Here is a 57,671-nt window from a genome sequence, read left to right as displayed (position 1 = left end):
TTGAGGTGTGAGCGTTATGATGGCGGGACTCGGCATCATCGCCGCCCCCGTCCCCTCGGTGGCAACAACTTGGCTGCGGGCGGGGCTCGGCTTGAGCGCATCGTCATGCGGCTGCGCCAAAAGCCCCGTCGGATCGAGTTGGGCCGCACGCGCCTCCGACGAGGCGGCGGGCCTTTTGGCCGTCTCATCCTCTGCGCGCGTTTTCGCACGATCAATCGCCGGCAGATGGTCATTCGCCTCCTGCGGCGCGGCGCCTGCCTGAACCTTTTTGGCGACCTCCTGCTCGGCCGCCGCCGGTTTGAAAATGCCGACAAGAAACTCGTCGCGGGCAATCAGCGGGGCAATGAAGAACGGCCAGGTCAAGAAATTGAAGGAGCCGGATCGCTTGTCAGCACGCTGTACCCCGGCTTCGAAGATTTTCCGCTCTTGTTCGAACAGTTCGCGTTTTTCTACTTCGTTCATGACTGCCGCCTTTTCTCGTTCGAATCAGAAACTACTCTCGCGCATTCCTTGGCGGGCGGATCTTTCGGCGCATCAGGCGTCCGTGTCGTGCGATATGTCCGCAGGCATGTGAAAGTGCCCTCCCTCGAAGTGATCCGCGGGACCCATCTGGGCGATGGCGTATTCGAGCGCGTCGTCGGACGACATCGAAGCGAGCGCCACCTGCATGTCACTCGAATGATCCGGACCATGGGAGCCGAAATCACCATGTGAGAAGTCGAACTTGGCCAACGCGTCACCCGGGTTACGATAAGTGTCGCCCTTGCCGTAGTCGTTGGATGGCTCGGGGTCGCAATAGTCCTTTTGCGGCGGGCCGTCGTCGTTCTTGGCGTCCTTCCAGCCACTATCGTGCTGGAAGTAGTCCTCGCGAGGCTTGTGATCGTCGTTCCACTTGAAGTGCTCGCCGTTGCCGCGGTCGTCGAGCGTGGTTGACTTGTATTCCTCGCGTGGGACGCCGATTTCCGGAGTCTTTGCCAGCCCGAGAATGCTCGTAACCCAACTCAGGATAGACATGGTTTCGCTCCTGACTGCGCGGTTGCGACGGGCCCATGCCTGCTCCGGATCCCGGCGCCCTCACCTACTGTCGTCGACGCGCCCCGATGGATGCAGCGCGCAAAACAAATTCACGCCTCATTCGAGCTGCCGCCGCATGGCCACGAGTTCTCTCCGGATCCACGCCTTGACCGTTCCCACCGGAACGCGGAGGTATTCGGCGATCTCCTCATGCGTACGCCCGTCGATGATCGCCAGAAGCAGGCTCGCGCGGCGCTTTGGCTCGAGTTGATCGAGCATGGTCCGTAGCGTCATACTGTCTGGGATGCGAGACGCGGGGTTCGAGACCGTCTGTTCCCGCTCGCAGACGGCGTTCAGCGTGTGGTCTTCGAGTACGAGTTCCCGCCTGGCGTTCTGCTGCATCCTGAGTGCTGTGTGGCGGACGATAGCGTAGATCCAGCCCCGCGCGGATCCGCGTGCGGGATCGAAGCTTTTGGCACATCGGAGAATTTGCGCGAATGCATCGTGGATGACGTCCTCCGCACGCGACCTGTCGTGGACGATCCGGTGCGCCACCGCGCGCAACTGATCCTTCTCCCGGGCGTAAATCTCGCCGACGGCAGACTGCGATCCAGCGGCGCACTCGATTAGCGCCGTTTCGTAATTGAGAGCCGTCTCGGAATGGCGATATGTGTGATCCTGCGCCGCGCTTGGGGAAGACGCTTCATTTGTGAAGCACGCGCGTTGGTGGGGCACGGTACGCAACCCCTTTTCCGTGCAAGGCAATACTGATGACTTGCACTTCCCGAGTGCACAATGAGCTGTTTGTGAAAACCTAATCAGCGGCGACTACTTCATTCATTAAAAATTGTTTCGATCTGCGCCTTCACAAACTCGTGACGTCATCATCGAGGCACAAACCGGCGTCTAACAGTTCATGCTCGCTTGCTGGGCGAGCCGCGGTGAGCGGCGATGTGAAGTTCGCTTGTTGCATCTTTTGGAGGTAACGGAGGGCGGTTCGGCGTCGTGCTCTCCTGTTCAGCCATAGAAAAGCAGTAGCAGATCACGTTTGCCTCTCCACGTCTGGCGTTTGCGAACTGACGTCGATGATCTGAAGCGAAACGTCTTCAACCTTCTCATTGAGCTGGGCCATCGTCAGCGCTTCTGCTGCAAACTCTTCTCCCGCCCCTGAAAAATGGTAGACACAAGTTCGTTCCGCTAAGTGGGCTTATAGCTCCAGAGCACGCTTTGCATCCCGTGCGAGCTTTCCAGTCTCATTCGCAATCCCTTTCAGAAAGATCGATGTCCCTCTCCTTCACATTTCAGGAACGTGGTCAGGCCTGCGACGAAACCCAAGCCCTTGCAATCGGCACGCCTGGTTGCGCGGCTATCTCACGATGAATGCAATCATCGACATAAGCTACGACGCCAAGACGAGGCTCGCGCGCTTCTTGGTGGCGAGCCCCGCCAAGTGTCGCAACGCGTTCTCCTCCGGAAACGCGAAGTTGCAGCCCTGCCGCCGTCGAAGATCGCCATCAAAACCCGATCGTCGACCAGCGCGCCGGCGAAGCTGCGCTAATCGCAAGTTTAAGGCGCGATTCCATACAGCGCTGTAAATCCAAAATGAAACGAGCACCCAGCACGTGCCGCACAGAAATCTGCGCGCCAGTGCATCCAGATTGGCGGCTTCCGACTAGAGAGTACGTGGTAGCCGTTAGTACGGCGCCATCAACACCCAAGAGAGTACAAAGGAGAGTAACATGCACGAACTTACCCATCCTGTTGAACTGCGCGACGAGGAACTCGACCTCGTGGCCGCCGGCGGAGACAAGCGCGGCCACGACAAGTGTTGCGACGGCGACAACACACAATTCGGCTTGGTCAACGTCAACGACACAAACATTGGAGTCAACGTCCTCGGGATCCAGGTGCAATCTACGTAAAGATGATGTGCGCGGGCGAACCGCTTCTCCATGGCGGGGGAGCGGTTCTCCACCGCATTAGGCGGTACCCGTCCGCAGCCGTGGCGCGGCGGAGAGACTACTACCCGCAGCCCTCAAATTGACGAATGAGCGCGTAGCAACGTAGCAATAAGGTGCGTCCATGGCGGCACGGCCAGCTCTATTTCGCCAGGAAGCAATCGACTTTCTGCATCAACGCCACAGCTGGGGCGAGGTCGTATCGCTGCAGCCGATATCGAGCACGATCCTCAGCTGGACTCTTGCGGGCCTTGTTGCATTCATTTTGGTTTTTATCTCGATCGCTCAATACGCGCGCAAGGAAACCGTCACCGGTTATCTAACTCCGACCTTCGGAGCGGTCAAAATTTTGGTGCCGCAACAGGGTTTCATCAAAGAACTCCACGTCAAGGAGGGTCAGGAGGTTGCCGAGGGCGACCCGCTCCTGACCATCGTCACTTCCCAGATCAGCGCCAACGGCGATGACGTCAATGCCGCCGTTCTCGCAGCACTGGCGCGACAGCGCGAGGTTGTCGAGCGACAGATCGCCGCGGAAGAGCGCCGGACCGCCTCGGAACACGAGCGCCTCGCTTCTACGATCAAGGGGATCGAGGGAGAGATTTCCCAACTTGAGGACCAGCGCAACATCCAGAACGAACGGCTGAAGCTTTCCGAGAGTTTTGTATCGACGGGCGCTACGCTAATCGCGAAGGGGGCGTTGCCAGCCGTCGAGCTGAAGCGCCGCGAGCAGGCGGCGCTTGAGCAAGCGCAGAGCTTGGCGTCGCTCGATCAGCAGATCACTGTACGACGCACCCAGTTGAGTGACGCTCAGCATACGCTCGAGCAACTTCCGACCGTTGCCGCAGAAAGGCTTCGCGTCCTGCGCAGCGATCTCTCCTGGATCGAACAGCGCACCGCCGAGGTGGACGGACGGCGGGCCTACGTTATCACGGCGCCGACGAGTGGGCGCGTGTCCACGGTGCAGGCGACCGTCGGCAAGGTCGCTGATCCAAAGCATATGCAGCTCGAAATCATCCCACTTGATTCGAGCTTGCAGGCGGAGCTGTTCTTTCCGACCCGCGCGTCCGGATTCGTGCGCCCCGGCCAGCAGGTCAGGATACTTTACGATGCATTTCCCTATCAGAAATTCGGCACCTACCGCGGCACGGTGGCAAAAGTCTCTCACACGATCCTCACCGGCAATGATGCTACCGGGCCGATCACCCTCCAAGAGCCGGCGTACCGCGTGACTGTGCTTCCCGAGCGGCCCGACATCGATGCCTATGGGCGCAAGATGCCGCTTCAGCCAGGCATGCTGCTCAAGGCCGACGTGATCCTTGAGCAGCGCACGCTGATGCAGTGGCTGCTTGACCCGCTGTTGAGCGCAAGGATGTAGCCGCATGCAGGGACTGTTGAATTTCAGCGGACGCGGGTTCCTCCCGGTCATCAGGCAGACAGAGGCAGCAGAATGCGGGCTGGCATGCCTTGCCATGGTAGCGTTCTATCACGGTCATCGAACTGACATGAATAGCCTGCGGCGGCGGTACGCAGTCTCGCTGAAGGGCGTCACTCTCCGCGACCTCATGGAGATAGCGGCTCACCTGGGCCTGGCATGCCGGCCGCTGCGAATCGAGGTTGACCATCTGGGCCAACTGCGTCTGCCGGCGATCTTGCACTGGGACATGGATCATTTCGTTGTCCTGAAGGCGTGCAAGAAACACGGAATCGTGGTTCACGATCCGGCCGCCGGCGAGAAATGGTTTCCCATCACCGAAGCATCGAGACATCTCACCGGAGTCGTACTTGAACTCTCACCCACAGAAGAGTTCTGCCGCACAGACCAGAGAGTGCGATTACCGTTTTCAGCATTCTGGAGCGGAATGAGGGGGAACTCTCATGTCTTAACGCAAATATTGGTTCTCTCGGTGGTCATCGAGATCCTTATCCTCGCCGCTCCTTTCTACATGCAGCTCACGGTTGACGAGGTTATCGCCAGAGGCGACGTCGATCTTCTGCTCGTACTCGGGCTTGGATTCGGGCTACTCGTCCTGATCAAAGTCGCGTCGACTGCGACCCGCTCGTTCATTGTTCTTCTTCTGCAGAACACGCTGAGCTTTCAGATCGGCGCCCGGCTGTTTCATCATCTGGTGCGTTTGCCTCTCTCATTCTTCGAAAAACGGCACATCGGCGACATCCTGTCGCGCTTCGGCTCGATCGAGCCCATCCGCAACATGCTCGCGGAGGGACTGATCACGGGCTTGATCGACGGCCTGATGTCGGTGCTCATGCTGGGGTTGATGTTCGCATACAGCGTCCAGCTCGGATTCATCGTCCTGTTCGCGTTCGCGCTGTACGCCGCCTTGCGACTAGCTCTCTTCAGGATGTTCCGACAACGGAGCGAAGCGGCCATTCACAGCAAGGCACAGGAGAACTCCAACTTCATCGAAACCGTGCGGGCGGTGCAGAGCCTGAAGCTGCTCAACCGAGAAAACGAGCGGGAGAGCCAATGGCTGAACCGCTATGCTGAGTATGTAAATGCCAACGTGCGGCTAGGCCGGGCGAGGATCAGCTTCAAAGCCATCAATGACACCATATACGGCCTGGAGAACGTAATCACAATCTACCTCGCCGCTCGCCTCGCACTAGACAACCTTATCTCGGTTGGCATGATATTCGCGTTCGTCAGCTACAAGCTGCAGTTCGCCGAACGGACAGCGCTGCTAATCGAGAAGCTGGTGGAACTGCGCATTCTCGGACTGCACTTGGAGCGTCTCGCCGATATTGCGCTCACCCCCCTAGAGCGAGGGCACGACCAGGATCTGTCATATGTGCGACCGATCCTCGGCTCGATTGAACTGCGCAACGTGTGCTTCCGCTATGCAGAAGCAGAGCCCCTGATTCTCAACAACGTCAATCTGAGCGTTGCTCCGGGACAATTCGTGACGATCATGGGACCTTCCGGCTGCGGCAAGACAACTCTGGTCAAGATTATGCTTGGGCTGCTCGAGCCAACGAGCGGCGAGGTCCTGATCGACGGCCTTCCGCTAGGCCAGATCGGACCACGCGTTTATCGCGAGCACATTGGCGCGGTGATGCAGGAGGATCAGTTGCTGTCAGGATCTATTGCCGACAACATCTGCTTTTTTGAGACAACATTCGATCGGCAATGGATGATCGAGTGTGCGCAGATTGCCGGTATCCACGACGTTATCATGGCAATGCCGATGAGCTACAATAGCCTCATCGGTGACATGGGAAGCTCATTATCCAGCGGGCAGAAACAGCGAATACTGCTTGCGCGCGCGCTCTATCGCCGACCAAAGATCCTGTTTCTGGACGAGGGCACGGCACATCTGGACACCGAAAAGGAAAAAGAAATCAACGCCAATCTCCAGCATTTAAATATGACTCGTGTGAGTATAGCACACCGACCCGAAATCGCCCACGGAGCGGATATGATCATCCGTCTTCCCGCGGCAGCCCAGCCGTCTCAGGTCGGAGTTATAGGCCGCAGACCAGCAGCGGCGCCTGCGCGCGATGCTGGTCACACCGGGTTTGCCGCCGAAGGTGCGAAATCGACCAAGCTCGCGCAGGGCCACGACGGCTGCTCCGATGACGGCCGCAAAGGCGACAATTCGAAGCATGCCGGGAAATCCGACTACTCGAAAGGCGGCAAGGGCGAGTGCTCCAAGCAGGATGGTGACTGGAAGGACGCCATGAACTGCCAGCCGCAGAAGGACTACTGCAACCCGAAGCTGTCCAACGACTGCGGCAAGGGCGACATGTGTCGTAACCCGGGTGAAGCGCTGGCCAAGCTCGACCTCTCACATGGTGATTTCGGCTCGCGTTGTCCGGATCATTCGGGTGATATGCAGGGCTCGGCGCGTCCAAGTGGGGATGGTTCGGAGGGTTTCCTGCGTGTCGCCCCGGCAGATCCAGCCAGAAGCGCGGGCCGCATCCGCGAGACTTCGGTTCTTTAGCTTGGGCGAGACGCCCTTTGATCCGCCGGCTGCGCTATCCACCCACCCAGCTACTGGTCTCAAGACTGCCTTAGATGAAGGAAGCGACTTCAGGTGTCTCCCCTGGGAAACCCTGCCTGACAATCCACCTCCATCCGATAACGGTTCAATGAGCTTTGCTAGACAAGATGATCGCGCCATTGCGAAACGTTCCTGCGGAACTCCGGATCGCTCCGCATGCGCCGTTCAGCCTCTACCCCAGGCGTGGATCATGGGCTTCGGCGACACCTTTGCGGTGGTGGGCATCGTGTTGGTGCTGGCCGGCATTGCTCTTCTCATGACGGGCGAGCCGAAGGGCGCCACCAGCGGTGGCGGTCATGAAGGTCCCGACTGTCGCACAGCAGAGGCTACAGCCATGCCGTTCGAAGCGCATCCGAACTCTAGCTGCGCTGCCTATGTCCGTCTTCGGCGCGCCTACTTCAGGTGGTCCGGCGAATGGCGAAGAGGACCCCAAACCATGTTGCCCTGTGGACAGCCACCTTAGAAAGGAACGATCCGAGCTGTGTGTCTTTTTGCGGCTGAAGCGTTTCAACCAACTGGTTCAAGACTATGTGCTGTCGCCAGCTGCAGACAATGCGAACCCTTATCTAACGTTGTCAGATGGCCTTTTGACCCGCTACAACGCTGTTCGCGGCGACACCGTGGATGAACCGATCGCAGAGATCAAGATGGGGTTCATAACTTCCAGCCATGCCGCGCTAATCAAGCCAACGCTAAAGAACAAACGAAGGAAGCGAGGCGAGCCCAAAACCAAGACCGGCCGCCGGCGGCACTGACGGATCGCAGATATGGAAAGGCGCCGATCTATTTGCTTGGCACTAAGAGCCCCAGCTCCGGGATGTGGAGCTGAGGGCTCCTGAAGGCCAAGCTCTTCACCCAAAGGGCCACGCCGAAATCACAGCACCGGGTCAAGGAGGCCCTTTTCGCTGACCCGGAACGATATTCACGGCGCCAATGTTAACGTGTGCATTCAAGCCAACGAGGAGCCGCCATGATCATTCGCCTTGCCTGCCTTGGAGCCTGCCTCATGGTGTGTGTTCTAGCCGAACCAGCTTTGGCCACGGGCGGATGCGGCATCGGGTGTAGCAGCACGTCTGAAGGAGCTTGTGTCCGCGACGGATGGCAGCAAGGGCTACCAGTTCGGAACGTGTGCCCGGCCACATCCCAGCCATCTCCCCCTTGCGGGCCATATCACCGATGGAGTCGGCAATCCATGATGTGCGTACCGCGCTGAACCGACCGGGTGTGACAGGCACGAAAAAGCCCGCCGCGGGGATTGAGTCAGCGGCGGCTCTACCCATTACTCTCGCGATATGATGCCCCGCAAATTGCGTTCATCCGGTATTCAGAGCATCTTGATATGCGCAGCCAGTCTGGTCGGGCACGCCGGCGAGCATCTGGTCAGATCGGAGACGTCCATGATCATGCGGCCTTCGCGATAGTATCGGGGATATTGTCTTGCGGCCTGCGCCTGTGGCGGCAGGTATCCGTTTGGATAGCAGACGCCGTCTTCCGCGAGATCCCATCCGTGTCCGCAGGGTGGCCGACTACAATTACTAAACGGGCGTATGCGGCGGGCGCCGATGTTAGGTCTAACTTCGGTCACTCGAAGATGGGTGCCTAAAGCCCCGCTCAGAACTTTAATTACGCCTTGTGCCGACGTTCGGCTCGTCCCGCTAAAATCTCGAAACCGAGAGCAAGAACGCCGCAAGCGACAAGGGCAGATAACGCCATTGCGAGAACCATCGTGAGCATGAGACCGTCTCCCACTCGGTGACTCGAATTTTCTTTAAAAGAGCTTCATCGACCCAAATAATTAAGAAAGCGTTAATACCACAAACGCCTGCCGGTAGTTCTACGGATCGAGATGTTGGGGAGTACGATGGAAGTAAATGTCGAAGGAGGCTCTGATGCGCATTCTGGTTTTGGCGATCGGGATGGTCTCAATAGGGCCGGCGGCCTCCCAGACGTACGATCCGGCCAATTCGGTTTGTCTGCGCTTGTACGACCGGACCAACTACTAATGATGCGATTATCGAAAAAAATCGCGAAGATCGCGGACGTACCGTTGTGATGGACCGGTAGACTACTCAACTACGAGCGAGCTGCCGCTCACGCGAGAAGGGGCTTCCGGCCGAGATCGCTGACGCGGCTGCGCGATTGGCGCACCAGCCCGCTATCGATCATCACATGAGAAAAGTTTCGCCCCAGGTCAGAGCGACTCACTTTTACGGAGCCGGCTTCAGAGTCATTGTCCGCCGCGTGATGCCGCATTCGTGGCGTCGGAGATCTCCCGGTTAGCGGCGGAGCGCTCACTGACGGCCTATCCGCGGAGAGCGGGAGACGGCTCCACCCGCCCGGGGCCTTCTCCATTCGCGGGGCAGCTGTCCCTGCCGTCTACCCTACTGCTCAAGGTGAGATCGCGCAGGAGCGCCGGCGACCGCAAAAACTGTCTTTCCAAGATCTCCTCGCACAATCACGACCCCCGGGACTTCGAGAGGCCCAGTTACCTTCGACGCGGTTCCAGTCCATGATGAAGCCTCTGGTTTGGTATTAGCGGTTAACGGCTTGGCGGGCCTCGCGTTCCTGGATCGTGCGTGCAGGGTCAGAAGAGGCTCAATGCTCTGTCGGATTCTTCTGCATCTTGACGACCAGCAGTTTCTGTTTGCCGCAGATGCGCCCCCGCTCGCCGTTTCGACGCCGTTGGTAAGCAAGATCGAGGAACGTGAACGCGATCAGATCGTTGAACGTTTTGCCCGTCGTTAAAACGGCGGCAACGCGGGGCAACCGTGCGTGAGTTAAGGGATGTAAGAGACCTCGACATGTGCTCGCGTCGGCCGCTCGCTGCTGTTCTTCTCAGCATTATGCCCTTAGCGGAGGCTACTGCGGCCAGCCTGGAATGGCGAAGGTACGCAATTCCCGTCACCGGATTGAGCGTAGATGTTCCAGTATCGATTTTCGAGGAGGACGCGGGCGCAACAGAAGGGACACTTGGCCGCCATCTTTTCACGAAGGATTATCGGGCCAACCTCACGATCAAGTCGTTTCCTAATCCCGATAACGATTCCCCTGCCGTTTTTCTGGAAAAGATGCGGCCGCCAGCTGATATACAATACAAAAGAGTGACTCCTAAGTTTTTCGCCGTTTCCGGGGTTCGAGACGGCTATACCTGGTACAATCGTTGCAACCGCGTGAACGCCTTCATGAATTGCATCTTGATGAATTATCCAGCGGTGGAGGAACGCCAATGGGATGGTATTGTCACGCGGATTAGCTTGTCCTTAGCCAAATAGAAGCGTTGCGGGGGCCTCGACAACTCAGAAGGCTCCAGTATCTGACGTACGCTGAATTACTTGCCTAACTTCATGGGTCGGTTGTGCGATCTCCTCACGGCCTCGGCACCACCCTGTCTGATCGCTTTCGGCACTCTCCTACTGGTTTCCTGGGTCCAGATGGTCGGGAAGCCGCGGATCGCACCCGATCCGGCAGCCGCACCCGCAACTGTGGCTACCCCCTTCAACACCGCGCGCCGGCTCAATTTTCTCTGCTGCACGGCATTCAGCCCAGGCCGGTCGGCGCCGGACTTCCCCTCGTCCCTGTCAAGCATGGCATTGCCCCGGTGAAAGGTTGAACCAGCGGCGGCAGGCCCGGAAAATCTGCTCTGGTCGGAGAAGCCGAGCAGATAGGCGGCTTGCCCAAGCGACAAATGCAGCCGGCCGAGATACTGATCCGCAAGCTCCCGGCGCGTATCGTCGAGCAGCTGCAGGAATGATGTCTCCTCCTCCAGCCTCCGCTGCAGCGTGCGCTCGCTCATGCAGAGTTCACCCGCGACCTCGTCGCGCTTCGGTTCGCCATCGGGAAGTCTCTTGATGATAGCTTCCCGCACGCCGTAGCTGACCTGTTTCTGATCGAAATGCCGCAGATATTCGCCGGCGAAACGCTCATGCATTTCGGCGAGCTGCGGATTGAAGGTGAGCAACGCCGCCCGCATGTCATCGCGTGAAAAAAGCAGGCTGTTGCGCGTGGTGTCGAACGACACCTTACGCGCGGTCGCCATCGGTTGTTGTTGGTCCTGGTGGAGCGCCGCGCGGTCGATGAGATGAGCACTATTGGTTCGCGGCCGCGCTCATGCGACGCCACGAGCGGCCGAGCCGAACCGTCAAGACCGAACCGGCTGCCCGATTCCCAGCAGGTTTCCTTCGCTGTCGCGGAACCACGCGCCCCGCTCACCGGTACCCTTGCTGGGGTAATTCCCCTTAATCTCCGCAATTCCATTGACCGTCTTTAAGCCGGGCAGGTCATACTCCTCAAATTCGACACCCAGCATGCGAAGCTCGCGTACGGTCGCGTTGATATCCTCGACTTCCCAGCCCATTTGTGTGTGCGTGCCGGATTGCTCTCCGGCCGAGACGAAGATCGCAAACTCGCCGGCCGCGCAGACGTAGCGGAGCCCGCCCTCGCGCTGTTCGACCGGCTCGAGCCCGAGTTTCTCCGAGTAGAACGCCCTCGCGCGATTTAGGTCTTTGGCTGGAAGTCGGGTTGCCACCTTCGCATTCTTTAGCATGCCCTCTCTTCTTCGTGGTCTTCAGCTCAGTTGTTTCCGGTTTCAGCCCTCAAACGCGCAAACGCATTCAACTTTGATAGCAGACTGAAGCCAAACCTCATTCGATCACCTCGTCCGCACATAGCGGGGTATCGATGCCAGCTGAACCTTTGATTACATCGACACTCGGTCAACTTATCCCGATTGCTGGTCCGAGCCTACCTAAGCATGATCACTTCATACCCGCGCGCAATGGCGCTACCAAGTGCCCGGCGCTACCTATGAATGCAAAGCGAAAAGCAACGGAACCGGCTCCGCGAGCCGGCAGTTGCAGGACAAGCTCGGCGGCGTAGCGCCCACCGGCCTCTGTCCTGGTCGAGCGGCGCGTTGCCGCTCCAGTAATTGGTATTTACTGCCACAGTTGGCTGCAGAGAGTACGCCATGAAAAACATAGCCGATCTCGTAATCTGGTTTTGGCAAGGGAGCCAGCCCGCGTCCAATACTCCGGTTGCGGCTATGACCGAAAACCGAGATCGATCCAGCATGGCCGATTTTGTCCGCATCCTGCAGGCCTACGATCAAGACCAGTACGGCAGGAGTTAGGGGCGACCGCGTCCGTTTGTAATATGGTCGTCCGAGCAGACCAACGCTCAGGACATGAGACGCACCGCGTCCAGTTTTTTACATCAGCCACGTCCGTTCAGGGTCAGACACGGAGGAAGCTCAATCGAGCAAGCTTGGCGAGAGGAAGACCATCCGCGAGATCGACGGAGTCACCAGCGGTCAGGTCGTCCAGTACGACCATTCGTCACGAAATGCCGGCAGCATGCCGCGAAAGCCCAACTGAAGGCCGCGCTGCACCCTGCTCCAGAATTCGAAGTCGAGACAGACGTTCCTCAGGCGTGTTTCCAGCAATCAGACTGGCGTAGGTGGCTCCAATTGACGTGCGGACGATCCAGTCCGGCTCGATGCCCGCCTTAGCAGAGCCAACCGGCGGCGCACGCCTAAGCGCAACTAAGGTCCCGGATCTGTCACCTCAGGTTATCGAGGTCTGCCCTTCGGGGGCACTCTCCCTCCTGCTTTCGGCCATTTGGGCGTGCAGCCCACTCGACCTTAGCGGCCTCATCCCATTTCTGAAGGACTGCTCGCATCGGTCGTTGAGCTGTACTTTCTCGACGGGCAGCGGAATCCGCCATTTCCAAATGAAGCAACAAAGAACCGGTTTAGTTGAATAATATCAATTGGCTGGCGACGCAGTGCCGATCGCACCGGTCTCTGGCCAAATTCCCCGTAAACAGGGAATTTTTCAGGGAAACTGGCGATGTTGCTGGCTCGAAGCAACGCCCCAGAGACAAAACACGCTGCAGTACAGCGCTTTCTGGGTCAATTCCCTACTCTAGTTTACAGGGAAATTTCGCGCGCTCACAGGGTATAGGCAGCGTAGATCAGGGAATTTCGCTTGCTGCCACCTAGCGCGATCTCGGAAGATGGAGATGGCTGCCAGGACGACGAGGCCGGCGACAAAAAGAAGGACCGAGCTCACGGCTCTCCTCCTCCTTTCAAGCAGGCGAAGTTGGCGCAGATGCCGAGCAGAATTCCGACTGGAGGCGTGATAAGGCCCAGGCAGGTTGAAAACCATCAACAGACCGGAGTGGACGAGGTCGATGCCGACTGCCTGCACCACCGGTACCAGCACCGCGATGAGGATGAATATCGCAGGCAGATGCTCAATAAAAATGTCGATGATGAAGAGAAAATAAGCGGCATCGCCGGTCCCGGTGGCACCGCAAGTAGCTATTCTTGTTATGGAAACGAAAGCCTCAGGTTTTTTGCCTGATGGCCCCACGTCCATATTGTCTAAGTCGCTGAGTTAATTGGTTGCTGGAGGTGGATTTGAACTACAAGCTTCAGGTTATGAGCCTGACGAACCTTGCCTATACCCATGCTGCCGAACTCTGGCAGGAGCGCCGTGCGGATGGGAGCGGAAGCGCGCGGCCATGTCGGAAACCCAGCAGGCCGGCACGTACGAGCAGTCCCAATTGCCCCACCCGGCGCGGTGCCTCGTCGAATGCCGCCAGCGCCTCCTAGGCGACCGGAAGCGTCACGTTGTGCCTAGCCCGCCCCCTCTGGTCGCTAGTCGAAGGCTGACTACGCCGGTCACACGCGAGAAGCGGCAAGGTCCTGGGCCACACGAACGAGCTGGGCCGAGTAGCCCCACTCGTTGTCGTACCAACTAAAGAGCTTGACAAGATCACCGTCGACGACCTGGGTGAGCGTCAAGTCGACGATCGCTGCCCGAGGATCGCCAATCACGTCGCTCGATACCAACTCGTCATCCGAGACGCCGACCACGCCGTGGTAGCGTTCACTCACCGCTTCTTCGCGGAAAACGGCGTTGATCGCGTCGACTGTCGTGGGTGCCGCCACGAGACAAGTGATGTCCGCGATCGAACCGACGGGCACCGGAGCGCGGATGGCGACGCCATCGAACCGACCCGCAAGCTCCGGCAGCGCCTTCGTTGTTGCGCGCGCTGCGCCCGTGGTCGAAGGCACGAGGTTAGCGGCTGCCGCACGTCCGCGGCGGCGGTCGGCGAGCGGACCGTCGACGAGCGCCTGGCCGGCGGTGTAGGCGTGAACCGTCGTCATCGTAGCCTTGCGCACCCCAACGCGCCGGTTCAGGATTTCCATCACTGGCGTGATCGCGTTCGTCGTGCAGCTCGCGCAGCTGACGATCTGTTTGCCGGCGGCGGTGTTGACGCCGTGCGCGAGCGTCGGCACGTCGCCGTCGCGCACTGGAGCCGAGAGGATGACGAAGCCTGCCCCCGCCGCGAGGTGCCGCTCAAGATCAGCAGCATCCGTGAACCGGCCGGTGCACTCGAAAACCAACTCGACACCGAGCTCGCCCCACGGCAGCTGCTGGGGATCCCGCTTTCCAAATATCCGCGACGTGCGGCCGTCGACCACCAAGCGGTCACCCGCGACCTCCACGTCTCGGCTGTAACGGCCACGGACCGTGTCGAATTTGAGCGAGTACGCGAGATCGTCAGCGGATGCGATGTCGTTGACAGCGACGACATCAAAGCCTCTGGCCTCGAGGAGCTGCTTGAACAGCGTCCTTCCGATACGGCCGAAGCCGTTGATAGCGACCTTCATGACATTCTCCTCTTCATCCTGCTGCAAGCGCCAAACGCGCACTTGAGATCGGTGGAGGCTGTTGGAGTCGGGGCGGGCTGCCGTTGCCAGGGTCCGCATTCTACCCAATGATCTGATGCACCGCACATGCAAGTCAGTTACGTTGCTGGCGGACGATGTCGGTCTAACAAAGCGTGCGATCGGCGTCACCGATCGTGACGCACGCGAAGCGGCATCTTTTGATCGCCCCTGCTAACAGGCACGGCTGCCTGCCCCACGCGATCCTTGCGTTCGCGATCAACAAACGTGTGATGGCCGCAATAAGCATCAAGTTCGTCATCGTAGTTCCTCTCCGTGAATGCGTTGATTCGCTTCTCGCTATCACGCAAATAGCAGACGGGCCTTCGTGGCGAGTATTCTCATTATGCCCAGACGCTGGCGTCACCATTCGGCAAACCGTCGATGCCAGCGCCTGCGCGGGATGCGATCGGTACGGACTTGGCCTTCTTCGCGAGATAACAGTCGTGATCGCAGTAGAACTGTTTAGAAAACACTTCGCGCAGATAACCGAAGCCGATCGATGCGGAGCAAGTCGCACATGTCGATGCCCGAGCCGCCCTATCATTCACCAATACGAATTTCATCGCTGTCCTCCGCTGTTCTCATGCAAGTCACAAAAAGTCTCAGCAACCGCACCCTGCACCAAAGCCGAGGCATCGGCTCGTTATGCGTTGTTAGACTTTGCGAGCAAGTAGCCGCGTTACGCCAGTTCGCAGCTCGGTAAAGTGATAGTCTGATGCACATCGCTGTAGGCGGAGCGTCGCGATTAGTTCAAAAACGGATCAGTTTCCACTAAGGAGATTTGAGTGACGAAACACGCCGAAGATTCAAACAGGTACCGCCTTATGAACTCGTGCACGGCGACGATGCCGACTTCATCGTCTATCAACGGCATCCACGTGATGGCGCCTGGCAGACGATTTCAACATGGATGATCCCACGCGTGGTCTCTGACTAGTCGGATCCTGCGCCAACAAGCTGCTAGCGCCGGCGACGTCTGATCGATTGAAGCAATGTAGCCCAACCTGCACTCATCGGCGGAGTTGAAGTCACACCGGGGCGCAGAGATCAGCCCTTACTCTTGCATCGACCGCAGCAGTTCGCATGGCGAACGGCCAGGCAGACAGTTCGTCTTCGTCAGCGCTGATCGTGAGCGCGTAGGAGCGCGTTATGTCGAGCAATCGATAGCGCATTATGGTGCCGATCGGACGGGTCACGACCATCGACTTGGCGACCAGGCTGTCGATTGCCCCAAGAACTACCGATTCATCCAGCGTGGCTGCTGGTCGCAGCCGCGAGAGCGGCGTCGAGCGTAAAGTGTCCAACGAGTACGGCGAGCCGACGTAGCACCGTGCGCTCCGACTCGGAAAGCAACGCGTAGCTCCAATCCAGCGTGGCCTGCAGCGTCTTTTGGCGGGGCGTTGCGCTGCGCCGGCCTGGCCACAGTAGCGGCGGGCGCAGGTCGAGCAGGGCGGCAGTCTGCGCCAGGCCATAGGATTCGACGTGCCTGGCTGCCAGCTCGATCGCCAGCGCCATCCCGTCGAGTTTCCGGCAGATGCCCACCACAATAGTCGCTTCCGCGTCGCTAAAATCCGGGTGCGCGCCGCTCGCCACGGCCTGCTCTACGAACAATCGGGTCGCAGGAAATGTAAGAAGTGCAGCGGCCGTAAGCCCCTGATCCTCCGGTGGACAGGCAAGAGAGTCCAATCGGTAGACATGTTCATCCTTCACCTGAAGAACCTCTCGGATTGTCGCGAGGAGGTGTACTTGCGGCGCTGCTGTGAAGATTAGTGACGCCAGTTCCGCTACCGTCTCGATGAGATGTTCGCAGGTGTCGAGAATCAGCAAAAGTCGCTTGTCCCGCAGGTAAGCGAGCAGGCTCGGCGTTGCGTCCTCGGATTGAACGGACAGGCTCAACATCGACGCTATGGCCGGGGCGACGAGCTTGGGATCGTTTAGCATGCCAAGATCGACGAAGATCACGTCGCCCGTGAATTCATCGAGCAGCTGATGCCCAACCGCGACCGCGACCGTCGTCTTGCCCACGCCACCAGCGCCCACGATGGTGACAAAGCGCGTTGCGTTCAGCCGGTCTGATATGTTTAGAACGTCATTATCGCGTCCGATCATCCGGATAAATCGGCTCGCCAGATTGGCGTGCGGAAAGCCGACCTCTGCAACTGCCTGGCTTCGTTTGCTCGATCGCGAGACCGGAGCCACGAAGCAGTAGCCTCGCCCAGATGATGTCGAAATGTATCTGGCACCGTCCCTTCCATCACCGAGTGCCTTGCGGATGCTCGCGACGTGAAACCGCAGGCTGCCTTCTTCTACCGTGATGCCTGGCCAGACCTCAGCCATCAGATCGCTCTTACTGATGACTTCGTTAGGGCGCGACAGCAGTGTCACTAGGAGGTCATAAGCCCGCCCGCTGAGTTCAACGGGCGCGCCATCCTTTGTCAGCAGTCTCTCGCTCGCGACCACGCTAAAAGGACCGAACGATATGACCTCTTTGGTCTGCGCTGTCCGCGTCGTCATCGGCGTGCTCCAATTCATTAACCGTCACTGTCGGTCATAGGTCTCTGACAAGTCTGCTGCGCGGCTAAATCTTTCATTCAAGAATGGAGCGGAGAAGTGCGTTCGTCTGCGCAATAGCGCCTCGGGCCGCAGGAGTATCGGCCAATGCGTTGAGCATGACGAAGTCGTGAATGGTGCCGTTGTATCTCGTGGAGGTGACACGTACCCCCGCGCAGACCAATTTGCGCGCGTAGCACTCGCCTTCATCACGGAGCACATCATTCTCGGCGACTATGATGAGTGCATCCGGAAGGCCCATCAGCTGATCAATCGAGGCATTGAGTGGTGCAGCGGTGATCTGCTTACGCGCGGCGGCGTCCGGAAGATAGGCTTTCCAGGACGATTCCATTGCTTGCTTGGTCAGCCACGGACCATTTGCGAACAAGGCGTAGGACGCGGTGTCGAACATTGAGCTGACAGCGGGATAGAACAGCACCTGCACATCTATCTTGGGACCACGCCGCTCTTTCGCCATGAGAGTGACAGCGGCGGCCATGTTGCCGCCAACGCCGTCGCCAACGATGGCGAGGCGCGTTGGATCGATCCCAAAAAGCCTGGCATGTTCTACCAGGTATTTGGTGACGGCGTAGACTTGCTCAATTGCTACGGGATATTTCGCCTCCGGCGAGCGATCGTAATCTACGAAAAACAACGCAACGTGCGCACCGACCGCGATTTCGCGAATCAAACGGTCGTGTGTTTCCTTGTCGCCGACAATCCAGCCGCCACCATGAACGTATATCAATGCGGGTAACGTTTCACTTCCTCTCTCCGGTCGAACGATGCGAACTGGAACCGGTCCGGTGGGGCCGGTAGGCACAACCATATCCTCCAAATGTGCGGCTGGCTTGCCGATGATGCCTGACTGCGTATCCCTCAGAATGCGTCGTGCGTCTTTTGGAGACAGTTCGCACATAACCGGGCAGTCGGCGATTGCCTCGACAAACTGCTGTGTCAGAGGCTCAAGCAACGCTTCCTCGGGGATATTTGTTGGTGCGGCTTTCTGTGGCATCGATATTCATCCGAGAAGTAGCGCTCGCCAGTCATCATGAGCGCTCCCACGACAAAATCCCAACCAAACGTTGTGAATTCTCGCTAAGATCCCGGCGGGGCGTGAAATCGCCCCGCGAAGCATTGTGAATTTTCGTGAAATTTCCACGGGAACGTGAAATGGACCCAGTCCTAGCTAACGTTGTCCCGAGAGTTCATCCAGCAGAACCTTCGCCACTGTAAGATCGTTGGTTTCGTACCCTTCGGTAAAGCGACTATAGATCGGCGCGAGCAGCTCGTACGCTTCGCCAATCCTCCCCTGATCCCGCCGCAGTCGTGCTAGACTTGTTGTGGTGCGCAGCTCCCACGCGAGAGCCTCCTGCGTCCGGGCTAGCTCAATCGACTCCAAGAAGTCTTCCTCGGCCTTGCCCGCGGCATGACTAACGTCCCGCTGCAAAACGACTACACCCCTGATCCGCAAAAGCTCTGGGCTGCACCAGCGCTCCGCGCTTTGCTCGCTTCGTACGATCGCTTCATCGATCGTGTCCTTGGCCAACAGGGCGTCTCCGGCGACCGCCAGCCCCTCGGCCAGCGCGCCCAGGAACGTCGTGAGATACTGGACGAATCTGGCTCGACGCAGCTCGTCGATACCAGCTTTAAGCTGCTGTAATCCGGCAGCGGCGCCGCGCTTGACGTCCAGTTCTCCTTCGAAACAGCGACCGTAAGCGCGCCAGATATCAAGCTCATCGCTGGCAGTTTGATCGAGCAGCATCTTTATGTAACGCTCCGCCGCCATCAGATCGCCAGCCATGAGCGCAACCGGGCGCGCTGCTTGAACAAGCGCGTTGCAGAGCGAAAGCCTGTGATTGATCGAAAGAGCCTCGTCGACGTTAATCTGGATGCAGCGTAACGCCTGATTCGCAAACCCTTGTAGCCATGGTACTCGCGCGAGCGTGATGCGTGCCGTCACCCGTTGGTCGAATTGAAAGCGTACCGCATGTGAGCGACGGACCGGGGTAACGTAGCTCGCAAGCATCCGCTCAATGTGCTGTCGCGCACTCGATTGTCTGCCTAGGAAATGCAGCGTCGCACCTGTCAATCGGTCACCGAGCAATCGATCATTGACATCACCGGTCTTGTCGGCAACCGAAGAAAAGCGCTTCGCAATAGTAAGAGCTTCGCCGAACTCTCCCCTATTAACTCGCGAAGCCCACATTCCCCAGAGCGCTCGTAAACGGTAGTCAGTATCATCCAATGCCTCCGCGATTTCGAAAGCAGTCGTCCACGCCACTTCCGTGTCTCGGACCGATGCCGTTGTGTACATCTGCGACCAGGCAACCGCAGCACAGAGTTGCATCCGGCGTCGATCATTTTTCGTCGTACTTTCCCCGAGTGTGACTAGAGCACGTTCGGCGCGCGCGCGGCATTCCTCCATCAACGACATTTCGAACCAAAGGGGCGACGCGGCGACCGTGAGCTCTATACCGACGCCAACATCGCCGTTTGGCGAAAAGGCCCAGTCCAGCGCGTTGCGAAGATCGTCGATCTGCTGAGCATAGGCCGACAACCATTCGAGCGTGGGCCACGTATCCCACTCTGCATGGGCACGCTCGAACCGATCGAGTTGGTAAAGCGCGTGTCGTCTTCTTACGGCTTGCGTTTCTTCCTCAGTTAACCTATTCAGCGCGTAGGCTCGTGCTGTTTCTGTTAGCCGATAGAATACTTTCGCACCTCCCACATCCGCGATGACCAGTGACTTCTCGACAAGATCGGCTATGACATCGTCTATTTCGTGTGCGGTGGTTGTGCCGTCTCCAGCGATTGCCGTTGCAGCGTCCATCGTAAAGCGTCCAGCAAACACGCCCAGCCGGCGCATGACGAAGCGTTCGGTTTCGGAGAGCAGTTCATAGCTCCAATCGAACGCCGCACGCAACGTCTGATGCCGTGGCAGGGCGGTCCGCCGGCCGCGTGACAACAGATGAAATCGATCATCTAGGCGACTGGATACTCCGCGAACTCCAAAGGCGTCAACGCGACTCGCAGCGAGTTCGATTGCTAGCGCGATTCCATCGAGCCGACGGCAGATCTGCGCGACAATTGGGATATCTTCATCCTTGAGTTCGTATCCGCCGGCGGTTGCTGCCGCCCGCTCGACAAAGAGCTGTACTGCCGGGTAGCTAAGCGCTTCTGTGACTGTTAGTCCCGGCTCGGTAGGGGCGGTCTCCAGTGGCGGAAGGCGCTGCACGCGCTCATCTTCGGCGCGCAAGGGTTCTCGACTGGTAGCAAGGACGTGAATACCCGGTGCCCCTTTCAAGAGTTCTTCGGCCAACGCTGCGGCTGCCAGCAGGACATGCTCGCAATTGTCGAACAGGAGCAGCATCTGCCTGTCTTTCAAAAAGGAGGTCAGTGCGGGATATGGATTCTCTGAGCGGACGGCGACACCAAGCACTGCGGCGAGTGCGCTCGGCACAAGCTGGGGATCGCTGAGGGGAGCAAGGTCAACAAGACGTCCACCGTCTTTGTAAGCGGTAATCAGTCTGTCGGCGACCGCGAGAGCAACTGTGGTCTTGCCAATTCCGCCTGGTCCGACAATTGTGACGAAGCGTCCTCTCGGCAATCGACTGCTTACCATTGCAACGATATCGTCGCGGCCGATCGGTCGTGTGAGGCGGTCAGGAAAGTTGTGTCCCTTAGGGCCGGCGGCGGTGAATGGTTGGGCCGCATCGCTCGTGGACCGTGCTACCGCCGCAACAAAGCGATACCCCCGACCAGGCACCGTGACGATGTAGTTTTCGCCCGTGCCGCCCTCCGCGAGTGCGCGCCGCACAGCATTGATTTGAGCTCGAAGATTCGATTCCTCGACGGTGAGACCAGACCACACGCGAGCAATGAGTTCATCTTTGTCGACTACTTCGCCGGCGCGCTCAACCAATGCAACGAGAATTTCAAAGGCTCGACTTCCGAGTGGAACTGGATTATCGCCTTGGAGCAGTAGTTGCTGCCGCGGGGAAAGGCGGAACGGGCCAAACGCGAAAGTAACCCCGCTCACGTGATTGCGTCCGTCACTTTCCGTGACGGATGCAGAAGAATGATCACGGTCGCCTCTGCTAGGTGCCATCGTTGGCTCGCCCCTTTGAGGCCAAGGACGAGCAACTTACCACCTCAGTAACGGGTTGAAAAGCACTGCAGTCAATCCATCGTTGACTGTGAAATACTTGATAGGCCAGAAAAGTCCGACTCGGGAAGCAGTTGATTGAGCGCAGTTAAGCGCCGCTGCCGGGTAAACGAAAGCCGTGCCTCGGTATCATGCTCTCGGCGTCGGCCAAAATTGCTCTTCGGAAAATCTAGGTGCCCCGACGCTGTCACCTAGCTTGGCGTACATCTTCAGCCTGTTCCACACTGATGATGATTTTTCGTTTGGGTTGCAGTCGCCGGCATTCCAACATCAGATGGGCATCTCGCGCATCGGCTAGAGGAACGACTGCACCGTTCGTGTCTTGAGCTCACCATTGTCAATAAATTCAGCAATTTTGCCCAGCCGCCCGGTCGTCACGTCCACTAGATAGAAGCCTGCAGTTACGCCGTGACGCTTTGCGCGTGTACGCGCGCGATGTGACTTGCGACGATCCTACTCGATGTTCGTGCGGGATGCCATGGCGGCAGCCGCGTCTGGCGCGCGGCCCCTGTGCGTTAGCTGGCGGGCGAGTCGGAGAGTCCCAGTTGCACAGCCCAGGTCGTGGCCAAATCATCTTCATTGTGCTTGCTATCGGGACGGAGGGTCCGTCGCCGGTCTGGCGAAGTGTTTGAACCCCCGCCAGGGAAACCCTCAGCTCCAGGGAATTGGGCTCGACCGGCAATAACGACCGATAGCCCTGAGCGGTTCATGCGCGCGCGGAGAACGTCCAAATTAAGCGAGTGTCTCGGCGCTGCGCCCGTCGCTGATGGCAACAGCTAACAGCGTCTAACAATGCTTAACGAGCGGTTTGCCGGCTTCTGCACCAATGTCGGCTCGGCCTTACCGACCCGTCGCGCTGGCGGGGGTACAAGTGGTATCGCCGGTGGCGTCGTCATAAGGAGACAGACCGTGAAGAACGCCAACGTCGTGATAAATTGGATTGCAGGAGCAGCCTTAGTGGCGATCGCCGTGGTTGGGGGGCTAATTGGTGGGGGTGCAGAAAGTAACGAGAAGGCCATAGCAGATGCCGATGGAAATCTGCATGTGCCGAAGGGTTATCGGTCCAGTTATCAAATGCTAGGGAGTTGGGCGGTAGCTGCCGATCAAGGACAAGGCTCAAAGGAGATCCATGCTGTCTATGCGTCACCTGGAGTAATTGACTCTTATCTAAAGACTGGACGATTTCCGGAGGGTGCCGTCCTTGTCAAAGAAGTCTTTGAAGCCGCCACTGAGCAAATGACGACTGGTGCGGTGAGTCGGGCTGGGACCCTGAAGGGTTGGTTTATCATGCTAAAGGACAGCAGCAATCGAAATCCGGCCAACAAACTGTGGGGAGACGGTTGGGGCTGGTCGTGGTTCGAAGCCAACAACCCAGCGAAAACAACTTCCACCGATTACAAAACCGATTGCCAGTCGTGTCATGCGCCCGCACAAGCAACTGATTGGGTTTACGTAGAGGGATACCCGCCACTTAAGCGATAGACGCAACAAATTCTAAGTTGGCGGGGCGCCGCTGGTATCGCGCTCAGAACTGCAAGCGCGACCAGCAAAAAATCGAGGAGCATTGTTATGGTGACACGTGGATTTGCTGGCAACCCGCCCGCATCAGATCAGTCAGATCGAATTCCGCCCGGGCAACACCTTGTCCGGGATTTCCCTGTTCTCTCGGCTGGCCCGACTCCGCGAGTCTCGCTTGAGAACTGGTCGTTCACTCTCAAAATCGGTCCACGCCCGGTGAAGCGTTTGACATGGGCGGAGTTCAATGCTCTGCCGCAGACTAAGATGACTCGCGACATCCACTGCGTCACCAAGTGGTCAAAACTGAATACATCGTGGAGCGGCGTCCTGATCGATGATCTGCTCGCTGACGCCGGTCTCGAGCCACCAACATCCCATGCACTGGCGCATTCATATGATGGCTACTCGACCAACGTGCCGGTGGTCGACCTCATTGGTGGCAAAGCCATGATCGCAACACACTATGACGGCAAGCCGCTGACCTCAGATCATGGCAGTCCGGCAAGGCTCCTCGTCCCGCATCTCTACTTCTGGAAATCGGCGAAGTGGGTCAATGGACTTCAGTTCACGGAACGCGATGAGGCCGGTTTCTGGGAGCTGCGTGGTTATCACATCTATGGCGATCCGTGGCGCGAGCAGCGCTACTCGGGCGATTGACCATGACGGGCGCGGTCATTCAGGCGGTTCACGTTCCATGGCAAGAGGCCGTGATCGAACGTATCCGGCGCCAAACGACGAGTGTGTCGAGCTTCTTCCTTCGCCCCCAGAACTGGCGTTCATTTCAGGCTGGCCAGCATCTCGACGTCCGGCTTACCGCGCAGGATGGATATGTGGCACAGCGAAGCTACTCAGTCGCATCTGCGCCAGGACTCGAGGGGCTTTACGAGCTCGTCGTCGAGCGCCTTGAGGGCGGCGAGGTGTCCCCCTTTCTTCACGATGTTGCCAAGGTAGGCGATACGATTGAGATCCGCGGCCCCTTCGGCGGTCACTTTGCGTGGAATCCCGAGGATGGCGGACCCCTCCTTCTCATCGGTGGCGGTTCCGGGATCGCGCCGCTCATGTCGATCCTGCGCCATCGCGCCGCGGTGGGTACCGAAATCCTCGCCGTTCTTCTCAACGCGGCACGCACATGGGACGACGTGATCTTTCGTGAGGAGTTGATCGAGCTCGATGCGGCGGACGCTAATTTCACTCTTCTGCTAAGCCAATCCAGGGATGCCGCTTGGCGTCCGCAGGACGCTGGCCGCAGGATCGATCTGCCACTGCTCAAGGCCACGCTGGCGAGGCTTGGCGCTGCCCCCCGATTGACCTTTGTGTGCGGCTCAGATCGTTTCGTGGAAGCTGTCACTGGTCATCTTCTGGATTTAGGTCTGATTCCAGAGACGATCCGCACCGAGCGATTTGGCGGTTAGCAGCACTGCGCTGCTTTGAATCATGACGTCCAATTTTCCGATTGGAGAGCGCTTCACTTGTTAGTCCAGCAACGAGGGCGAAGAGTATGGAACACTTGCTGTCCGTCATCGGCTATATTGGGACCGGGCTTGTCATCGGCGCCTACGCCCCTCAGATCTGGCACCTCTGGACTGAGGGTTGCTCCGCCGGAATCAGCGAGCGCGCCTACGCGTTATGGGTGTTGTCGTCAGCGGTCTTTCTCGCCCACTCGATCACCATCGGCGATGCCGTGTTCATGGTCACACAGCTCGTGAACATGATCGCCCTCGCGATCATCCTGGTCCTCGCGCGGCGGTTCCGCAACCAGATCTGCACCGCGCATGCGAGCCAGCTTCACGTACGAGAGTAGTTCCGGTAGAAGTCAGGCCAAAGGAACTCTGACGCAAATTCGGTGTAGCTGCGGTTCAGATTGCGCCGACGAGGTGCGTTAGAAAGCATCGATTTCGCGCGCCCGTACATTTGACGTTTCACGAAGCTTGAGCTTGGTGATCTGGCTTTCGGACCACGGAAGGTCGGCGTGCTTAGGGCCACGTCTGGTTCGCCCAATGAACGGACACCGTCGGCTTGCACTTCAAGGGAATAAACGCGAACGTTGAAATTGATGTCGCACCATCATCAACGTGGAGCAGGTTGATACCTCGCCCAAAGGAACGTGACCGCATCTGAACGCGATTAGGGCATTTCCGCCGAATAACTGTCCCACAGAGCAAAAGCCGGTCGCGTAGGTTGTGATGAATGTCCGTGCTAATGGCGCCTCTGGGCTGAGCAGGCCTCACCCGCCCTAGGGCGATGAGGCTCTGCAGGCGGGTCTCAGGCGTCCGCACGGAGTCGCCGGGGTAGTTTCCAGCCCGGGCGCAGGAAGTGGCAGCTATAACCCTGCGGATAGCGCTCGAGATAGTCCTGGTGTTCAGGCTCCGCCTCCCAAAATTCGCCGGCGGGCGTGACATTCGTCACAACGCGGCCTGGCCATAGGCCCGAGGCGTTGACGTCGTCGATCGTTCGGAGCGCCTCGTCGAGCTGCGCCTCGGAGACATAGAAAATCTCTGAGCGGTACGAGGTTCCGACATCGTTCCCTTGGCGATCCACTGTGGTGGGATCGTGAATCTGGAAGAACAACTCCAGAAGATCGCGATAGCTGATGCGTTTCGGGTCGAACTCGATCTCGATGGCCTCGGCGTGAGATCCATGATTGCGATAGGTCGCGTTCGGCACATCGCCGCCCGTGTATCCGACCCGTGTGTTGACTACGCCAGGCAGCTTGCGGATCAGATCCTGCATGCCCCAGAAGCATCCTCCTGCAAGGATGGCACGTTCAAGTTTGCTGGTCATTTTGACACCTCCTTCTGGTCCTCGACACCGAAGATCGACAGCAGATCGCCATAGCCCTCGGCTGCCATGTCCTCCAGTTCGACAAAGCGCAGCGATGCGGAATTGATGCAATAACGCATGCCGGTCGAGTCCGACGGTCCATCGGGGAACACATGTCCGAGATGGCTGTCGGCATGTTTGGAGCGCACCTCTACCCGGCGCATGCCGTGGCTGTCGTCTAACCGTTCAACGACGTTCTGCTCCACGATCGGGCGGGTAAAGCTCGGCCAGCCAGAACCAGAGTCATACTTGTCGATAGAGGCAAACAATGGCTCGCCTGAGACCACGTCGACGTAGATCCCGGCAGCTTTGTTGTCGACGTACTCACCCGAGAACGGCGATTCGGTGCCGTCCTGCTGTGTGACCCGGTACTGCTCTGCAGTCAGCCGGCTGAGCGCCTGGTCCGTCTTCGCGTATTTTGCCCGCGCGCGTTCGATCGCGGCGATCAGCGAAGTCCGCGTTTGGAGACCCACCAGCGTTTCAACCGGTTCGCCACCCTTGAACAGCACCAAGGTTGGAATGCCACGGACGCCGAACTGCGCGGCCTTCCGCTGATTGTCATCGACGTTGATCTTCGCGATGGTAAGGGCCTCGCCGTAGTCGCCGGCGAGTTCTTCCAGGACCGGCGCGATGGCGCGACACGGGCCGCACCAAGGCGCCCAAAAATCGACCAGCACGAGGTCATCTCGGTGGACAGCCATGTCGAAGTCATCGTCGTTGATGTGGATCGGTTCATTGGTAACAAGGGTTGTCATGTCATTACTCCTGTTCATGCTGCATGTTTCAGACTTGGCGCATCAGCGCCGATCGAAAGGCCGGCCAGGTAACGCTCGGCGTCGAGCGCGGCCATGGCACCGGTGCCGGCCGATGTGACCGCCTGGCGATAGACCGGATCGGCCACATCACCCGCCGCGAAGACGCCGGGAACACTGGTTTCGGTGGCGTTGCCGCCCAAGCCACCTTTGGTCCGGAGGTAGCCACCGTCGCGGTCGAGCTGCCCGGCGAAAAGCGCCGTGTTCGGGTCGTGACCGATGGCGATGAAGACGCGGTCCACGGCAAGATCCCGGGCTTGTCGGGTGCTGACATGGCGAACGCGCAGGCCTGTCACGCCGGATTGCTCACCCAGGACCTCCGCAACCTCATGGTCCCACAGGATCGACACCTTGCCCTCCGCGACCTTGGCGAACAGCCGGTCCTGGAGGATCTTCTCGGCCTTGAGAGCATCGCGGCGGTGCACGAGCGTGACGTGGCTGGCGATATTGGTCAGGAATAACGCTTCCTCGACCGCAGTATTGCCACCGCCAACCACGGCGACCGGCTTGGCCCGGAAGAAGAACCCATCACAGGTGGCGCACGACGAGACACCGCGGCCCCTAAATGCCGTCTCCGACGCCAGACCGAGGTAGCGAGCTGTGGCCCCTGTGGCTACAATCAGGCTGTCGGCCGTGTAGACTCCGCCATCCCCGGTGAGACGGAATGGCCGGCTGGACAGATCGACAGCCTGGATGTGATCGCGGATCAGCGTCACGTCGAAGCGCTCGGCATGTTCGCGAAAGCGCTCCATGAGCTCCGGACCCTGCAGGGTGACGTCGCCGCCTGGCCAGTTCTCGACCTCTGTCGTCGTCGTCAGCTGGCCGCCGATCTCCTGCCCGGTAATGACGGTCGGTACGAGACCCGCGCGCGCGGCATAGATGGCCGCGGTATAGCCGGCAGGTCCGCTGCCAAGAATGACGACACGGGAATGGCGCCCCTCCGCGGCAGCATTCTCGCCTCGGCCGAGCAGCGGATCGAGCTTGCCAGCAGCGTCAGCGCCGCAAGATCGTCGAAACCGCCGACATGCCGGCCGTCAACGAAGATCTGGGGTACAGTCTGCCGTCCGGATCGCTTGATCATCTCCGCCTGAAGGACGGCGTCATGTGTCACGTCAATCTCGGTGTACTCGGCACCCTTTGAGTTCAGCAGCTCCTTGGCTCGGGCGCAGAAGCGGCAGTAGTCCTTCGTGTAGATAACCACATTGGGCATGGCATTAAATCTCCTTTGGCATCGGCCTTGATTCTTGACCGATCGGTCATTATTTCGTGTAACGAAAGCGGCCTGTTGACCGCCTGTACCATCCGTAAATGGACATTCGTGACCGATCGGTCAAGAAGTAGGAGACGTCACAAATGCTTGAGCCGAAGGTGATCGGCCGGCCCCGCGAGTTCGACGAGGATCAGGCCATGGCGAAGATCATGGATGTGTTTTGGGAGAAAGGCTTCGAAGGCACGTCCATGAACGATCTCGAGGCCGCTACCGAGCTGAGAAAAGGCAGCCTTTACGCGGCCTTTGGCGACAAGCGCGCCATGTATCGGAAATCACTGGAGCTTTATGATCGAACCGCCATCGACGAGTCCGTGCGCGTGCTCACTGGCATCGATGCGCCAGATCGACGCATTGGCAAGTTCCTCCAAGCGCCAATCGACGCCATGGCGGTCGCAAATGATCGACGAGGCTGCTTCATATGCAACGCCTCAATTGACCAAGCGGTCGTAGATCCGGAAACACAGCGCTTGGTCAACGGAAGCTTAGAACGTCTCGGGCGCGTGCTGGAGAAGGTGCTCTCAGAGTTGAGCGCGATCGACAACAACCGGCGGCGCGCAGTCGCCCAACATCTCTTGTCAGTCTATTTCGGACTGCGTGTTCTGGCTAAGGCCGGTCAACCTGTCAGGATGTTGAAGGCCGCCAAGGAAGCGGCGCTTCGCAGCGTTTTGCCGATCGAATGAATGAGTACACGTCGGGACGAATCTCCGATTGAGCGCGAGCTGTTCGTAGGCGCGCAGCCCTGGATTAGCTGTGCAGGACCGTCGAGTGCGGCGGCGCTTGCCGGGGGCTCGTATCCCTTCACCATTTAGGGCAATTCATCAGACGCCCTGGTCTTGCCAATGTCGGCAATCCATCGGCGTCCAGCGCCGCTTGGCCCCGCTGGCCGCTGACTTATTCAATGCGTGTAGTAATATCAGGCAAGCTACCCCCCATATCTGGCGGCACGACAGCAGCGCGGATCACGTCGCGACTCTGCGCGGAACGACAAGTTTGGCCTTGAGAATCTGAACGACCTCGCCGCGTTGGTTTAACGTTCGGCTGAGAAGGACTATGGTGCCGCGGTCGGATCGAGAGCGCGACGGCGCAATTTCAACGACTTCGCTCTCAACGTGGAGTACATCTCCGGGACGTGTCGGCGCTGGCCAGTTCAACTCTCCGCCGGCTCCGACAATGCCGCCAGCGAGTGGCGGACCACTTTCAACATTGAGGCGCATCGTGATCGCGGCAGTGTGCCAACCGCTCGCTGCCAAGCCTTTGAAGAATGTGCGTTCCGCGGCTTGCTTGTCTGTATGAAAAGGCTGCGGATCGAATTGAACCGCGAACGTCTTGATCTGGGCTTCGTCAAGCGTGTGTGTCTTGCTGGTAAAGCGCTGTCCGACATGCAGATCGTCAAGATAGAGGCGGCCAGACGGAGTCGACTTGTCCATGTTTTCCTCTTTCGTTACAGCCAATGGTAAAGCCCTGATCGCCACGGTGGAGAAAGCATTTGGCCGGAACGCCCGGCGCTTCGACGCCCTTACCCGCCACATCGATTGCGCTACCTTCCTTTGAGAGGTCAATGGTCACCAATGGCGCATCGAGAACCGGCATCAAGTTGTCGCCGCGCGATTGACGCTGATCTCCTCGGCGACATTAATCATAGTTTCGATGCTGCGACGCGCACTCAACTTCCGAGTTAGGTCAAATGCGGAACCTCGGCTAGCTCCCGGATCTGCGTTTGCTAAGGGCCCATGAACGGACATGACAGCAATTGATCCTGACCGCGTCGTCAGAAACAAGCCGATGCTCGACGACAAGGAGACCAGATCGTAAGCAACCCCTCATTACGGTCATACAACACGCTATCGTGGATGAGGGCGCCGTCGCGCGCCCTTGGGGAAGATTAGCATGTACTGTACGGCATTAGGCAGCTGCGCCTGGCCTCTGCCGAAGCTTCCACCCCTTGCGTGGGAAGTGGCAGGTGTAGCCCTGCGGATAGTGCTCTAGATAGTCTTGGTGCTCGGCCTCGGCTTCCCAGAACGCTCCGGCAGGCGAGACCTTTGTCACAACCCGGCCCGGCCACAGGCCGGAGGCGTTGACATCCTCGATCGTCCGGAGGGCCTCGTCGCGCTGTGCCTCCGAGGTGTAGAAGATCTCCGAGCGGTAGGAGGCCCCGATATCATTGCCTTGCCGGTTAAGCGTGGTCGGATCGTGAATCTGGAAGAAGAACTCCAGCAGATCGCGATAGCTGATACGCTTCGGATCAAAGTCGATTTCGATGGCTTCGGCATGCGATCCGTGGTTGCGATAGGTCGCGTTCGGCACATCGCCGCCCGTGTACCCGACCCGTGTCCTGACAACGCCGGGAAGTTTGCGGATCAAGTCCTGCATGCCCCAAAAGCAACCGCCGGCTAGCACCGCCTGTTCAAGCTTATCTGTCATTTTGACCTCCTTCATGAACTCGTTTGCCAATGCGCCTCGACGAGGCGCCTTATTGAGGATTGAGAGCGGTTTGACTCGGCGACGCCTCGGTCTTTGCACGCGCGGTCGACCATTTGCGCAGCGCCACATAGAAGACCGGGGTGAGGAAGAGACCGAACACGGTGACGCCCAGCATGCCGGCCAGAACTGTGACACCGATCGCCTCGCGGACCTCACTGCCTGCTCCGTGACCCAGTAGCAGCGGCACACAGCCTGCAATAAAGGCAACCGACGTCATCACAATCGGACGCAGCCGCAGATGGCAGGCTTCGAGCGCAGCTTCGATGATGCCCTTACCTTGGAGCTCCAACTCGCGGGCAAACTCGACGATCAGGATGGCATTCTTGCACGCCAGCCCCATCAGGACGACCAGTCCCACCTGCACGAAGATGTTGTTGTCGCCCCCCGTGAGCCAGACGCCAAACATTGCCGAGCAAATACACATCGGCACGATGAGAATCACCGCTAGCGGCAGCGTCCAGCTCTCGTACAGCGAGGCGAGCACCAGAAAGACGAGGATCACGGCAAGCAGAAAGACGACAGGCGCCGCGTTACTTTGGCTCACCTGCTGATAACTGAGATCCGTCCACTCCAGCTCGATGCCGCGTGGCAAGACCCGCCCGGCAATCTCCGTGATCTTGGCAATGACCTCTGCCGACGAAAGCACTCTGGGATCGGAATCACCGATGACGTCTGCCGCCGGGAAACCGTTGTAGCGGACCACCGGATCGGGGCCGAACGTTGGCACAACGGTCACCATGGAACTGATCGGCACCATGTCACCGCCGGCGTTACGCGTGCGCAGGTTGCCGATGTCTTCCGCCTGCTGGCGAAACGATGCGTCGGCCTGGGCCAGGACCCTGTAGACCCGGCCGAACTTGTTGAAGTCATTGATGTAGCTCGAACCGAGATAGACCTGCAACGTTTCGAACAGGTCGGATAGCGCCACGCCCTGTGCCTTGGCCTTCACGCGATCGATCTTGACCTCGAGCTGAGGAATGTTGGCCTGATAAGAGCTGACAGGATGTGTCATGCCCGGCGTTCGTGCGATCTCGGCCATGAACACGTTCAGAGCGTCCTGCAGCGCGCCATGACCAAGACCCGCCCGATCCTTGAGGTACAACGAATAGCCCGATCCATTCCCAAGGCCTTGGATGGGTGGCGGAAGCAGCGCGTACGAAAAGCCGTCCTTGATACCTGCAAATTTGGCGTTGAGTTCGGCGGTGATCTCCGCCGCGCTGCGGTTGCGCTCGCTATACGGCTTGAGCAGGATATAAGCGGTCGTGATGTTCGGCGTATTTACGAACTGCAACGCGTTGAAGCCAGCATAAGCATTGACGAAGTCCACACCCTCGACGGTGCGGGCGATTTCGTCCATCTTTCGCGTGACCGCCTCCGTACGGGCGAGAGATGCACCCTCGGGCAGCTTTGCACCTGAGAACAGGTAGAGCTTGTCCTGAGCAGGAATGAAGCCGCCGGGCACCGACTGAAACAGCACAGCCGTGATCGCCAGAAGAGCTGCATAAACCGCAAGCGCGACACCACGCCGGCCGAGCGACCTGCGCACCAATCCTTGATAGCCTCGTGCACCGACCTGAAACAAGCGGTTGAATGGGCGGAACAGCCAGCCGAATGCCGCTTCGATCACCCGCGCCAGCCGGTCCTTCGGGGCTCCGTGCGGCTGCAGCAGCTTAGCCGCCAGCGCCGGGGATAGGGTCAGCGAGTTGATCGCAGATATCACCGTGGAAATCGCGATCGTCACAGCGAACTGCTTGTAGAACTGCCCGGTGACGCCCGAGAGAAACGCCATCGGCACAAACGCTGCGCAGAGCACCAGCGCAATAGCGATGATCGGGCCTGAAACCTCACGCATCGCCTGGTGGGCGGCTTCGTACGGACTCAGCCCCCGCCCGATGTGCTGTTCCACGTTCTCGACCACGACGATTGCGTCGTCCACGACGATGCCGATCGCGAGCACGAGGCCGAACAAGGTAAGCGTGTTGATGGAAAATCCCAGCAGATACAGGAAGGCGAAGGTGCCCACCACGGAGACCGGCACGGCGATCAGCGGGATAACTGAGGCGCGCCAGGTCTGCAGGAAGAGGATGACAACCAGAATTACGAGGAACACCGCCTCCAGAAGCGTGTTCAGCACCGCGCGAATCGACTCGCGCACGAAGACGGTCGGATCCCAGACCACCTTGTAGGTTATACCCGGGGGGAAGCTTTCCGACAGCTTGCTCAACCTGCCGTAAACCGCATCGGCTACGCCGAGCGCGTTGGCGCCGGGCGACAGAAAGACGCCGGCGGTTGCCGCCGTCTTGTTGCCCTCAAAAACCCGCATCGTGTAGTCACCGGCTCCAAGTTCGAGCCGGGCGACGTCAGCAAGACGAACCACCTGGCCGTCTTCGCCGCTCTTGAGCACGATGGCGCCGAACTCTTCCTCAGTGGCAAGACGGCCACGCACGTTTATAGAGACCAGGAAGTCCGTCGTCTTGGGAGATGGTTCAGCACCCAGCTGTCCAGCGGACACCTGCACATTCTGCTCGCGTATCGCCTTGAGCACGTCCGTGGCAGTCAGATTGCGTGACGACAGCTTGTTCGGATCGAGCCAGATGCGCATGGCGTAATCGCCTGCGCCGTACAGCCCAACATGGCCGATGCCATTCAGACGCGATAGCTCGTCCTTGACGTTCAGGGTCAGGTAATTTCGCAGATAAAGTGTGTCATAACGGCCGTCGGACGAATACAGGCTCACGTACAGCAGTGGCGTGGGAGACTGCTTTTGCGTCGTCACACCATACTGACGCACCTGGTCCGGTAGCCGGCTGAGCGCCTGACTCACCCGGTTTTGCACGCGAACGGCAGCGGTGTCGGGATCGACGCTGGGCAGGAACGTCACGACGATCTGCAGGCTGCCGTCGGAACCGGCGACCGACTTCATGTACATGATGCCTTCGACGCCGTTGATCGCTTCCTCGAGCGGCGTCGCGACGGACTCGGCCGTCTCCTTCGGATTGGCGCCCGGATAGGTTGCACGCACCACCACGCTGGGCGGAACAACTTCAGGATACTCACCGACCGGCAGCAGGGGAATCGAGATGAGGCCTGCCAGGAAAATGACAATCGACAGGACAATTGCGAAGATCGGGCGTTCAATAAAGAACTTCGAGATGTTCATCGTCGCCTCCCTCAGTTTGCCGCGGCCAGCATTGGCACTTCGGCTGGCTTCACCGGCGCGCCGGAGCTGTAGATCCTCTGCAATCCGCCGATGATGACCTTGTCTCCCGGCATCAAGCCGGACTCGATCAAACGGAGCCCATCGCTCTTGCGGCCGGGTTGAACATCCCTTCGTTGTGCCGTGTTGTCCGCAGCGAGGACGTAAACATACTTGCGGTCCTGATCAGTGAGCACGGCCTTGTCGTCGATCAGGACAGCCTCACTTTCGTGACCTGAGGAAACTTTCACGCGCGCGTACAAGCCCGGCGTGAATATGCGATCGGGGTTGCGCAGCTTTGCCCTCATGCGAATGCTTCCGGTCGTGGAATCGACCTGGTTATCCTGAAAATCGACCATTCCGACGTGCGCAAATCGTTCATCGCCCGCCAGCGCGACACGTACCGCAAGCGTATTGCCAGGGCTCCGGCGCAATTCCGCGCTGTAGCGAAGATAGCTCTGCTCGTCCGGATCGAAATCGACGTAGACCGGGTCCTGTGAGACCATTGACGTCAGCAAACTCTGATCCGCTACCGCAAGATTGCCGACGGTCAGCATCGCGCGGCCGGCCCGACCGTCGATCGGCGCGCGTACCTGCGTGAAGTTGAGATTGAGTTCCGCAAGCTCGACTGCAGCTTCTGCATTGAGCACGTCAGCCTCACTTTGCGCGTAGGCTGCGTGGCGAGTGTCGGCCTCGTCCTGGGACACTGCACTCGACGGCAGGAGTCTCCGCGCACGTTCGTCGCGGCTCTTTGCCAGCAGCGCCGTTGCTCTGGCGCGCTGAAGCTGTGCCGTGGCGCTGTTCAGCGCCGCTTCGTACGGTCGCGGGTCGATGGTGAAGAGAACATCGCCGCGGCGGACCTCATCTCCCTCCTTATAGGCGACATGCGTCACATATCCGCTGACCCGGGACCGAATCTCGACCGATCCGACAGCGCTGATGCGTCCGTTGAACTCGTCCCAGCGCTGCACGCGCTTGAGCAGCACCGTAGCAACGTCGACCTGAGCAGGAGGACTAAGGCTCATAGCCGCTGCCTCTCCATTGCCGGTCAGTTCTCCGGTTGCCGCTAGAAGCCCCAGCGGTGCACCAACCGTGGTGAGGATTGCTGCCGCTATCAGTAGTGTTCTGGTCTTCATCGGTGAATCCTCCTGGTTATCGCGCTTGTCACGGTGCTCGTGAGGGCAATTCGGTGTAGCTGGGATATCGCCATCACGACACGAATGCTCGTTAAGCGTCGTGAGAAGTTGTTGGGATGCTGTTAGGCCCGTTACTGGACGCTGGAAGCTGTATTCCTTCAGGCGGATAGCGAGACAGCTCTTGCGAGAGAGTGGCGCGCCAGGGGGAGAGCGGTTCGTCTCGTCGCCCTCAGTACGGTGGCGCCTTTCGCTGCCGCTGTGCCTTGCCGGCCTCGACCCACCACATCAGGTCGTCGGCAAAGCGCGGGAAGGACTGCTCGAGCGCCTTGCCGCCCTCGCCGATCGGCTGACCGTCGGCAGAGAGAGTCTGATCGATCGGCCCAACGGCGATCGTGCTCGAAGTCACCACCATGCCCATTTCGGACAGTGTGCCGTGCCATGCGGTAGCGGCGCGCGCTCCAGCCAGGCGCCCGGCCGAATAACTGACGATCGCAGCGGGTCGCCAGAACCATTCCTCCAGGAAGTGGTCGGTGAGGTTCTTCAATCCGGGCTGAACGCCCCAATTGTATTCGCCGGTGATGAAGATGAAGCCGTCGGCCGCCTTGATCTTCCCTGCGAGCTGCTCGAGCGCTGCGGGCGCGTGGCCCTTCGGGTATTCCTTGTACATGCGGTCGAGAATCGGAAGGTTGATCGCCTTGGCGTCGATCAACTCGGCGTCGTCGCCTCGGCGGCGCAGCTGGTCGACAACGTATTCGGCAAGCCGGATACCCATCCGGTCGGAACGATAGGAGCCGTAAAAGACGAGGATTCGGTTGCTCATGGGCGTTACTCCGCAGCTGGTTTCTGAAGGTGCGGTTCGTCGGCAACCGGCGGACCGCACCTGATGATGGCTACTTCGGCAGCGGCTTGCCCGCCTGCTCGTTGACGATGTACTCCGCGTACCAGTCCGGCCAGTTCACGTCGTGCTCGCCGGTCAGCTTCTCATGCTCGCCGTGGGCTGCTGCCGCCCGGCGAAGCGTCGCCGCGAGGTCGGATACCGACGCGAAAGTCGTGTCACCCTCGACCCGGCCGGGAAGACGGTTGGTTACTTCCTGCAGCACCCAGCCGTTACCGTCCGGATCGCTAAACGACGCGAACGATTGGTAGGAACGGCGCTGCGGATCCGGGCCACTGACCCGGACGCTTCCGAACAGATACGGTTCGTCGGTACCGGTGTGGACGTCTTCGCTGCCGTGGAACACCTCGCTGACCTTGATGCCGCGCGCAAGCAGCTCCTTCCGTGCAGCCTCGATGTCGGACACGACCAGGTACAGGCCCTGGGCGGAGCCCGGCTTGGTCGGCGTGACGTTCTTGCCGAAGATCACCGAGGCGCCGGAGCCCGGCGGCGTGAACTGGACAATGTGGAAGTCGCTGCCGTTGGTGAATTCGGCGTCAAAACGCCAGCTAAGGTTCGCGTAGAACTCCTTGGCGCGCGCAACATCCGAGACCGGGATAACGGCGAGCTCGAACTTCATGGGACGGACCTTGGTAGGCTTCACTGCTACTGTCATGGTTCTCTCCTGTTGTGTGCCTGGTGAATAACCGACGCCGCGATCACACCTGCGCGGCGACATCGAGAATGGCCTGTGCGAACGCGCTCGGCGCTTCCTGGGGAAGATTGTGGCCGATGCCGCCGGTGATGTGCCGGTGCTCGTACTTGCCGGTAAACTTCTTGGCGTAGACGGCGGGATCGGGATGAGGCGCGCCGTTGCCGTCGCTTTCCATGGTGATGGCCGGCACACCGATTGTCGGCGCCAGAGCCAATTGCGCCTCGAGCTCGTCGTAGGCCTCCTCGCCCTTAGCCAATCCAAGCCGCCAGCGATAATTGTGGATCACGATCGCGACGTGATCGGGATTGTCGAAGGCCTTCGCGCTGCGCTCGAAGGTGGCATCGTCGAAATCCCATTTCGGCGATGCAAGCTTCCAGATCAGCTTCGCGAACTCGCGGCGATGCTTTTCGTAGCCGATGCGGCCGCGCTCGGTGGCGAAGTAGAACTGATACCACCATTCCAACTCGGCCTTCGGCGGCAGCGGCACTTTGCCGGCCTGCTGGTTGCCGATCAGATAGCCGCTGACGGAGACCATCGCGCTAACGCGGTCCGGCCAGAGCACAGCCATGATGTTGGCGGTGCGCGCGCCCCAGTCGAAGCCACCGACGACTGCCTTCTCGATCTTAAGCGCATCCATCAGAGCGATCATGTCCGCTGCAAGCGCCGAAGGCTGGGCGTTGCGCGCGCTTGCATCAGAAAGAAAGCGGGTCGTTCCATAGCCGCGCAGATACGGCACAATGACGCGGTAACCCTGGGCGGTCAGGAGCGGCACGACTTCCGCAAAGCTATCGATGTCGTAAGGCCAGCCGTGCAGCAGCAGGATGGCTGGCCCTCTCTCGGGGCCGTTGTCGGTATATCCTACGTTCAGAATGCCGGCGTTGATCTGCTTCAGATCTCCCAGAGACGCACCGATCGCCGGCGTCCGTGTCGTTGCATCGACCTGGCTCAAGTGCGCGGCTGCGGGACGCGTCAAGCCAATGCCGGTCGCGAGCGCAGCAGCGGCACCGATGAACGCGCGGCGAGTCTGGTTGACGTCCTTGTGCATGGTCGTGCTCCCGTTTGAGGCGTCGTCTTTCGAAGGACGTCGGCCTCGTGTGCAAGCGGTATGCACCGGGTCCGGCACGTTGGCTCGTTAAGCGTTGTTAGACGTTGTCAGCGCGGCTTTCGCCGCAATGGAAATTGCGCGCCGGCCATGCGGCCCGATGGTTGGTCCTGGCTGCCCGAAAGCTCGCGCGTGCGCACCCAGCCAAGACATTGAGACATAGGGGATTTTTGTTACCTCCTCACCGCCCCAACGCCGTTTAACAACACCTAACGGGCCATCCAGAGGCTTCTGCGCAATTGTCTGGGGGCACCACGACGCAAAAGGACCCGAAATGATTCCGCTGCTCGCCGACGCCATCGAGGCCCATGGAGGCCTGGACCGCTGGAAAACTCACCACACGCTCACCGCGACCATCGTCAGCGGCGGCGACCTTTGGGCCCTCAAGGGCGTTCCGCAGGATCCGATCGCGCGGACCATGCAGGTCGAGCTGCATCGGCAATGGGCCTCGGTTGCGCCGTTCGGAAAAGACCGGCATACCGACTTCACATCCGATCGCATCGCCATTCTTGCCGAGGACGGCAGCGTGGTAGCCGAACGATCCGATCCCCGCGCCTCGTTTGCGCGGCACGACATCCGGACGAGTTGGGATCCGCTGCACCGCGCCTACTTCAACGGATATGCGCTCTGGACTTACCTCACCACACCATTCCTGCTCGCCATTGACGGTTTCAAGGTCGAGGAAATCGAGCCCTGGCGCGAGGGAGCGGAAACCTGGCGCGGCTTGAGGGCCACTTTTCCTGCGGAGATCGCCAGCCACAGCACTGAGCAGGACTTCTATTTTGGCGCGGACATGCTCATCCGCCGGCACGACTACCACGTCGATATTGCCGGCAGCTTCCCGGCGGCGCAGTACGTCTCCGACCCCGTTAACGTGGACGGCATCTGGATTCCGACCCGACGCAGCGCTTATCTGCGCGCCGATGACCTGAGGCCGATGCTCGATTCGCTGATGGTGTCGATCGACCTCTCCGACTTCCGCTTCGACTGACGCAGCGCCTACTTTGAAGCTTCATCCAGCAGTTCGCGTGCAGCTTTCAGATCGGCTGTTTCGAACCCTTCTGTGAAGCGGGCGTAGGTCTCGGCCAGTCCGTCCAGCGGCTTCGCCCTGCGCTGCTTGCGTCGAAGGCGAGCCAGCGATGTTTCGGTTCGCAGCCGCCACGACAGCGCGCCCTGCTCCTCGGCCAGCGCGATCGAGGCCGCAAAGCTCGCTTCCGCTGCTTTCGGGTCACCGCTGCGCGCCTCGAGTTCACCGCGCAGGCGCAGAAGCTCCGGTGCGTCGAAAGCCGCTCCGGCCGGCTCGATGCGGGCGATTGCCTCGTGCAGGATGCGCAGCCCCTCCGCCACTTGACCCACCTCTGCCAACCCCTGTGAAAGCTCGGAGATGAAGGCAGATGCATACAGTTCGTACCGATCCGCATGCAAACGCGCCAGCACGTTTTGCAGCAATTCGATTCCTGCTTTGCGCTCACCGCGCGCGATCATTGTCTGCGCGCGGAAACCGGTGGCTACGGCCTGATATGGCGCCAGTGCGTGGCTCGCGGCATGAGTCGAAATACGCCCGGCCATCTGTTCGACTGAAGACCAATCCCCCATCCAACCATAGAGTGATGCAGACCAGCACAGAGCGATGCAATGCATCACCGCGTCCTGTGGCGCCGCGCTAATGATAGAGTGAACACATTCGACCGCCCGATCGGGGAACCCAAGCAGCCATAACACGCGCGCGAGCGGTACCTGCGGCATTCTCGCGTAGGCGAAATGACCGGGTTGAGCCCCGCGGAGCGCCCCTGCATCCAAAACGCCTTCGTCGAGATGCAGTTGCGCAGTTCTCTGATCGCCTATCAGGTGATAGGACACGCCGACTAGCGCTTTGGCCCCGACAAGACCCGCCTTGTCGCCGATCTCGCGTGCAACACGTTCCGCCTCAAAAGCAGTGGGAAGCAGTTCGCGAAAATCACCAGTGCGCCGATAGAACATATTCAAGCGCGCCAGCAGACGAAATTTGTTGGGGCGGTCACCCAGCGCCTCGGCAATTTCGAGGCCGCGGCGCAGCGCCGCTTCAGCCTGATCGCTGTTGCGCTCGGTAAACATGAAAGCGTGTCCGAGGGTTGCCTGAAGCTCCAGTTCCCATGCACTGCCGCGGGTCGAATCATCGAGCATCGAAAGCGCGCGGCTCGACCATAGGCGCCCTTCGTCCAGCAGGTTGAGCTCGACGAACAGCCTGGCGCAGGCGCCGGCCAGCGGAACGCGCAGTCCAGCGCCCTCATCATTGGCGAAAGCCCAGTTCAGCGCGGCACGCGCGTCGGAAAACAGCAGCGTCCGAGCTCGCGAACTCGAAGCCAGGTTGCCAGCGCCTGAGTCCGTCGCGGTCGTCTCCAGCGCATGCTGGAGATAGCGGGCATGTCGGCGCGCGATGCTCGTCGCTTCACCGCTGTCAGCGAGCTTTTGCGTGGCATAAGCCCTGGTGGTGTCAAGCAGCCGATAGCGCGTGACGGGGGCGTCAGGCCGCACCGAAATCAGGGACTTTGCAACGAGTTGCTCCAACGACTCCACAATACGCTCGGCCGGGTCGCCCTCCTCGCCTGCGACCATGGTCGCTCCCTGCAAGGTGAAAGGAGCGGCGAAGATGGCAAGGCGACGCAGAACGATCCGCTCGCTCTCGCTGATCAGACCATAGCTCCAGTCCAGCGTTGCACCGAGAGTTTGATGGCGCGGAGGCGCCGTCCGCCGGCCGCGCCACTCCAGCTTTAGCCGGCCGTCGAGCAGCGTCACTATCTCGCGCAATCCATGCGTGCCGACCCGCACGGCGGCGAGTTCGATCGCCAGCGCTATGCCATCGAGCTTGCTGCATATTTCGGCGACAATCTCGGCGTCTTCGTCGGCGATTTCCTCGCGATGGCCCGCCGCGGCGGCCCGCTCCGTGAACAGGCGCGCAGCCGGATAGGTCAGCATCTCGCGTGCGCTCAGCCTCGCCCCCTGCGGCGGCCCCTCGAGCGGGGCGAGCTCGAAGATCTGCTCGCCTTCTACAAGCAGCGACTCGCGGCTGGTGACGAGAATGCTGACACCAGACGCCTGCTGGTGGATGCGCTCCGCCAGCCCCGCAATCGCCTCGACGACATGCTCGCAACTGTCGAGCACCAGCAGCAGGCGCCGGTTGCGCAGGTGACCGACTATGTTGTCCGTTGGATCAGAATGATGCACCACGAGCCCAAGGGCCCAGGCGATCGTGCCGGCGACAAGCGCCGCATCCTTCACCATGCTGAAGTCGAGAAAGCGAACCTGATTGTCGAATTGCGCCGAGAGTTCGTGGGCCAGCGCGATCGCAACGGTGGTCTTGCCGATGCCACCAGGGCCCCTGAGTGTGATGAAGCGTTCGGTCAGCAAACGCTGCGCCACTTCGCGCACAACGTCATCCCTCCCGATCATCCGCTCCAGGCGGGGAGGCAGGACTGGCACAGGCGCCTCAGGGGCGCTCGGCGCCTGCTCAGGAGGCGAAACCGCCGGAATTGCGTCTGCGATGCGCTGCACCGGTGCGACGAAGCAATAGCCGCGGCTCGGTACGTTAGTGATGTAGCGCGCCCCGTCCTTGCCGTCACCGAGCGCCTTGCGAAGCTCGGCAATATGCACTCGCAAACTGATCTCTTCGACGGCAAGGCCCGGCCACGCGTGGGCCAGCAGCTCGTTCTTCGATACAACATCGCCAGCACGGCTGACCAACAGCCGCAGGATATCCAGCGCGCGGCTGCCCAGCTTGACCGGCTGCCCATCCCTTTCAAGCAGCCGCGTCTTGTCGTGAAGGGAGAACGGTCCGAAGGAGGCGATGCTTGCGTCGTGCGAGGCCCACACGGGATTCGCGCGAGAACCGCTCGTTGTATCAAGCCCGGTCACTTACGCTCACCCTTGTCGATTGCTGGTTTGCGAAATTTACTGTACCGCGTCTGCCGCCATCCGGCTTCCCTTTTCTTCGGAAGAAACCGCCGAAAGTATTGCGATCTGTGCGCGGACGGCATCGTTGTCGGAGGTTTTGCGGCCCAAGAAAAGCTGCACGTTGCGAGGTGCAAAGAATGCAACGGGGGGAGAGGCACCTCCAGTACCACTGATCCGGCCAAATTGTCACACTCACCACGATCAATAGCTGCCGGACCCAATCGTGGATCTCGCCGAAAGTAGGCATGTGCTTGCCGCGCAGCGAATTTCTTCAACGTAAACAATCGGTAACAGCGTCTAACAACACCTAACGAGCAATTTTCCGGCTCTCCGGCAACATTCAAGCCATGGTCGATGCGCGAACCAGATTGGTCAACGCCAGATCAGGCAACGGAGAGCAAGATGCACGGGCCGCAGGTTTCCGAAGTTATCGACCAGGATCGGCGCGCCCTGCTCGGCGGCGCTGTGATGGGTATTGCGATTGCCGGCACCGCTGGCCTGTTTCCTCTTCACCGCGCTCTGGCTGAACCGAACGATGCAATTCGCCCGTTTCGTGCCAATTTCCCTGACGAGGCTCTGATCGACCTTCGCCGGCGCGTCGCTGCGACACGCCTGCCCGACCGGGAGACGGTTGATGACGGATCGCAGGGCCTTCAGCTCGCAGCGTTCAGCGAACTCATGCGCTACTGGGCCACTGAATACGACTGGCGCAAAGCCGAAGCCAGGCTCAATGCCCTGCCGCAGTTCACAACGACGATCGACGGCGTCGACATTCACTTCATCCATGTCCGCTCCCGTCATGCGAACGCGCTGCCGCTGATCATGACGCACGGCTGGCCGGGCTCAGTGTTCGAGCTGCTCAAGACCGTTGGTCCTCTGACCGATCCGACCAGCCACGGTGGACACGCAGAAGACGCATTTGATCTTGTCCTGCCGTCGATCCCGGGCTTCGGCTTTTCCGGCAAACCCAAAGGCACAGGATGGGGGCCGGAGCGGATCGCGCGAGCTTGGGCCGAACTGATGAATCGCCTCGGCTACAGCCGCTACGTCGCCCAGGGCGGCGACTGGGGCGCGCCGATCTCGAGCGCCATGGCGCGACAGGCTCCTGCAGGATTGCTCGGCATTCACATCAACCTGCCGGCGGCCGTACCGTCCGAAATCGCGGCGCTGCTCGCCACCGGCGCGCCTGCTCCGCAGGATCTCTCGTCGAAGGAACGTGCAGCGTTCGACGCACTCTCCATCTTCTACAAGAGGTATCGGGCCTACGCCGCAATGATGGGAACGCGGCCGCAGACCATCGGCTACGCGCTGACCGACTCTCCCGCCGGGCTGGCGGCTTGGATGTTCGACTACAACAACGCCGAACCGCTTCGCTCGCTCACGCGCGACGAGATGCTCGACGACGTCACGCTGTACTGGTTGACGAACACGGCTGTTTCATCCGCACGCATCTACTGGGAGACGGCAGGTCAGAGCGTCATTCTCTCCGCGGCGCAAAAGACAGCCGAAATCTCGCTTCCCGTCGCGATCTCCGTCTTCCCGGATGAAGTATATCGCGCTCCGGAGAGCTGGGCCCGCCGCGCCTATCGCAATCTCATCTACTTCAACGAGGCCGAGAAGGGCGGACACTTCGCTGCGTGGGAACAGCCCGAACTTTTCGCCCGGGAAGTCACGGCGGCGCTTCGGCCACTACGTCAACACTGACCTGAACCGGTCATCTCAATCGCTGCAAGATATCAACCTGAACGAGGACAAGATCCAATGAAAACACTCCGCACCATCGCCGCAGTTGCGGCACTCTTCGTCGCCGGCGAGTCGACCCTGCCTGTGGCTCAGGCCCACGAAGTCAGTCTTGGCGACATCAAGCGCACCAATCTGCTCCGTAACGATCTCAGCGCCGCCGGACGCGAGGTCATCCAGGTGCTCGTTGAGTTCGGTCCGGGCGTGAGCGCCGTCAGGCACTCGCATCCCGGTGAAGAGCTGGTCTACGTCACCGAGGGCGCCCTGGAGTATCAGCTCGACGGCAGGCCGCCACTGACCGTCAAGGCCGGCGAAGTGCTCTTCATTCCGCACGGAACGCCGCATGCTGTGAAGAACGTCGGCTCCGTCAAGGCCGCCGAGCTTGCCACCTACATCGTCGAGAAAGGCAAGCCGCTTCTGATCCTGCGCGAGTGACAGATCCCGAGGGAAGCTCCACGACCGCTGGGACCGCACGCACCATTCGAATTTGGGAGACCAACGATGACCGATAGCTATGAGAAAGCCGACCTTCGTCGCCGATGTCACGGCGGCCTCGCGATAGCAGTCGCTGCGGCCACGGCACTCGGCACTTCAGTGCCCGGCCTGGTCAGTACGCCGGCCCGCGCCCAAATTCTCTCCGGACAAGAGCAGAAGGCCGACGTCGGCTTTCTCGAGATCAACAAGGACATAACGCTCCGGAGAATGGTGGTCCACAACGCGAACCCGAAGGGGACCGTTCTCTTCCTGCATGGATTTCCGGAGACGCTGTACGCCTGGAAGGATATCTCCCTTACCCTCGCCGCCGACTATGAAGTCCACGCTTTCGATTGGCCGGGCTTCGGGCTTTCCTCGCGGCCGACGGTCGACAGATTTTCGTACGCCCCACGGGACTACGCACGCGTTCTGAACGACTACATACGCAAGGCCGGCATCGAGACATCGAAGCTCGCGATCTACGCAACCGACATCGGAGCTTTGCCGGCTCTTCTCCTCGCCCAGGAGAAGCCCGGCATCGCGACGTCTATCATCGTCGGCGATTTCGCCCCCTTCGACAGGCCTCAGTACATGTACGAGAGCTTGCAGAGCCTGAAGGTTGGACCGTCCATGGATCAGGCCCGTGACCAGCTGAACAAGAATCGCGACGACATCCTCGAAAACGCGTTCAGAAGAGGCCTGCCCAAGGAATCACAATTCGATGTGCCGTGCGAATTCAAGGACGACATGTCACGCGCCTGGGGTTACGGCGCAATCACGACGGCGGATGCTTTCTCGCACTACTACGCCCGCTTTACGCAGGACCAGCATCACTTCGAATCGCATCTGGAGCGGCTCGAAATCCCGGTGAAGATCGTGTGGGGCGAGAAGGATCTTTACATCAAGAAAGAGATGGGGATCGAGCTCGCCGACAGAATTGGCGCCGAACTGACGATCCTTCCCGGCATCGGGCACTACCCTCACCTACAGGATCCCAAGCAGACCATCGACGAGGTTCGCGCCGCATTTCAGTGACCGACCCGAAAAGTATCACCCGCACGCGCCAGTGGCGCAAAACAAGGAGAAATGCGATGTCCGTCTCTCTGAAAGGTGTTGCAGTCGTCACAGGTGCCTCCGCCGGGATCGGTGCGGTTTATGCCGATCGGCTGGTTCGCCGGGGCTACGACCTCATCCTCGTCGCGCGCAACAGGCGGCGGCTCGCATCGCTGGCGCGCCGACTCACCAACGAAACCGGCCGGAAAGTGGAGACCGTCGAGGCCGATCTCACATCGCCTGCAGACTTGCAGCGCGTTGAAGACATCCTTCGCACCGATGCCGCCATCTCGGTGCTGGTCAACAACGCCGGCGTCGGCGCCTCAGCTCCGCTGGTCGCCTCCGACGTCGACAAGATGGAAGACATGATCCGCCTCAACGTCACTGCGCTGACGCGGCTGACCTACGCGGCGGTGCCGGGATTTGTCGCCCGCGGCAGCGGCACGATCATCAACATCTCATCAGTTGTCGCGATCGCGCCGGAGGTGCTGAACGTCGTCTATGGCGGTTCGAAAGCGTTCGTGCTCGCGTTCAGCCAATCGCTGCTTCACGAGCTCGCCGACAAGGGCATCCGCGTGCAGGCCGTGCTGCCGGGCGCCACCGCCACCGAGTTCTGGGACGTTGCCGGTACGCCGGTGCATCAGCTTCCGCCGCAGATCGTGATGTCGGCCGACGACTTGGTCGATGCTGCACTCGCGGGTCTGGACCTTGGCGAGACCGTGACCGTCCCGTCCCTGGCAGACAAGGCGGTGTGGGATCGCCATGAGGCGGCGCGCCTCGCCATGACGGACAAGCTCTCCAGCGCGATCCCGGCGCCTCGCTATAACCTGCACAGGCATGAAAGTGCGAGCGCGAGGCGCCAACGCACTATCACGGCCCACCAAAGCCGCTGACGTACCCCCGGCATCCAGCCGGACGTGCTGAGACCGTCGAGTGCTGCTCGACGGCAGTCCTTCACACGTCCGGTGGACAAGGAGAAATACCATGAAGCCGAAGTTGCCGTCTCACGCGTCGCCACCAGGTTCCGACACCGGTTTTGGTCCTTGGCGCAGTTTCCGAGTGGCGCAGATGAGCAGGCGTTTCCGGACAAGATTATCAGAACCCATGCAAGCAAAGGAGAATACGACCATGAAAATACGATCCATCCTCAGTGCGGCTTTTGCTGCCATTGCCATCACCATGGCGACGCCTGCCGCGGCCCACGATACTGGTGAAACGGTCACGCCGCACTTCCAGCAGACGATACCCAACATTCCCGGCAAGTCACTGGTCGCCCTTGTCGTCGACTATACGCCGGGTGGGGCATCGCCGTCGCACATCCACGCCAAGTCGGCGTTCATCTTCGGCTATGTGCTTTCGGGCGAAATCGAGTCCCAGGTGAATGACGGACCCAGGCGAGTCTACCGCGCCGGCGAAAGTTTTTACGAGACGCCGGGCTCGCGCCACCCCGTCAGTCGCAATGCGAGCAAGACCAAGCCTGCAAGGCTGCTCGCCGTGTTCGTCGTCGACACCGACGACAAGGAACTGACCACCCCGGTCAAATAACACCGTCATTCAAGGAGCCAAAAATGAGCAAGCGTCTCGACTACAATCAGATTGCACCGGCAGGCGTGAAAGCGCTCGGCGGCGTGTACGGATACGTCATGCAGAGCAGCCTTTCCCCTGCGCTGGTCGAACTGGTCTACCTGCGAATTTCCCAGATCAACAATTGCGCCTACTGCCTCGACATGCACACGCGCGACCTTCTCAAGAAGGGAGAGAAGATCGAAAGGCTCGCGCTGGTGCAGGCATGGCGGGAGGCCGGGGACCTCTTCGACGCCCGGGAACGCGCCGCGCTGGCATGGGCTGAGACGGTGACGCGCGTCGCAGAAACCAACGTGCCGGATGAAGCGTACCAGGCCGCCCGCGCTGTGTTTGGAGAGCGCGAGCTCGTCGATCTCACGATCGCGATCAGCTTGATGAACGCCTACAACCGCATGGCCATCAGCTTCCGCAACGCGCCGCAGGCGGCGCTCGCAAAAGCCTCGACCTGAGCCAAGCTCCCACAGCTTATCAAGTAGGTGTTCAACTACGATCAAGATCGCAATCGCCTACTATGAGGAGGATCAGGATGAGACTTCACCTCCTTTTTGGCCTTATTTGGCTTGGAGCCGGCAGCTGCGTCGAGACAACCGGAGCCGCCGCGGAAACGGCCGTGCAGCGGTTCTCGGCTGCGCCGGCGGTGCTCACCATGGAGCAGGAGAAAAATCTCGCCGCCGGTTCTGAGTTCAGGGAATGCGCAGTTGCCTGCCCCCTCATGGTGGTAATCCCCGCAGGCAAGTCCACCATGGGCTCGCCTGAATACGAGGCCGGCCGGACCAAAGGAGAGCGTCCTCAGTATGAAGTAACCATCGCAAAAGCCTTCGCCGCCTCCAAGTACGAGGTAACCTTTGATCAGTGGGATGCCTGTGTGGCAGCTGCGGCGTGCCCCCGTGTCATGGACGCATGGGGTCGGGGAAACATGCCCGTCATCAATGTGAGCTGGGGGGACGCCAAACAGTATGTGGCTTGGCTTTCGCGGCTCACAGGCAAGGAGTATCGACTCCTGACCGAGGCCGAATGGGAGCATGCGGCCCGCGCTGGCGCGAAGACACGCTACTCGTGGGGAAATGAGCATGCGAACACTGGTGACCCAAATGGCCCGTACGAGGCCTGTCCGCTAACCAGATCGCATGCGCGCTGATAACCATGATGGCCCGGAGCACAACACGCTCCAATCAGAGGCCGGATACATTGATGCAAGACCGTATCTACCGGATCGTCGAAATCTTCTTGCACCGCACGGCCGGACCATACATCAAAATCGGTCCTGTCATCGCTCGAATTGGAGGCAAGTACGTCTCCAATCGTCTGAAAGCGGGCGCAGAAATAGAAGGTGTTCGGGTTAAAAATGACCGGCCTCACGAGTTGAGGAGGTCAACATGATCGACGCCTTGAGCACTATTCCCGTCGTCTGGAAGCACACTCCGTGGAATAAGGGAAAGATTGTCGGCGCGAAGCCACCGCTCCGTCCGAAGCACGTCTGGGCAATTCGAACCCAGCTCCAGATCGATGGCCGGATGCGCGATCTTGCTCTGTTCAACGTCGCCATTGATAGCAAGCTGCGCGGCTGCGACGTCGTAGGGTTGAAAGTAGATGACGTTGCGCCGGGCGGATATGCGGCCGATCGAGCGACCGTCCGACAAAAGAAGACCGGCCGACCAGTCAAATTCGAGCTAACGGAATCAACCCGTCAGGCGATCGATGACTACCTGCGGGTGACCGGCAAGAAGCCAGGCGACTACCTGTTCACAGGCCGGCGGCGGCCTGGACACATGACTACCCGCCAGTATGCCCGGCTCCTATCTCACTGGATCGCTGACATCGGACTGGACCCACACCTATTCGGGACGCATTCCCTTCGCCGGACCAAGGCGACGTTGATCTATCGCCGAACCGGCAACCTGCGAGCCGTGCAGCTGCTACTGGGGCATACCAAGATCGAGAGTACCGTCCGATATCTCGGCATCGAGGTCGACGACGCCCTCGCGATAGCAGAACAAGTTGACGTCTGACCTCGGGGGCAGAGCAGACGCGCTCTGCTCTACCCTCCCAGACGGCTTCGGGCCAGAAGCCGACCCGTGAGTCGTTTGCGCTACTGTGTAATCCGCGGTGAAAATATAGTCTCCCGCAATCCCCGCGGCGCTGAATGCTGTCGTTTGTAGCTCAGACGAGAAGAAGCTATTCTAGCCGCCTGTAGTGGATCCCCCCGGTGCTCGGCAGAAGAGGCGAGCGATGATGATCCATGATCCGCCTGATCGCTCTAGCTGGAATATTGGGAGCGCTCGTCGCGACAGCGATTTTCTATGCGATGATCCGGCCCGTAGGGACTCAGCTGCCGCGACCGACGAGTGGCCGATCTGCAGCACCATGGGCTCGCTCGCGGAGAGTGCAAATTGGGCACAGTTGATCCGGATTTCGCGGCCGGCAAGAAGGCGATAGCGGCGGGCGATGGAAGGGCGCCATCGCGTTGCTCAAGTCCGCGCTCTTGCGCGACACACGCAATGCCGACATCCAGACCTATATCGGATACAGCTATCGCCGATTGCGGGAGCTGGAGCTGGCGTTCGCGCATTTTCGGCAGGCGCTGACCTTTAATCCGCGCCACCGCGCGGCACATCAACACATGGGCGAGACCTATCTCACGATCGGCAATGTCGCCGCAGCCAGGGAGCACCTTGCGGCCTTGGAGGGCATTTGCCTGATCCCATGCGCCGAACACGGCGATTTACTGCCCCGACTTGCCCAAATTTCCACGTCAAATTACCAACAGCGAGGAAGTCGCGCGGGGGATGTCGCCACACTATTGGAATATCGAGATATTGAAGTCCCAGCGCGCAACGGCTGTCGCTACGTACAGCTTTCCCACAAGGAGGCCGGGCGGCTAATCCAATCCGGTCTCCTATCAACAAATAATGCGGATCGAGCTCGGCGCCTCGTCATGTTCAAAAAACTGAGCGAGATGCAGCGCCTTGACCATCAGCATCCCGGGAACAAGCATTGACCTGGTCCGTATCCCCTTTCTTGATACGGTCCGCCTCTCCTTTCGTTGACTTGCCTCCTACTTTCTGCGGTCGCTTTCGCCGAGCATTCTGCGTGTCCTCTTTCGCATCCAGTAAGGCAGCCATTAACCACGGACACATTTAAATTCCATTGGCGGCAATTGCTTTTACAACTCTCCGTGGCCCGAGAGCAATCTGCATGGGTGGGCACCTGCGCAGATGCGAAATTTACCGCAGCAGCTGAGAAGAAACCCAAAAGGCTCATTGTGAGAACTACCCGTGTCCATGTCATGACGTTACCTCCTGGCCGGCCTTGCAAGGATCCCAAGAAGTCCCTCGCTAAGCTGGTTAGCGTTAAAAGCCCCCCGATACCTCCTCGATTCAGCGGATTACAATGTCCTCAAGCGTGCCGACGATGTGCGCTTCCTCTCCTTCAATCGTCGGTCGAAACCGTCTCGGCGGTGGAGTGACCTTCCAGAAAGGCGCGAAACGTTGCCGTTCGTCGATCGGACAACAGCGAGCGGTGGCGGCGCACCAATCGGCGGGATCGGTAGCCGTGTTCAGCGGCGCGGCATTGGCGGGGTATCGATTCTGCCGCACCTGAATTGGAGGTTCCTCTCAGCAAGTCGGGCGATCGATCACGGTTGTGGTGTGATAGTAGGTCGAGGGATTTTCGGCATAGACGTCGTTGTAGAACTCCACGGAGCCTGTGCTCGTGTCCCAGCGCACGCGGAGCTCGACCCGCCCCCAGACATGCGTCGGCGGGTTGTTGCAATCCCGAAGGATCGCCTCCACCCGGCGGCGACCCTTCGTGTGACGGTAATAGAGGTTCCTTGGTACATAGCGCAGACTCACACCATTGACCCAGCAAGAGAATCGCAAGAAGTCGCCTGTCAGGCTGGATCCACTAGCGCATCGCGTGCCAGGAGCGTTTTTCGAACCGGTCCCGGAGCCCGCCGCGCCAAATCATGAAGTGGTTCGGAGCCGGCATGGATTCGCTGGAAGGCACATAGTAGCTGACGACCTTGGCGCGTCGATCGCCGTCGAAGTAGCCGACAAGCAATCGGCTCAGCTCCGGATACGCGGCCGACTGTCCGTCTCCCTCGCGCAGGGCTCGCAGCGCGCCAGCACCGCCAGGGCTGTAGCTCCACATCTGCGAGCCGTCATCGAAGGCGATGTCGCTCCTACCGTCGCCATCAAAATCGGCGACAACACCGCCTCGGAAGTTCGATCTCTGCAAGGAGTTCAGCTCCGTCCAGGAGCCTGTTGCGCCACTCGAAATTTGCCACTTGCCGCCGGTAATGACAGCGACGTCGGTTCCCTTCTGCGCGTCGAACTCACCGAACAGGAAATCGGAGACAGCGTAGCCGGAACTTTGCGTCGACTGCCACTCTTTCAGCCTGCCATACCAAACCCACCACCGACCGTTGCGCGTGTAAAAGATGTCTGTCAGGTCGTCGCCGTCAAAATCTCCGAACCGCAGGTTCGCCAAAGGCTCCGGCGTTGTAGTCAGCGGCTGCAGGGGCACTCGGCCACTTTTCACGAAGCCAAGATTGCCGGCGCCATCGCGATAGAGCACGTCGGTGAATCCATCGTTGTCGATGTCGGCGAAGCCCAATTCGCGAGTAAGCTTGTCTGAGGCATGTAGAAACTCCCACGCGCCCTGTCCGCCCGGCGAGAAGAACCAGGCGGTGCCCGTAGCGACAAGCACATCCGTCCGTCCGTCGCCGTCGAAATCGCCGGTAGCGAGATCATCCGAACGGTCAGTGCCGAACTGATTCCCAGCAGCGCTGAAACTGAAAGCCCCGTGGTCTTCGCCCCATCCCGTATCATTCTTCTCCATTTTCAACGAAACAGCTGCATCGAGATCACCATGAACCACGACGTTCGCATCGAAACGCATCCCTGACGTCGGCTTACCACGCAGCATCAGGGCAGGACGCGTTTTCAGGCAGATGATGACGCAGGCATATTCCTGAGCGCCGCGAATAGTGTTGTAGGCAATCTCGTAATAGTCACCTGCAGTCCCACCATAACCAGTGCTCTTGTTGTCGCCGTTTGTGTCATTAGTGCCATGCACATCGAAGTGTTGATTGTAGAAGCTGTCCTGCATGAAACCACCTTGCAGAACGTAATTGAAGCGAGCGATGTAACCCGACTTGGCAAAGCCGTCTGAAGCCACTGCGTGCCTGTTGAAGTCAAACACATTGCCCGTGATGGCCGCGAAGGCACCGCTACCTACGGTCACGCCGTAGCCGCCGCCGTCGCGCGCATTGTGGTGAAAAAAGTTGCGATCGACGCGGATCAGTCCTGCATCGTCTTTAGTAAGGGCTGTCCATTCAGCTTGATATTGTTCCGGCGTGCGAGCTTTGTTCGTGCTACCAATCCCGACGGCGCTGCCCGTCCATTCGTCAAATTCATTCTCCGCTATATAGATTCCGCGCCCGAGCTTCATATTGGGATCGGCGGTGATGGTGATGCCATCGATGTACGGCTGCTGGCTGCTGCGGCTGCCCTTCGCCGGCCCGCGCAGATGCAAGCCGGTGACCGAGATGTTGTTTTCGGTGATCACGAAGAGCGAATAGCCCTTGCAAGCGTCGGATCGCGGCTGCACTGAAGGATCAAGGCACTTGGCGTCAGTGAACAGACTTGGCCGGCTCCCTAGTTCGCCCCGTTCGCCCATCAATGTTACGCCGCCCCTGATCGGGATTTCGGATCGCCCCGTCATGTTCAGAAACTTGTCCTTGGCGACGATGACGCAACCGACGAAATTCGAGCGCAAGACCTGCTCCAAGTGATCTGATGTCTGCACGCGGTGCTCGTTGTCGCATCGCCGCACAATTCGCTCCGGCTCTCCCGGCAGCCTGCCGATTCCGATCTCCCGTCTGGGCGAGGTGGCCTCCGGCGCGGATATCACTGCGGCGGCGAAGATGAGCACCGCGCCAGCCACGAGAAGCAATCTCTTCAGCATGGGGTTCTCCTTGTATCGCAACGGGATGCGCCGATCCCCGGGTGCTCGAAGTAGCCCTTGGCGCGGCCGCCGGGATCGCGGTCTCGCTGCTGGTTGTGCCGGCGTGCCCAGGCGCTGCTGGCAGAGGCGGCGGGTGGGCGTGCTCAATCCTCCAGGCGGTCGCCCAATCCGGCCGAGGTGCGCTCGCGTCAGCCCACGATCGGCGGCTCAACTGGCTGGTCTGGCGTCACGGGCCCTATAGGCCCGTCCTGCTCCTGGTCCCATGGCATCTCAAAGTTACGCGCACGCAGCTCACTCAGTGTGACGTAGCGCATCTTGTCGATGACGCCGCTCTTCGCTTGAACCAGCCGGAAGCCCTGAAACGACGGCTGACCGAGTGGTGCAGGCACCCGCTCAAGGCTTACGCCCGCTCCCAGCGTGCCGACGATGTGCGCTTCCTCTCCTTCAATCGTCGGTCGAAACTTTCTTGGCGGCGGAGTGACCTTCCAGAAAGGCGCGAAGCGTTGCCGTTCATCCATCGGACCGAGCGCCGCCGTCTGCGCAAACAGCGGGCGGTGACGCCGCCACCAATCGGCAGGATCGGCAGCCGTGTTCAGCGGCGTGGCATAAGGCGGGGTATCGATTCTGCCGTACTGCGTGGGCGGAATGCCGGGACCGCCGTGCCCGCGGACCACTGTCGGTACGGTGCTGGGTGACGCGCCCTCCGTTATGCGCACCTGAATGGGAGTTTCCCTCGGCAAGTCCGGCTGTTGGATGACGTTCGTGGTGTGATAGTAGGTCGAGGGATTTTCGGTATAGAAGTCGTTGTAGAACTCCACAGAGCCCGTGCCCGCGTTCCAGCGCACGCGGTGCTCGACCCGCTCGTGGTGATGGCCGTATAGGACTAGGTCCACGGGGCGCGGAACGTTGCGTCCGGTGCAGATATCGATCAGTTCCTGCGCCCCGTTCGCGATATACCCATCGTCCATGCCATCCCTCAGGTCGCCAGCCATGAAGTACGCCGTGCCGGTGCGCGGCCAGGCTGCGCCCGGGATGCCACGACGCCGGACATATTCCTCCGTCAGCGCTGGATCGGCGGTCGGGCGGAGCGTTTCGCGTTGGTAGTAGGGATACTCGCCAAACCTCGGATGAAACGGCGGGCAGTGCATCCCGACGATCACAAGTCCGTCGATTCCCGCTTCAACGATCGCGTTTCTGACTATTCCAAGCTCCGCCGGCGTCAACCCGACTGAATCGGGACCACCGCCGTTCAGCAGCTTCTGCGTGGCGGGATGGAACTGGCCGCTGCTCCACAGATCGCTCCATTCGCCAACCGGTCCGTACTTCAGTTGAAGCAGGTACAGCAATGTGATCTCCCCCGGTAGACCGCTGTCGTACTTGGTATCGAGCATCACCAAGCGGTGCTTCCCCAGCTTCACAACATAGCTTCGCAGATCGGTGAAGGTGGTGGAGAAGAAAGCGTACTCACGATCGAACTGATCGATCCGCAGCATCCTGGCACCAGCTTCTGCGTTGGACGCCGTGTACTTGGGCGTGCGGCCATCCTGAAGGGCGATGGCTTCGCTTTCGGTCAGGTTATGAGCGGCGTGCTCGTTAATGCCCTTGTCGCTGCCGCTGCCCGGGAGGTCCACGTCGGCACGGAGATCGTATGGATGGAGCCGGTAATCGTGATTTCCGAACGTCGCAAAGAACGGGATGCGGAGCGCTTCACCGGGCGGCGATCCCAGTTCAACGGGATCGCCAATCAGGAGCCGATGCAGCCGGACGAAGTTGTCGCTTTCCGCAGGCTCACTGTCTTCATCTACGTAGTCGGCCAGATCACCCGTGGCAATTACGAGGTCGGCTTTTCCCAGACTGTGAAGCCTGTTGGCGTAGCGGATGAAGTCCTTCAGGTTTGTCTGAAAATTCGAGTAGTGTTCTGCGGCATCACTGAAGCCTAACGCGTTGAGCTTGGCACGAAAACGCTCGTTCCTGCCGCTTACGTGCAGGTCGGTGATGTGCAACAGGCCAAAACGATCCCACTTTGACTTCACGTACATGCAGTGATGAGAGAGCGTAATGTCCACCCCGCTGGGCGGCCGCAGCTTGAGGTCGTAGAGCGTGCGCTCACGCAAGTCGAGCGGACCTCCCGGAAAGATGTCGACGATGGTCCGCATGTTGACCATGAACTGCGTGGAGCTGAACTCGGACACCTGCGTGGGCGACATCAGGATCAGGCTAAACGGGTGGTCGACCGATGAGACCCCGAGCCGCTCGTTCCACAGGTCGCTGAAGATGCTCGGGCGCCATGCGGTCAGGGCGTTGTAATACTGGCGTGGCATATCGCGCCATTCGATTAGGGTGTAAAAACGGCGCTCCTGGTGGGCCGTTGGATCGATGAGAATCGGCCTGCCGATGGTCGGCAGGTTCAGGCGTCCAACGAGGATGCGATCCACGCCAGGCACGCCTGGCGCAGAAAAGACAACGCCCCGCTGGAAGTACGCAGCCTGGCCGCCCGCAATTGGAATATTCCCGGTGATTGGCAGTCCGAGGCCGGGCGGATATCCGGCGAGCGCGCCGAACAGCACGGCGCCTCCCGAGCCGCGCGTCCAGTAGATGGCGCCCCATTCGAAGCGGCTGCGCGGAGTGGAAGTGCCGGGAACAAGCGCCTGGTCCGTCGTGGGATATCCGAGATCGCGACGTCCCGTCGCCGGATTCATGCCGGGGCCGCCGTGCTCGAGATACTTGGTGAGGATGCCTCCATGGACCTCGTGTGCGCCGGTATTACTGTGCCAATAGATGTGCCCGTGCTGGTACTTGCGCACGCGTCCGCCGGCCGCTGCTGCTTCTTCCGATCCAAGTGGGGTACCAAGATCGAAGCCATTCGACTTCAGTTGGTTGTGCTTGTCGTCGATTGCGGACATGGCTGCCTCCTTGAGGTGAGCAGCGGATTATCACGCGATATTTCGAGCCGACAGACTAGCGAGTTCACGCCTTGCCCAACAAGCGCCTAGCTAAGCTGAGGCACCGTAGTTTTTTAAACCATGCTTAAATGAAACACTGTGAACTAGATCACACCCCCCACCATTTTCCAAATTAACGGCAAAACGCGCGGACCGAGCGCCGCTACCGCAGGCAACCACGCGACCCGCGGAGGGCTCGCACGATGTAGGACCAAGACATCGATAAGATTACGGGGAATACATCCGGTCGCGGCAAGAACCCGATTGACGTTTTGGCGCTCGGGTTCTGTCCACGGACTATAAAGCGTGCAATGGTTGGTCTTGACCTCGATGATAGCTACGTCGATCAGGTCGTTCGAAAGCGCTAAGAGCGCTCATCGTCGATCATGATATCGTTCGGTTGTCGATCAGGCGCTCCGCTCAGTAGGGGAATCGCATGGCCAGCAAATCGGCGTCCGTACGTTGTCCGTGCTGCCAATGCCTGACCTTGCACCAGCGAGGCGGCTATGAGATTTGCCCTGTGTGCGTTTGGGAGGACGACGGGCAAGACGATCACGATGCCGACGAGGTCCGGGGCGGCCCTAATGGTTCAATGTCGCTTACTCGTGCTCGACAAAACTTCGAGCAGTGTGGCGCTTCAGATCCGGCACACGGCACGCACGTTCGACCTCCCGCAGAAGCGGAGCGCTAAATTACTGTTCATTGAGCTTGGCGGACCAGTGTTTAGTCCGCCTTGGGTCACAAGCGGCGGTCCGGCCGCTCAGCTCGCCAGGTCCGGTCCTCCTCTGAGAGCGGCCTTTGCGGCCGCTCATAGGCAGTTCGGCTGAGGGCCAAGTCCAGACATCAACAGCGCAAAAGTGGTCTCAACAGCGTCCGATCACGATGTGTGGCCAAAAATGAGATAGAGCCCGACAAATTCCAAAATCACGCAACCGACAGCCGCGGCACAGAGAACTATCCCCGATATCCTTCTCTCTCGAAATCCTCCCCGGAGATAAATCACGAGTAGCGGCGTGAGAACCAGAAAGACTGGACCAAACAAGACCAAGTCCTTGCCGATCATGATAAATAGATCCCTCATGTCACCGGCCACAAAAACTCTCATTGCCCCGGTCAAGTAAGCAAAAGCGAGAAGAGGTGTCGTTAGAACCGAGGCGACCGTTGGCGAAAAATCAGCGGACTGGCGTCCAGTCTTACTGATCCATCCGTAGATCAAGCGGCTGGCTAGAAACGCCCCCACGAACGGTAAGAAAATTCGTAACGCCGCCGCAATATCCCGTTCGACAGCAGTTGAAGGCCAGACGGAAGATGCCATCTTGAGCTTGGCCCAGTTGTAGAGAATTAGCCCAAAAACCAGAACACCAATTTGCACGCAAAATAACGATACCAGAGCCCAATACATTCTTGGGTCATCGTCACGATAAATCCAGCCGCCCCGTGATGGCACGCGCATTGTGCGAAGGAAGTAGAACAGCACACAAGCAAGAATGTAGAGGATTATAGTCCCCAAGTAAGTCAAAAGAGATTGCATGACTATGAGGTTGTAGGGTCTGTTTCCATCAACGTGACCATACTGAAGGCTGATATCAGATCAAGTGAGTGACTACTTCCGGTTCGGGTCACAAGCGGCGGTCCGGCCGCTCATCTCGACAGGTCCGGGTTTTCTTCTGAGAGCCGCCTTTGCGACCGCTCAAAGGCAGTTCGGCGGCTAAGGGCCAGATCGAGACATCGAGTGCTCGTTGCGCACCCTTATCGGCAAGTCTCGATCGAACCTTCACCCAAAGGCGCTCGAAAACTCCTGGCAAGCAGAAACCACACTTCGGCGGCTCAATCCAATATGTCCCCAGCCGAGTGGTCCGCTGAACTTTACTACGAGCTGGTCTGGGCGCTTTGGATTCGGTCTAGCATCTGTTGTCCACGAAAGACGTCCAATGCTCGCCCTAACGATTTCCTGACTTTCACAGGCTGACTTGATCGACGCGAAAAGAGCGCGCACTTCATCGAAAGACAGGTCCATCGATGACGCCTCTCCCAGATTACATCTGAGCTGACAATTCGCACCAAGAAACTTAACATATAGCCCTTGGTAGTCAGGGCCTGTAAGTGAAATCAGCTGATGTTTCATGTGCGGCAGCACGATTACGATCTTCCACCCGCAATTGCAAGCCGTCGCCATCGCCGACTGGCTCGGCGAAGTCCCCAGTGGCGCGCCTCGGAAATGGGTTTCCGCTTCGGGTCACAAGCGGCGGTCGAACGATCGCTGATGCGAAGTCCGGACTGCCCTCAATACCAGACCAGCCGCAGGCGACGAAGTCGGTCGGCTTGGGGCCCAGGCTGTGTGAAAACGCTCTGTTTGCTGTGATTCGCGCGATAAGATTCCCTGCGATTTGCGGGGCATCCGATGAAACGCTTTGTTGAAGGGTTAGATCGCGGGCAGAGCACCCTGTTTCCGGCGTCGCTCGATGACTATGTGACCAAGGATAATCCGGTGCGAGCGGTCGACGTGTTCGTCGACAGTCTTGATCTCGACAAGCTGGGGTTCATCGGTGTTCAGCCACTCGACACTGGCCGCCCCAGCTATCACCCCCGCACTATGCTCAAGCTCTACATCTA

49 protein-coding genes and 2 pseudogenes (1 of these 51 running past the window's edge) are annotated in these 57,671 nt (G+C 59.7%); 24 read left to right on the top strand and 27 right to left on the bottom strand.

The window, feature by feature from the left end:
• The 3 genes from J6524_RS21490 to J6524_RS21480 all read right to left on the bottom strand — a co-directional run.
• Positions 1–462: the start of a hypothetical protein gene (locus J6524_RS21490; RefSeq protein WP_225674135.1), read on the bottom strand. 4,125 nt of this gene lie to the left of the window's left edge; 462 of the gene's 4,587 nt are visible here — the first part of the coding sequence; the start codon lies at positions 460–462; its stop codon lies beyond the left edge, outside the window.
• Between the two features lie 72 nt (positions 463–534).
• On the bottom strand, positions 535–1,014 hold the full coding sequence (locus J6524_RS21485) for a hypothetical protein (protein ID WP_225674133.1): 480 nt from the start codon (positions 1,012–1,014) through the stop codon (positions 535–537).
• A 117-nt stretch (positions 1,015–1,131) separates the two neighbouring features.
• A complete protein-coding gene (locus J6524_RS21480) occupies positions 1,132–1,749 on the bottom strand; it encodes a sigma-70 family RNA polymerase sigma factor (RefSeq protein ID WP_225674621.1) in 618 nt (205 codons plus the stop codon).
• Positions 1,750–2,753: 1,004 nt separating this feature from the next.
• On the opposite strand from J6524_RS21480, the gene J6524_RS21475 reads away from it, so the two are divergent.
• The 5 genes from J6524_RS21475 (at position 2,754) to J6524_RS21455 (ending at position 10,263) form a co-directional block, all read left to right on the top strand.
• Positions 2,754–2,936: a hypothetical protein gene (locus tag J6524_RS21475; RefSeq protein ID WP_225674131.1), complete on the top strand. Its 183-nt coding sequence runs from the start codon at positions 2,754–2,756 to the stop codon at positions 2,934–2,936.
• Positions 2,937–3,096: 160 nt separating this feature from the next.
• Positions 3,097–4,347, top strand: a complete 1,251-nt coding sequence (locus J6524_RS21470; protein WP_225674128.1) for a beta-barrel domain-containing protein — start codon at positions 3,097–3,099, stop codon at positions 4,345–4,347.
• A gap of 4 nt (positions 4,348–4,351) precedes the next feature.
• The gene (locus J6524_RS21465; RefSeq protein ID WP_225674126.1) at positions 4,352–6,931 is read left to right on the top strand and encodes a peptidase domain-containing ABC transporter; all 2,580 of its coding nucleotides are present in this window, start codon (positions 4,352–4,354) and stop codon (positions 6,929–6,931) included.
• A gap of 434 nt (positions 6,932–7,365) precedes the next feature.
• Positions 7,366–7,746: a hypothetical protein gene (locus tag J6524_RS21460; RefSeq protein WP_225674124.1), complete on the top strand. Its 381-nt coding sequence runs from the start codon at positions 7,366–7,368 to the stop codon at positions 7,744–7,746.
• Positions 7,747–9,792: 2,046 nt separating this feature from the next.
• Positions 9,793–10,263: a hypothetical protein gene (locus J6524_RS21455; protein WP_225674123.1), complete on the top strand. Its 471-nt coding sequence runs from the start codon at positions 9,793–9,795 to the stop codon at positions 10,261–10,263.
• 56 nt (positions 10,264–10,319) lie between these two features.
• Here J6524_RS21455 and J6524_RS38235 read toward each other — a convergent pair whose 3' ends face one another.
• Positions 10,320–11,027, bottom strand: coding sequence for a helix-turn-helix transcriptional regulator (locus tag J6524_RS38235; RefSeq protein WP_446479902.1), 708 nt, complete (start codon positions 11,025–11,027; stop codon positions 10,320–10,322).
• Positions 11,028–11,129: 102 nt separating this feature from the next.
• Entirely contained in the window at positions 11,130–11,534 is a 405-nt protein-coding gene (locus tag J6524_RS21440) for a VOC family protein (protein WP_225674121.1), read from the bottom strand.
• 1,438 nt (positions 11,535–12,972) lie between these two features.
• Between J6524_RS21440 and J6524_RS21435 the strand changes: the two genes are divergently transcribed.
• Positions 12,973–13,350: a hypothetical protein gene (locus J6524_RS21435; protein WP_225674119.1), complete on the top strand. Its 378-nt coding sequence runs from the start codon at positions 12,973–12,975 to the stop codon at positions 13,348–13,350.
• A 320-nt stretch (positions 13,351–13,670) separates the two neighbouring features.
• On the opposite strand, the gene J6524_RS21430 is transcribed toward J6524_RS21435, so the two are convergent.
• The 5 genes from J6524_RS21430 to J6524_RS21410 form a co-directional block, all read right to left on the bottom strand.
• Entirely contained in the window at positions 13,671–14,666 is a 996-nt protein-coding gene (locus J6524_RS21430; RefSeq protein WP_225674117.1) for a type I glyceraldehyde-3-phosphate dehydrogenase, read from the bottom strand.
• Positions 14,667–15,067: 401 nt separating this feature from the next.
• Positions 15,068–15,289: a hypothetical protein gene (locus tag J6524_RS21425; RefSeq protein WP_225674115.1), complete on the bottom strand. Its 222-nt coding sequence runs from the start codon at positions 15,287–15,289 to the stop codon at positions 15,068–15,070.
• Positions 15,290–15,971: 682 nt separating this feature from the next.
• Entirely contained in the window at positions 15,972–17,240 is a 1,269-nt protein-coding gene (locus J6524_RS21420; RefSeq protein WP_312002432.1) for an ATP-binding protein, read from the bottom strand.
• 73 nt (positions 17,241–17,313) lie between these two features.
• Complete coding sequence (locus J6524_RS21415; RefSeq protein WP_225674113.1) at positions 17,314–18,291, bottom strand: alpha/beta hydrolase; 978 nt, start codon at positions 18,289–18,291, stop codon at positions 17,314–17,316.
• A gap of 174 nt (positions 18,292–18,465) precedes the next feature.
• Complete coding sequence (locus tag J6524_RS21410) at positions 18,466–21,387, bottom strand: ATP-binding protein (RefSeq protein WP_225674112.1); 2,922 nt, start codon at positions 21,385–21,387, stop codon at positions 18,466–18,468.
• Positions 21,388–22,353: 966 nt separating this feature from the next.
• On the opposite strand from J6524_RS21410, the gene J6524_RS21405 reads away from it, so the two are divergent.
• From J6524_RS21405 to J6524_RS21390, 4 genes are all read left to right on the top strand, one after another.
• On the top strand, positions 22,354–22,926 hold the full coding sequence (locus tag J6524_RS21405) for a cytochrome P460 family protein (RefSeq protein ID WP_225674110.1): 573 nt from the start codon (positions 22,354–22,356) through the stop codon (positions 22,924–22,926).
• Positions 22,927–23,013: 87 nt separating this feature from the next.
• Positions 23,014–23,619, top strand: a complete 606-nt coding sequence (locus J6524_RS21400) for a sulfite oxidase-like oxidoreductase (RefSeq protein ID WP_225674108.1) — start codon at positions 23,014–23,016, stop codon at positions 23,617–23,619.
• 2 nt (positions 23,620–23,621) lie between these two features.
• Positions 23,622–24,374, top strand: a complete 753-nt coding sequence (locus tag J6524_RS21395; protein WP_225674106.1) for an FAD-binding oxidoreductase — start codon at positions 23,622–23,624, stop codon at positions 24,372–24,374.
• 86 nt (positions 24,375–24,460) lie between these two features.
• The gene (locus tag J6524_RS21390) at positions 24,461–24,763 is read left to right on the top strand and encodes a PQ-loop repeat-containing protein (RefSeq protein ID WP_225674104.1); all 303 of its coding nucleotides are present in this window, start codon (positions 24,461–24,463) and stop codon (positions 24,761–24,763) included.
• 461 nt (positions 24,764–25,224) lie between these two features.
• Here J6524_RS21390 and msrA (J6524_RS21385) read toward each other — a convergent pair whose 3' ends face one another.
• The 5 genes and pseudogenes from msrA (J6524_RS21385) to grxC all read right to left on the bottom strand — a co-directional run.
• Positions 25,225–25,743, bottom strand: coding sequence for a peptide-methionine (S)-S-oxide reductase MsrA (gene msrA / locus J6524_RS21385; RefSeq protein WP_225674102.1), 519 nt, complete (start codon positions 25,741–25,743; stop codon positions 25,225–25,227).
• Positions 25,740–26,219 carry a peptide-methionine (R)-S-oxide reductase MsrB gene (gene msrB / locus J6524_RS21380; protein ID WP_225674619.1) on the bottom strand — a complete coding sequence of 160 codons (480 nt, stop codon included), beginning with the start codon at positions 26,217–26,219 and terminating at the stop codon, positions 25,740–25,742. The genes msrA (J6524_RS21385) and msrB overlap by 4 nt, the downstream gene beginning before the upstream one ends.
• Positions 26,220–26,537: pseudogene (gene trxA / locus J6524_RS21375) on the bottom strand (thioredoxin); the annotation flags it as partial.
• Between the two features lie 14 nt (positions 26,538–26,551).
• Positions 26,552–27,565 (bottom strand): thioredoxin-disulfide reductase, encoded by a 1,014-nt coding sequence (gene trxB, locus J6524_RS21370; protein ID WP_225674617.1) that lies wholly within the window; start codon positions 27,563–27,565, stop codon positions 26,552–26,554.
• Positions 27,560–27,804 (bottom strand): annotated as a pseudogene (gene grxC, locus J6524_RS21365) (glutaredoxin 3); the annotation flags it as partial. The gene trxB and the pseudogene grxC, both read right to left, overlap by 6 nt.
• Before the next feature lie 143 nt (positions 27,805–27,947).
• Between grxC and J6524_RS21360 the strand changes: the two are divergent.
• Positions 27,948–28,544 carry a TetR/AcrR family transcriptional regulator gene (locus J6524_RS21360; RefSeq protein WP_225674100.1) on the top strand — a complete coding sequence of 199 codons (597 nt, stop codon included), beginning with the start codon at positions 27,948–27,950 and terminating at the stop codon, positions 28,542–28,544.
• Positions 28,545–28,823: 279 nt separating this feature from the next.
• On the opposite strand, the gene J6524_RS21355 is transcribed toward J6524_RS21360, so the two are convergent.
• The gene (locus J6524_RS21355) at positions 28,824–29,291 is read right to left on the bottom strand and encodes a MaoC family dehydratase (protein WP_225674098.1); all 468 of its coding nucleotides are present in this window, start codon (positions 29,289–29,291) and stop codon (positions 28,824–28,826) included.
• On the opposite strand from J6524_RS21355, the gene J6524_RS37405 reads away from it, so the two are divergent.
• Complete coding sequence (locus tag J6524_RS37405) at positions 29,290–29,415, top strand: hypothetical protein (RefSeq protein WP_283843334.1); 126 nt, start codon at positions 29,290–29,292, stop codon at positions 29,413–29,415. The genes J6524_RS21355 and J6524_RS37405 overlap by 2 nt on opposite strands.
• Positions 29,416–29,766: 351 nt before the next feature.
• Here the strand turns inward: J6524_RS37405 and msrA (J6524_RS21350) are convergent, their stop codons facing one another.
• The 6 genes from msrA (J6524_RS21350) to J6524_RS21325 form a co-directional block, all read right to left on the bottom strand.
• Complete coding sequence (msrA, locus tag J6524_RS21350; RefSeq protein WP_225674095.1) at positions 29,767–30,285, bottom strand: peptide-methionine (S)-S-oxide reductase MsrA; 519 nt, start codon at positions 30,283–30,285, stop codon at positions 29,767–29,769.
• Between the two features lie 49 nt (positions 30,286–30,334).
• Positions 30,335–33,505, bottom strand: coding sequence for an efflux RND transporter permease subunit (locus tag J6524_RS21345; RefSeq protein WP_225674093.1), 3,171 nt, complete (start codon positions 33,503–33,505; stop codon positions 30,335–30,337).
• A gap of 11 nt (positions 33,506–33,516) precedes the next feature.
• Positions 33,517–34,677 (bottom strand): efflux RND transporter periplasmic adaptor subunit, encoded by a 1,161-nt coding sequence (locus J6524_RS21340; RefSeq protein ID WP_225674092.1) that lies wholly within the window; start codon positions 34,675–34,677, stop codon positions 33,517–33,519.
• Positions 34,678–34,906: 229 nt separating this feature from the next.
• Positions 34,907–35,497 (bottom strand): NADPH-dependent FMN reductase, encoded by a 591-nt coding sequence (locus J6524_RS21335; RefSeq protein ID WP_225674090.1) that lies wholly within the window; start codon positions 35,495–35,497, stop codon positions 34,907–34,909.
• Positions 35,498–35,567: 70 nt separating this feature from the next.
• A complete protein-coding gene (locus J6524_RS21330) occupies positions 35,568–36,227 on the bottom strand; it encodes a VOC family protein (protein ID WP_225674088.1) in 660 nt (219 codons plus the stop codon).
• Between the two features lie 43 nt (positions 36,228–36,270).
• Positions 36,271–37,311, bottom strand: coding sequence for an alpha/beta fold hydrolase (locus tag J6524_RS21325; protein ID WP_225674086.1), 1,041 nt, complete (start codon positions 37,309–37,311; stop codon positions 36,271–36,273).
• Between the two features lie 331 nt (positions 37,312–37,642).
• On the opposite strand from J6524_RS21325, the gene J6524_RS21320 reads away from it, so the two are divergent.
• Positions 37,643–38,359 (top strand): hypothetical protein, encoded by a 717-nt coding sequence (locus J6524_RS21320; protein WP_225674084.1) that lies wholly within the window; start codon positions 37,643–37,645, stop codon positions 38,357–38,359.
• Positions 38,360–38,367: 8 nt separating this feature from the next.
• Here J6524_RS21320 and J6524_RS21315 read toward each other — a convergent pair whose 3' ends face one another.
• Positions 38,368–41,217, bottom strand: a complete 2,850-nt coding sequence (locus J6524_RS21315) for an ATP-binding protein (protein WP_225674616.1) — start codon at positions 41,215–41,217, stop codon at positions 38,368–38,370.
• A 483-nt stretch (positions 41,218–41,700) separates the two neighbouring features.
• Between J6524_RS21315 and J6524_RS21310 the strand changes: the two genes are divergently transcribed.
• The 9 genes from J6524_RS21310 to J6524_RS21270 all read left to right on the top strand — a co-directional run bounded on the left by J6524_RS21310 (position 41,701) and on the right by J6524_RS21270 (position 49,147).
• On the top strand, positions 41,701–43,002 hold the full coding sequence (locus J6524_RS21310) for an epoxide hydrolase family protein (RefSeq protein WP_225674082.1): 1,302 nt from the start codon (positions 41,701–41,703) through the stop codon (positions 43,000–43,002).
• Between the two features lie 57 nt (positions 43,003–43,059).
• A complete protein-coding gene (locus J6524_RS21305; protein WP_225674080.1) occupies positions 43,060–43,473 on the top strand; it encodes a cupin domain-containing protein in 414 nt (137 codons plus the stop codon).
• Between the two features lie 66 nt (positions 43,474–43,539).
• Positions 43,540–44,547, top strand: coding sequence for an alpha/beta fold hydrolase (locus J6524_RS21300; protein ID WP_225674078.1), 1,008 nt, complete (start codon positions 43,540–43,542; stop codon positions 44,545–44,547).
• 56 nt (positions 44,548–44,603) lie between these two features.
• Entirely contained in the window at positions 44,604–45,458 is an 855-nt protein-coding gene (locus J6524_RS21295; RefSeq protein ID WP_225674076.1) for an SDR family NAD(P)-dependent oxidoreductase, read from the top strand.
• A 235-nt stretch (positions 45,459–45,693) separates the two neighbouring features.
• Positions 45,694–46,110 (top strand): cupin domain-containing protein, encoded by a 417-nt coding sequence (locus J6524_RS21290; RefSeq protein ID WP_225674074.1) that lies wholly within the window; start codon positions 45,694–45,696, stop codon positions 46,108–46,110.
• 23 nt (positions 46,111–46,133) lie between these two features.
• Entirely contained in the window at positions 46,134–46,598 is a 465-nt protein-coding gene (locus J6524_RS21285) for a carboxymuconolactone decarboxylase family protein (RefSeq protein WP_225674073.1), read from the top strand.
• A gap of 77 nt (positions 46,599–46,675) precedes the next feature.
• The gene (locus tag J6524_RS21280; protein ID WP_225674071.1) at positions 46,676–47,287 is read left to right on the top strand and encodes a formylglycine-generating enzyme family protein; all 612 of its coding nucleotides are present in this window, start codon (positions 46,676–46,678) and stop codon (positions 47,285–47,287) included.
• Between the two features lie 238 nt (positions 47,288–47,525).
• Positions 47,526–48,158: a tyrosine-type recombinase/integrase gene (locus tag J6524_RS21275; protein ID WP_225674069.1), complete on the top strand. Its 633-nt coding sequence runs from the start codon at positions 47,526–47,528 to the stop codon at positions 48,156–48,158.
• Between the two features lie 455 nt (positions 48,159–48,613).
• Positions 48,614–49,147, top strand: a complete 534-nt coding sequence (locus tag J6524_RS21270) for a hypothetical protein (RefSeq protein WP_225674067.1) — start codon at positions 48,614–48,616, stop codon at positions 49,145–49,147.
• 616 nt (positions 49,148–49,763) lie between these two features.
• On the opposite strand, the gene J6524_RS21265 is transcribed toward J6524_RS21270, so the two are convergent.
• The 3 genes from J6524_RS21265 to J6524_RS21255 form a co-directional block, all read right to left on the bottom strand.
• Positions 49,764–50,000 carry a hypothetical protein gene (locus tag J6524_RS21265; RefSeq protein WP_225674065.1) on the bottom strand — a complete coding sequence of 79 codons (237 nt, stop codon included), beginning with the start codon at positions 49,998–50,000 and terminating at the stop codon, positions 49,764–49,766.
• Positions 50,001–50,052: 52 nt separating this feature from the next.
• Positions 50,053–52,116, bottom strand: a complete 2,064-nt coding sequence (locus tag J6524_RS21260; RefSeq protein ID WP_225674063.1) for an FG-GAP repeat domain-containing protein — start codon at positions 52,114–52,116, stop codon at positions 50,053–50,055.
• Positions 52,117–52,304: 188 nt separating this feature from the next.
• Positions 52,305–55,019 carry a metallophosphoesterase gene (locus tag J6524_RS21255; RefSeq protein WP_225674061.1) on the bottom strand — a complete coding sequence of 905 codons (2,715 nt, stop codon included), beginning with the start codon at positions 55,017–55,019 and terminating at the stop codon, positions 52,305–52,307.
• A gap of 475 nt (positions 55,020–55,494) precedes the next feature.
• Between J6524_RS21255 and J6524_RS38030 the strand changes: the two genes are divergently transcribed.
• Positions 55,495–55,749, top strand: a complete 255-nt coding sequence (locus tag J6524_RS38030) for a CPCC family cysteine-rich protein (protein WP_225674059.1) — start codon at positions 55,495–55,497, stop codon at positions 55,747–55,749.
• A 186-nt stretch (positions 55,750–55,935) separates the two neighbouring features.
• Here J6524_RS38030 and J6524_RS21245 read toward each other — a convergent pair whose 3' ends face one another.
• Positions 55,936–56,460 carry a hypothetical protein gene (locus tag J6524_RS21245; RefSeq protein ID WP_225674057.1) on the bottom strand — a complete coding sequence of 175 codons (525 nt, stop codon included), beginning with the start codon at positions 56,458–56,460 and terminating at the stop codon, positions 55,936–55,938.
• A gap of 999 nt (positions 56,461–57,459) precedes the next feature.
• Between J6524_RS21245 and J6524_RS21240 the strand changes: the two genes are divergently transcribed.
• The coding region (locus J6524_RS21240; RefSeq protein WP_512699573.1) for a transposase at positions 57,460–57,671 on the top strand (212 nt) is incomplete at its 3' end.

It is taken from the genome of Bradyrhizobium hereditatis, assembly GCF_020329435.1.
GTDB lineage: Bacteria > Pseudomonadota > Alphaproteobacteria > Rhizobiales > Xanthobacteraceae > Bradyrhizobium > Bradyrhizobium hereditatis.
Note: the sequence above shows the minus strand (reverse complement) of the source record. Positions and strands in the feature narration are given on the sequence as shown.

Coding starts and splice junctions, on each gene's coding strand:
- J6524_RS21485 (WP_225674133.1), bottom strand. CDS start 1,014: ATGTCTATCCTGAGTTGGGTTACGAGCATTCTCGGGCTGGCAAAGACT.
- J6524_RS21475 (WP_225674131.1), top strand. CDS start 2,754: ATGCACGAACTTACCCATCCTGTTGAACTGCGCGACGAGGAACTCGAC.
- J6524_RS21470 (WP_225674128.1), top strand. CDS start 3,097: ATGGCGGCACGGCCAGCTCTATTTCGCCAGGAAGCAATCGACTTTCTG.
- J6524_RS21465 (WP_225674126.1), top strand. CDS start 4,352: ATGCAGGGACTGTTGAATTTCAGCGGACGCGGGTTCCTCCCGGTCATC.
- J6524_RS21460 (WP_225674124.1), top strand. CDS start 7,366: ATGTCCGTCTTCGGCGCGCCTACTTCAGGTGGTCCGGCGAATGGCGAA.
- J6524_RS21455 (WP_225674123.1), top strand. CDS start 9,793: ATGTGCTCGCGTCGGCCGCTCGCTGCTGTTCTTCTCAGCATTATGCCC.
- J6524_RS38235 (WP_446479902.1), bottom strand. CDS start 11,027: ATGGCGACCGCGCGTAAGGTGTCGTTCGACACCACGCGCAACAGCCTG.
- J6524_RS21440 (WP_225674121.1), bottom strand. CDS start 11,534: ATGCTAAAGAATGCGAAGGTGGCAACCCGACTTCCAGCCAAAGACCTA.
- J6524_RS21430 (WP_225674117.1), bottom strand. CDS start 14,666: ATGAAGGTCGCTATCAACGGCTTCGGCCGTATCGGAAGGACGCTGTTC.
- J6524_RS21425 (WP_225674115.1), bottom strand. CDS start 15,289: ATGAAATTCGTATTGGTGAATGATAGGGCGGCTCGGGCATCGACATGT.
- J6524_RS21420 (WP_312002432.1), bottom strand. CDS start 17,240: ATGACGACGCGGACAGCGCAGACCAAAGAGGTCATATCGTTCGGTCCT.
- J6524_RS21415 (WP_225674113.1), bottom strand. CDS start 18,291: ATGCCACAGAAAGCCGCACCAACAAATATCCCCGAGGAAGCGTTGCTT.
- J6524_RS21410 (WP_225674112.1), bottom strand. CDS start 21,387: ATGGCACCTAGCAGAGGCGACCGTGATCATTCTTCTGCATCCGTCACG.
- J6524_RS21400 (WP_225674108.1), top strand. CDS start 23,014: ATGGTGACACGTGGATTTGCTGGCAACCCGCCCGCATCAGATCAGTCA.
- J6524_RS21395 (WP_225674106.1), top strand. CDS start 23,622: ATGACGGGCGCGGTCATTCAGGCGGTTCACGTTCCATGGCAAGAGGCC.
- J6524_RS21390 (WP_225674104.1), top strand. CDS start 24,461: ATGGAACACTTGCTGTCCGTCATCGGCTATATTGGGACCGGGCTTGTC.
- msrA (WP_225674102.1), bottom strand. CDS start 25,743: ATGACCAGCAAACTTGAACGTGCCATCCTTGCAGGAGGATGCTTCTGG.
- J6524_RS21360 (WP_225674100.1), top strand. CDS start 27,948: ATGCTTGAGCCGAAGGTGATCGGCCGGCCCCGCGAGTTCGACGAGGAT.
- J6524_RS37405 (WP_283843334.1), top strand. CDS start 29,290: ATGTTTTCCTCTTTCGTTACAGCCAATGGTAAAGCCCTGATCGCCACG.
- J6524_RS21355 (WP_225674098.1), bottom strand. CDS start 29,291: ATGGACAAGTCGACTCCGTCTGGCCGCCTCTATCTTGACGATCTGCAT.
- msrA (WP_225674095.1), bottom strand. CDS start 30,285: ATGACAGATAAGCTTGAACAGGCGGTGCTAGCCGGCGGTTGCTTTTGG.
- J6524_RS21345 (WP_225674093.1), bottom strand. CDS start 33,505: ATGAACATCTCGAAGTTCTTTATTGAACGCCCGATCTTCGCAATTGTC.
- J6524_RS21340 (WP_225674092.1), bottom strand. CDS start 34,677: ATGAAGACCAGAACACTACTGATAGCGGCAGCAATCCTCACCACGGTT.
- J6524_RS21335 (WP_225674090.1), bottom strand. CDS start 35,497: ATGAGCAACCGAATCCTCGTCTTTTACGGCTCCTATCGTTCCGACCGG.
- J6524_RS21330 (WP_225674088.1), bottom strand. CDS start 36,227: ATGACAGTAGCAGTGAAGCCTACCAAGGTCCGTCCCATGAAGTTCGAG.
- J6524_RS21325 (WP_225674086.1), bottom strand. CDS start 37,311: ATGCACAAGGACGTCAACCAGACTCGCCGCGCGTTCATCGGTGCCGCT.
- J6524_RS21320 (WP_225674084.1), top strand. CDS start 37,643: ATGATTCCGCTGCTCGCCGACGCCATCGAGGCCCATGGAGGCCTGGAC.
- J6524_RS21310 (WP_225674082.1), top strand. CDS start 41,701: ATGCACGGGCCGCAGGTTTCCGAAGTTATCGACCAGGATCGGCGCGCC.
- J6524_RS21305 (WP_225674080.1), top strand. CDS start 43,060: ATGAAAACACTCCGCACCATCGCCGCAGTTGCGGCACTCTTCGTCGCC.
- J6524_RS21300 (WP_225674078.1), top strand. CDS start 43,540: ATGACCGATAGCTATGAGAAAGCCGACCTTCGTCGCCGATGTCACGGC.
- J6524_RS21295 (WP_225674076.1), top strand. CDS start 44,604: ATGTCCGTCTCTCTGAAAGGTGTTGCAGTCGTCACAGGTGCCTCCGCC.
- J6524_RS21290 (WP_225674074.1), top strand. CDS start 45,694: ATGAAAATACGATCCATCCTCAGTGCGGCTTTTGCTGCCATTGCCATC.
- J6524_RS21285 (WP_225674073.1), top strand. CDS start 46,134: ATGAGCAAGCGTCTCGACTACAATCAGATTGCACCGGCAGGCGTGAAA.
- J6524_RS21280 (WP_225674071.1), top strand. CDS start 46,676: ATGAGACTTCACCTCCTTTTTGGCCTTATTTGGCTTGGAGCCGGCAGC.
- J6524_RS21275 (WP_225674069.1), top strand. CDS start 47,526: ATGATCGACGCCTTGAGCACTATTCCCGTCGTCTGGAAGCACACTCCG.
- J6524_RS21260 (WP_225674063.1), bottom strand. CDS start 52,116: ATGCTGAAGAGATTGCTTCTCGTGGCTGGCGCGGTGCTCATCTTCGCC.
- J6524_RS21255 (WP_225674061.1), bottom strand. CDS start 55,019: ATGTCCGCAATCGACGACAAGCACAACCAACTGAAGTCGAATGGCTTC.
- J6524_RS38030 (WP_225674059.1), top strand. CDS start 55,495: ATGGCCAGCAAATCGGCGTCCGTACGTTGTCCGTGCTGCCAATGCCTG.
- J6524_RS21245 (WP_225674057.1), bottom strand. CDS start 56,460: ATGTATTGGGCTCTGGTATCGTTATTTTGCGTGCAAATTGGTGTTCTG.